Source organism: Humitalea rosea (assembly GCF_003253705.1).
Classification (GTDB): Bacteria; Pseudomonadota; Alphaproteobacteria; order Acetobacterales; family Acetobacteraceae; genus Humitalea; species Humitalea rosea.
Map to the genome: position 1 here is coordinate 1 of NZ_QKYU01000007.1, position 57,671 is coordinate 57,671.

Annotated in this window: 49 protein-coding genes and 1 riboswitch (1 of these 50 running past the window's edge); of the genes, 27 read left to right on the forward strand and 22 right to left on the reverse strand. The window is 69.9% G+C overall.

Going from position 1 to position 57,671, the window contains the following annotated elements:
* Positions 1-156 precede the first annotated feature (156 nt).
* Complete coding sequence (locus C8P66_RS24315) at positions 157-1,161, reverse strand: c-type cytochrome (protein ID WP_111397573.1); 1,005 nt, start codon at positions 1,159-1,161, stop codon at positions 157-159.
* 297 nt (positions 1,162-1,458) lie between these two features.
* Between C8P66_RS24315 and rimP the strand changes: the two genes are divergently transcribed.
* From rimP to rpsO, 8 genes are all read left to right on the forward strand, one after another.
* A complete protein-coding gene (rimP, locus tag C8P66_RS07215; protein ID WP_245903293.1) occupies positions 1,459-2,019 on the forward strand; it encodes a ribosome maturation factor RimP in 561 nt (186 codons plus the stop codon).
* Positions 2,020-2,044: 25 nt separating this feature from the next.
* A complete protein-coding gene (nusA, locus tag C8P66_RS07220; protein WP_111397575.1) occupies positions 2,045-3,589 on the forward strand; it encodes a transcription termination factor NusA in 1,545 nt (514 codons plus the stop codon).
* On the forward strand, positions 3,549-4,217 hold the full coding sequence (locus C8P66_RS07225) for an RNA-binding protein (protein WP_111397732.1): 669 nt from the start codon (positions 3,549-3,551) through the stop codon (positions 4,215-4,217). The genes nusA and C8P66_RS07225 overlap by 41 nt, the downstream gene beginning before the upstream one ends.
* 26 nt (positions 4,218-4,243) lie before the next feature.
* Positions 4,244-7,033, forward strand: coding sequence for a translation initiation factor IF-2 (gene infB / locus C8P66_RS07230; RefSeq protein WP_111397576.1), 2,790 nt, complete (start codon positions 4,244-4,246; stop codon positions 7,031-7,033).
* 66 nt (positions 7,034-7,099) lie between these two features.
* On the forward strand, positions 7,100-7,513 hold the full coding sequence (gene rbfA, locus C8P66_RS07235) for a 30S ribosome-binding factor RbfA (RefSeq protein ID WP_111397577.1): 414 nt from the start codon (positions 7,100-7,102) through the stop codon (positions 7,511-7,513).
* 47 nt (positions 7,514-7,560) lie between these two features.
* A complete protein-coding gene (locus tag C8P66_RS07240) occupies positions 7,561-7,902 on the forward strand; it encodes an acyl-CoA thioesterase (protein WP_111397733.1) in 342 nt (113 codons plus the stop codon).
* The gene (truB, locus tag C8P66_RS07245; RefSeq protein WP_111397578.1) at positions 7,902-8,852 is read left to right on the forward strand and encodes a tRNA pseudouridine(55) synthase TruB; all 951 of its coding nucleotides are present in this window, start codon (positions 7,902-7,904) and stop codon (positions 8,850-8,852) included. Before C8P66_RS07240 ends, truB begins: the two co-directional genes overlap by 1 nt.
* 23 nt (positions 8,853-8,875) lie before the next feature.
* Entirely contained in the window at positions 8,876-9,145 is a 270-nt protein-coding gene (gene rpsO / locus C8P66_RS07250) for a 30S ribosomal protein S15 (RefSeq protein ID WP_111397579.1), read from the forward strand.
* Positions 9,146-9,213: 68 nt separating this feature from the next.
* Here the strand turns inward: rpsO and C8P66_RS07255 are convergent, their stop codons facing one another.
* From C8P66_RS07255 to C8P66_RS07275, 5 genes are all read right to left on the reverse strand, one after another.
* Positions 9,214-9,951 carry an amino acid ABC transporter ATP-binding protein gene (locus C8P66_RS07255; protein ID WP_111397580.1) on the reverse strand — a complete coding sequence of 246 codons (738 nt, stop codon included), beginning with the start codon at positions 9,949-9,951 and terminating at the stop codon, positions 9,214-9,216.
* Positions 9,948-11,234, reverse strand: coding sequence for an amino acid ABC transporter permease (locus tag C8P66_RS07260; protein ID WP_111397581.1), 1,287 nt, complete (start codon positions 11,232-11,234; stop codon positions 9,948-9,950). The genes C8P66_RS07255 and C8P66_RS07260 overlap by 4 nt, the downstream gene beginning before the upstream one ends.
* A 4-nt stretch (positions 11,235-11,238) precedes the next feature.
* Entirely contained in the window at positions 11,239-12,396 is a 1,158-nt protein-coding gene (locus C8P66_RS07265; protein WP_211314068.1) for an amino acid ABC transporter permease, read from the reverse strand.
* Between the two features lie 61 nt (positions 12,397-12,457).
* Entirely contained in the window at positions 12,458-13,486 is a 1,029-nt protein-coding gene (locus C8P66_RS07270) for an amino acid ABC transporter substrate-binding protein (RefSeq protein WP_111397582.1), read from the reverse strand.
* A gap of 208 nt (positions 13,487-13,694) precedes the next feature.
* Positions 13,695-14,186: a flavin reductase family protein gene (locus tag C8P66_RS07275; protein ID WP_111397583.1), complete on the reverse strand. Its 492-nt coding sequence runs from the start codon at positions 14,184-14,186 to the stop codon at positions 13,695-13,697.
* A 154-nt stretch (positions 14,187-14,340) separates the two neighbouring features.
* Between C8P66_RS07275 and C8P66_RS07280 the strand changes: the two genes are divergently transcribed.
* The 12 genes from C8P66_RS07280 (at position 14,341) to C8P66_RS07335 (ending at position 31,992) form a co-directional block, all read left to right on the forward strand.
* A complete protein-coding gene (locus C8P66_RS07280) occupies positions 14,341-15,102 on the forward strand; it encodes an SDR family oxidoreductase (RefSeq protein ID WP_111397584.1) in 762 nt (253 codons plus the stop codon).
* 14 nt (positions 15,103-15,116) lie between these two features.
* Positions 15,117-16,739 (forward strand): thiamine pyrophosphate-binding protein, encoded by a 1,623-nt coding sequence (locus C8P66_RS07285; RefSeq protein ID WP_111397735.1) that lies wholly within the window; start codon positions 15,117-15,119, stop codon positions 16,737-16,739.
* 297 nt (positions 16,740-17,036) lie between these two features.
* Complete coding sequence (locus C8P66_RS07290) at positions 17,037-18,062, forward strand: BLUF domain-containing protein (RefSeq protein WP_158537139.1); 1,026 nt, start codon at positions 17,037-17,039, stop codon at positions 18,060-18,062.
* A 162-nt stretch (positions 18,063-18,224) separates the two neighbouring features.
* Complete coding sequence (locus tag C8P66_RS07295) at positions 18,225-19,493, forward strand: hypothetical protein (protein ID WP_111397586.1); 1,269 nt, start codon at positions 18,225-18,227, stop codon at positions 19,491-19,493.
* A 294-nt stretch (positions 19,494-19,787) separates the two neighbouring features.
* Entirely contained in the window at positions 19,788-21,053 is a 1,266-nt protein-coding gene (locus tag C8P66_RS07300; RefSeq protein ID WP_111397587.1) for a serine-rich family protein, read from the forward strand.
* Between the two features lie 173 nt (positions 21,054-21,226).
* Positions 21,227-22,540: an NHLP bacteriocin system secretion protein gene (locus C8P66_RS07305; protein WP_111397588.1), complete on the forward strand. Its 1,314-nt coding sequence runs from the start codon at positions 21,227-21,229 to the stop codon at positions 22,538-22,540.
* Positions 22,537-24,702, forward strand: coding sequence for a cysteine peptidase family C39 domain-containing protein (locus tag C8P66_RS07310; RefSeq protein WP_111397589.1), 2,166 nt, complete (start codon positions 22,537-22,539; stop codon positions 24,700-24,702). Before C8P66_RS07305 ends, C8P66_RS07310 begins: the two co-directional genes overlap by 4 nt.
* Positions 24,702-27,518: an ATP-binding cassette domain-containing protein gene (locus C8P66_RS07315; protein ID WP_111397590.1), complete on the forward strand. Its 2,817-nt coding sequence runs from the start codon at positions 24,702-24,704 to the stop codon at positions 27,516-27,518. Before C8P66_RS07310 ends, C8P66_RS07315 begins: the two co-directional genes overlap by 1 nt.
* Before the next feature lie 11 nt (positions 27,519-27,529).
* Positions 27,530-28,066: a cyclic nucleotide-binding domain-containing protein gene (locus C8P66_RS07320; protein ID WP_111397591.1), complete on the forward strand. Its 537-nt coding sequence runs from the start codon at positions 27,530-27,532 to the stop codon at positions 28,064-28,066.
* Between the two features lie 46 nt (positions 28,067-28,112).
* On the forward strand, positions 28,113-30,146 hold the full coding sequence (locus C8P66_RS07325; RefSeq protein WP_158537140.1) for a methyl-accepting chemotaxis protein: 2,034 nt from the start codon (positions 28,113-28,115) through the stop codon (positions 30,144-30,146).
* A gap of 5 nt (positions 30,147-30,151) precedes the next feature.
* Complete coding sequence (locus C8P66_RS07330) at positions 30,152-30,973, forward strand: CheR family methyltransferase (protein ID WP_111397593.1); 822 nt, start codon at positions 30,152-30,154, stop codon at positions 30,971-30,973.
* Complete coding sequence (locus tag C8P66_RS07335) at positions 30,949-31,992, forward strand: chemotaxis protein CheB (RefSeq protein ID WP_111397594.1); 1,044 nt, start codon at positions 30,949-30,951, stop codon at positions 31,990-31,992. The genes C8P66_RS07330 and C8P66_RS07335 overlap by 25 nt, the downstream gene beginning before the upstream one ends.
* A gap of 4 nt (positions 31,993-31,996) precedes the next feature.
* Here C8P66_RS07335 and C8P66_RS07340 read toward each other — a convergent pair whose 3' ends face one another.
* The 5 genes from C8P66_RS07340 to C8P66_RS07360 are packed head-to-tail and all read right to left on the reverse strand — an operon-like array spanning position 31,997 to position 38,655.
* Positions 31,997-33,685 carry an adenylate/guanylate cyclase domain-containing protein gene (locus C8P66_RS07340; RefSeq protein ID WP_111397595.1) on the reverse strand — a complete coding sequence of 563 codons (1,689 nt, stop codon included), beginning with the start codon at positions 33,683-33,685 and terminating at the stop codon, positions 31,997-31,999.
* Complete coding sequence (locus C8P66_RS07345) at positions 33,682-34,182, reverse strand: hypothetical protein (RefSeq protein ID WP_111397596.1); 501 nt, start codon at positions 34,180-34,182, stop codon at positions 33,682-33,684. Before C8P66_RS07345 ends, C8P66_RS07340 begins: the two co-directional genes overlap by 4 nt.
* Complete coding sequence (locus tag C8P66_RS07350; protein WP_111397597.1) at positions 34,182-36,875, reverse strand: chemotaxis protein CheA; 2,694 nt, start codon at positions 36,873-36,875, stop codon at positions 34,182-34,184. The genes C8P66_RS07345 and C8P66_RS07350 overlap by 1 nt, the downstream gene beginning before the upstream one ends.
* Positions 36,872-37,285, reverse strand: a complete 414-nt coding sequence (locus C8P66_RS07355; protein ID WP_111397598.1) for a response regulator transcription factor KdpE — start codon at positions 37,283-37,285, stop codon at positions 36,872-36,874. The genes C8P66_RS07350 and C8P66_RS07355 overlap by 4 nt, the downstream gene beginning before the upstream one ends.
* Positions 37,282-38,655, reverse strand: coding sequence for a chemotaxis protein CheW (locus C8P66_RS07360; RefSeq protein ID WP_111397599.1), 1,374 nt, complete (start codon positions 38,653-38,655; stop codon positions 37,282-37,284). Before C8P66_RS07360 ends, C8P66_RS07355 begins: the two co-directional genes overlap by 4 nt.
* Positions 38,656-39,113: 458 nt before the next feature.
* On the opposite strand from C8P66_RS07360, the gene C8P66_RS07365 reads away from it, so the two are divergent.
* Positions 39,114-39,926: an MBL fold metallo-hydrolase gene (locus C8P66_RS07365; protein ID WP_245903295.1), complete on the forward strand. Its 813-nt coding sequence runs from the start codon at positions 39,114-39,116 to the stop codon at positions 39,924-39,926.
* Between the two features lies 1 nt (position 39,927).
* Here the strand turns inward: C8P66_RS07365 and C8P66_RS07370 are convergent, their stop codons facing one another.
* Complete coding sequence (locus tag C8P66_RS07370; protein ID WP_111397600.1) at positions 39,928-40,767, reverse strand: amidohydrolase family protein; 840 nt, start codon at positions 40,765-40,767, stop codon at positions 39,928-39,930.
* A gap of 101 nt (positions 40,768-40,868) precedes the next feature.
* Between C8P66_RS07370 and C8P66_RS07375 the strand changes: the two genes are divergently transcribed.
* On the forward strand, positions 40,869-41,825 hold the full coding sequence (locus C8P66_RS07375) for a Bug family tripartite tricarboxylate transporter substrate binding protein (RefSeq protein ID WP_111397601.1): 957 nt from the start codon (positions 40,869-40,871) through the stop codon (positions 41,823-41,825).
* A 14-nt stretch (positions 41,826-41,839) separates the two neighbouring features.
* Here C8P66_RS07375 and C8P66_RS07380 read toward each other — a convergent pair whose 3' ends face one another.
* The 7 genes from C8P66_RS07380 to C8P66_RS07415 form a co-directional block, all read right to left on the reverse strand.
* Positions 41,840-42,913, reverse strand: coding sequence for a tartrate dehydrogenase (locus tag C8P66_RS07380; RefSeq protein WP_111397602.1), 1,074 nt, complete (start codon positions 42,911-42,913; stop codon positions 41,840-41,842).
* Positions 42,910-43,536, reverse strand: coding sequence for a non-canonical purine NTP pyrophosphatase (locus C8P66_RS07385; RefSeq protein WP_111397603.1), 627 nt, complete (start codon positions 43,534-43,536; stop codon positions 42,910-42,912). Before C8P66_RS07385 ends, C8P66_RS07380 begins: the two co-directional genes overlap by 4 nt.
* Positions 43,533-44,249 (reverse strand): ribonuclease PH, encoded by a 717-nt coding sequence (gene rph, locus C8P66_RS07390; RefSeq protein WP_111397604.1) that lies wholly within the window; start codon positions 44,247-44,249, stop codon positions 43,533-43,535. The genes C8P66_RS07385 and rph overlap by 4 nt, the downstream gene beginning before the upstream one ends.
* A 351-nt stretch (positions 44,250-44,600) precedes the next feature.
* Positions 44,601-45,491 (reverse strand): fumarylacetoacetate hydrolase family protein, encoded by an 891-nt coding sequence (locus tag C8P66_RS07395; protein ID WP_111397605.1) that lies wholly within the window; start codon positions 45,489-45,491, stop codon positions 44,601-44,603.
* Between the two features lie 329 nt (positions 45,492-45,820).
* On the reverse strand, positions 45,821-46,918 hold the full coding sequence (gene hrcA / locus C8P66_RS07405) for a heat-inducible transcriptional repressor HrcA (protein WP_111397607.1): 1,098 nt from the start codon (positions 46,916-46,918) through the stop codon (positions 45,821-45,823).
* An 80-nt stretch (positions 46,919-46,998) separates the two neighbouring features.
* The gene (locus tag C8P66_RS07410; protein ID WP_111397608.1) at positions 46,999-47,841 is read right to left on the reverse strand and encodes a SirB1 family protein; all 843 of its coding nucleotides are present in this window, start codon (positions 47,839-47,841) and stop codon (positions 46,999-47,001) included.
* Positions 47,838-48,218 (reverse strand): HIT domain-containing protein, encoded by a 381-nt coding sequence (locus tag C8P66_RS07415; protein ID WP_111397609.1) that lies wholly within the window; start codon positions 48,216-48,218, stop codon positions 47,838-47,840. The genes C8P66_RS07410 and C8P66_RS07415 overlap by 4 nt, the downstream gene beginning before the upstream one ends.
* A gap of 186 nt (positions 48,219-48,404) precedes the next feature.
* Here C8P66_RS07415 and C8P66_RS07420 point away from each other — a divergent pair, with 186 nt between their 5' ends.
* The 4 genes from C8P66_RS07420 to C8P66_RS07435 are packed head-to-tail and all read left to right on the forward strand — an operon-like array spanning position 48,405 to position 52,492.
* Positions 48,405-50,150 carry an alkaline phosphatase gene (locus tag C8P66_RS07420; RefSeq protein WP_111397610.1) on the forward strand — a complete coding sequence of 582 codons (1,746 nt, stop codon included), beginning with the start codon at positions 48,405-48,407 and terminating at the stop codon, positions 50,148-50,150.
* On the forward strand, positions 50,140-50,595 hold the full coding sequence (locus tag C8P66_RS07425; protein ID WP_111397611.1) for a hypothetical protein: 456 nt from the start codon (positions 50,140-50,142) through the stop codon (positions 50,593-50,595). The genes C8P66_RS07420 and C8P66_RS07425 overlap by 11 nt, the downstream gene beginning before the upstream one ends.
* 2 nt (positions 50,596-50,597) lie before the next feature.
* Complete coding sequence (locus tag C8P66_RS07430) at positions 50,598-51,278, forward strand: ABC transporter ATP-binding protein (protein WP_111397612.1); 681 nt, start codon at positions 50,598-50,600, stop codon at positions 51,276-51,278.
* Entirely contained in the window at positions 51,275-52,492 is a 1,218-nt protein-coding gene (locus C8P66_RS07435) for an ABC transporter permease (protein WP_111397613.1), read from the forward strand. Before C8P66_RS07430 ends, C8P66_RS07435 begins: the two co-directional genes overlap by 4 nt.
* 62 nt (positions 52,493-52,554) lie before the next feature.
* On the opposite strand, the gene thiC is transcribed toward C8P66_RS07435, so the two are convergent.
* From thiC to C8P66_RS07450, 3 genes are all read right to left on the reverse strand, one after another.
* The gene (thiC, locus tag C8P66_RS07440) at positions 52,555-54,369 is read right to left on the reverse strand and encodes a phosphomethylpyrimidine synthase ThiC (protein WP_111397614.1); all 1,815 of its coding nucleotides are present in this window, start codon (positions 54,367-54,369) and stop codon (positions 52,555-52,557) included.
* 49 nt (positions 54,370-54,418) lie between these two features.
* Positions 54,419-54,529: riboswitch (TPP riboswitch) on the reverse strand.
* A 36-nt stretch (positions 54,530-54,565) separates the two neighbouring features.
* Positions 54,566-55,984, reverse strand: coding sequence for an FAD-dependent oxidoreductase (locus tag C8P66_RS07445; RefSeq protein WP_111397615.1), 1,419 nt, complete (start codon positions 55,982-55,984; stop codon positions 54,566-54,568).
* Positions 55,981-57,012, reverse strand: coding sequence for a hypothetical protein (locus C8P66_RS07450; RefSeq protein ID WP_111397616.1), 1,032 nt, complete (start codon positions 57,010-57,012; stop codon positions 55,981-55,983). The genes C8P66_RS07445 and C8P66_RS07450 overlap by 4 nt, the downstream gene beginning before the upstream one ends.
* A 101-nt stretch (positions 57,013-57,113) precedes the next feature.
* Between C8P66_RS07450 and C8P66_RS07455 the strand changes: the two genes are divergently transcribed.
* A protein-coding gene (locus C8P66_RS07455; protein ID WP_245903297.1) for a DUF2272 domain-containing protein crosses the window boundary here: on the forward strand, positions 57,114-57,671 show its 5' portion. It continues 288 nt past the right edge of the window; only the first 558 of its 846 coding nucleotides appear in the window; it begins with the start codon at positions 57,114-57,116; its stop codon lies off the right edge, out of view.

Sequence of the window (57,671 nt, forward strand, 5' to 3'; positions counted from 1 at the left end):
TCTGACGATCCGCTCCACGCATCATACCGCCCCCAATCCACAGAATCAGCGAATCAGATCAACACCGGTTTGAACAGCCGAATTTCCGCAACCTGCTAAGACAAGAAAAGGCCCGGCATCGCTGCCGGGCCTTTTTGCTGGGAAGTGCCTGGCGGCTCAGGGCAGCGGCTGCGGCGAGGCCGAGAGGCTGCGCAGATAGGCGATGACATCGGCCCGCTGCTTCACATCCGGCAGGCCGGCGAAGGCCATCCGCGTGCCCGGCGCATAGGTCGTGGGGCGGAACAGCCAGTGGTTCAGATCCTCGTAGCCCCAGGGCTTGTCGCCGGTGCCGCGGAAGGCGGTGGAGTAGTTGAAGCCCTCGGCATGCCCATGCCTGGCGCCGACGACGTTCCACAGGTTCGGGCCGACGCCATTGCGCCCGCCTTCGGTCGCCGTGTGGCAGACCGCGCAGCTGCGGCGGAAGACCGTCCCGCCGGCGGCCGGATCGGCGGCGGCGAGGAGCGGGCCGACGGCCGGGATCTCGGCGGTCGCGGGGGCGGCGGCCGGGGTTGCCGCCGCATGCGGCTCGGGGGCCGGGGGCGGGGCGGCGGCGGCGGCTTCGGCCGCGATCTCCGCATCGGTCGGCAGCGGCGCCGAGGTGCCGGCCAGGCTGCGGAGGTAGGCGATCACATTCGCCCGGGCCTGGGGTGCCGCGATGCCGGCATAGGACATGCGCGTGCCCGGGGCATACTGCGACGGCTTGTGCAGCCAGGCGTTCAGATCCGCGTAGGTCCAGGGCTTGGCACGCATGCCGCTGATCGCCGTGGAGTAGTTGAACCCGTCCACATGGCCATGCGGGGCGCCGACGACGCCATAGAGGTTCGGCCCGACGCCGTTGCGGCCACCCTCGTTGAAGGTGTGGCAGGCGGCGCACTGGCGCTGGGTGAACTGCTGCCCGGCCGCGACATCGGCGCTGGCGAGCAGCGCCAGGATCGGCTCCGGCCCCGCTGGGGCAGAGGGCGCCGCGGGGCCATGGCCGCCGGCATCCGCCGGCAGCGCGATGGCCGGGCTATGGGGGGTCTCGTGGTTGACCAGCTGCTTGCTGATGACGCCGGCCACCATGAAGGTGATCCCCGCGGTCAGGACGGCCCCGAAAACCTTGTTCACTTCCAACGAACTCATCGGTCCCGGCGTCCTCTGTGAGGGGCGGGCGGCCCCGGTCAGTGGGGGTCGTGCCGCGTAGCTGCGCTTTGGGCCTGATATGGCCTGAACGGCCGGTCTGCAACCCGTTGCTTCCGTAACCTTACCGGCAATCGCACCCGGCTGCCTGCGGCGGGTGCTTGCCGTTGCCGGCATCGCACGCTATTTGAGCGTCACAAACATCTTCACTGACTTCAGAGAGGGTGGCCTTGCGGGGCCGCCTTTTTGCGTTTCAGCCGATTTTTGCCCCGAGACCCGCCCTATCGACCCGGACCTGCCGTGACCGCCAGCAACGACCCCACCGATTCCCCCTCCGACCTGCCGCTGCACGAAGGACTCGAGGCGCGGCTGGCCGATTGCGTGGCTCCGGTCATTCGCCAGCTTGGGTATGAGCTGGTCCGCCTGCAGGTGAGCGGGCGGGAGAAGCCGACCGTGCAGATCATGGCCGACCGGATCGATGGCAGCCTGATCGGTGTCGAGGATTGCGAGGCGATCAGCCACGCCTCCGGCGCCGCGCTGGACGTGCTGGACCCGTTCAAGAACGAATGGCACCTGGAGGTGTCCTCGGCCGGCATCGACCGGCCGCTGACCCGGGCCAAGGACTGGAACCGCTTCATCGGCCATATCGCGACCGCCGAACTCGCGGTGCCGCAGGATGGACGCAAGCGTTTCCGTGGTATCATCCTCGGCGCGGATGCGGAATTTGCCCGGATGCGGCTGGATGACGGCACCGATATCGCCCTGCCGCGCGCCAATATGCGCCGGGCGAAGCTGGTGCTGACCGATGCATTGATCGAAGCGACGGCGGTCTCCCAAGACGCCCCGCCCTCGCCACAGTAAAAAGGAAGAGGACCGACCCATGGCCATGGACGTCGCCATCGCCCGCCCCGAACTTCTTCAGGTCGCGGAAGCCGTCGCGCGGGAGAAGATGATCGAGCGCGAGGAAGTGCTCGATGCCATGGAACAGGCCATGGGCAAGGCCGGCAAGGCCAAATACGGCCTGGAGAAGGACATCCGCGCCACCATCGACCGCAAGAACGGCGAAGTCCGCCTGTCGCGCTGGACCGAGATCGTGGACGCCGAGCCGGTCGAGAACGAGGACACCCAGCTGTCCCTGCGGATCGCCGTGAAGATCCGCCCGGGCATCAAGACCGGCGAATTCATCGTCGATCCGCTGCCGCCCATCGATTTCGGCCGCATCGCCGCGCAGACCGCCAAGCAGGTGATCGTGCAGCGCGTGCGCGAGGTCGAGCGCCGCAAGCAGTACGACGAGTACAAGGACCGTGTCGGCGAGATCGTGAACGGCATCGTCAAGCGCACCGAATACGGGAACCTGATGGTCGATCTCGGCCGGGCCGAGGCGCTGCTGCGCCGCGACGAGACCATCGCCCGCGAAGCCTTCAAGAACGGCGACCGCGTCCGCGCCTATATCTATGACGTGCGCGAGGAGCCCCGCGGGCCGCAGATCTTCGTCTCGCGCACTCATCCGGGCTTCCTGGCCAAGCTCTTCGCCCAGGAAGTGCCGGAAATCTACGACGGGATCATCGAGATCAAGGCGGTCGCCCGCGACCCCGGCTCGCGCGCCAAGATGGCGGTGATCTCCCGCGACCAGTCGATCGACCCGGTCGGCGCCTGCGTCGGCATGCGCGGGTCGCGCGTGCAGGCGGTGGTGGCCGAGTTGCAGGGCGAGAAGATCGACATCATCCCCTGGTCCTCCGACAACGCGACCTTCATCGTGAACGCTTTGGCCCCGGCCGAGGTGACCAAGGTCGTGCTGGACGACGAGGCCCGCCGGGTCGAGGTCGTCGTCCCCGATGACCAGCTGTCCCTCGCGATCGGCCGTCGCGGCCAGAATGTGCGTCTGGCGAGCCAATTGACCCGCTACGACGTGGACATCCTGACCGAGGCCGAGGAATCCGAGCGCCGCCAGGAGGAGTTCCGCAAGAAGTCGGGCCTCTTCGTGCAGGCGCTGGATGTGGACGACATGATCGCCAGCCTGCTGGTCACCGAGGGTTTTTCGACCATCGAGGATCTGCTGGCCGTCGAGGACGAGGAGCTGGCCGAGATCGAGGGCTTCGACGAGACCGTCGCCGTCGAGCTGAAGCGCCGCGCCCAGGCTTTTCTCGATGCGCGCGATGTCGAGCTGGACACCAGGCGCCAGGAGCTCGGCGTCGAGGACGCGATTGCCGATATGGGGGTCTTCACCCCCGCCATGCTGGTGTCGCTGGGCGAGAAGGGCGTGAAGACGCTCGATGATCTCGCGGATCTGGCGTCCGACGAACTGATCGAGATCCTCGGCGAGGATTCGATGGACGAGGACAACGCCAATGCCGTGATCATGGCGGCGCGGGCCCATTGGTTTGGCGATGATGAGGCGGCCCCGGCCGCGGAAGAGGGCGATCCTGCCTGAGGATACCCCCAGCGACGCCGAAGACGATATCGCGGAGGACCCCGAGAAGGGGCCTCTGCGCCGTTGCATCGTCACACGCGAGAGCTTTCCCCGCGAAACCATGCTGCGTTTCGTGGTCGGGCCCGAGCAACAAATCGTCCCCGACCTCAGCGCAAGGCTGCCCGGCCGGGGAATGTGGTTGAGCGCACGGGCCGATGTGCTAGAACGCGCCGTCAGTCGTGGGGCCTTTGCCAAGGCCGCTCGATCTGCCGTGCATGTCCCCCCCGACCTGAGTGTGCGGATCGAGGACGGCCTGCGGCGACGTGTCCGTGACCAGATTGGCCTCGCCCGCAGGGCGGGACAGGCCGTCGCGGGATGGGCGGCGGTGAAGGAATGGTTGCTGGCAGGCCGGGTGGGCCTGTTGGTCGAGGCCGCGAACGGCAGTCCAGCCGAACGCGACCGTCTGCTTGGCAGACGGGACGTGCCGATGATAACCCCGCTGACCTCCGCCGAACTCGGCGTGGTCTTCGGGCGGGATCAAGCGGTGCATGTGGCGGTGGCGTCTGGCCGTTTGGCCGGTTCCATCCAAACCGAGTCCTCTCGGCTTGCCGGATTCGCTGGCAGCACGATGGAACCGGATCGGGTTTGACGAGTACCAAAGTACCAGGCGGACGGATGAGCGATCAGAACGACCAGGATGCTGCCAAGAGCAAGCTGAGCCTCCGGCCCAGCGGCGGACGCCTGGAACTCAACAAGACAGTCGATGCTGGCACGGTGCGCCAGTCCTTCAGCCATGGCCGCAGCAAGGCGGTGCAGGTTGAGGTGAAGAAGACACGCGTGGTGGCAACCCCATCGCGCCCCGGCGGCCCGCAGGTGATGGTCCCCGCGGCCTTGGCCAATCGCCCGACCGGCAGCGGCCCGGCCGTGACCGCCAAGCCCTCCGGCCCGGCCCCGGCCGCGCGTGCAGCCGGCCCTGGTGGCCGCCCGCTGACCGCCGCCGAGCTTGCGACCCGCCAGCGCGTGCTGGAGGAACAGCGCCGCGCCCAGGCGCAGCGTGAGCGCGAGCTGCGTGAGCAGCAGGCCCTCATGGTCCGCTCCGCGGCCGAGGAAGCCGCCCGCAAGGCCGAGGAAGATCGCCGCCAGGCCGAGGAGGACGCCCGCGCCGCCGAGGAGCAGCGCCGCGCCGACGCCGAGGCCGCCAAGCGCGCCAATATCGAGGCCGCCGTCGCTCGCGTGACCGGCACCTCCACCCCGGTCATGGCGACTCCCGTCGCGGCCGCGCCGGCTCCGGCCGCGGCCCCGGGCATTGCCCGTCCGCCCGGGCCCCGCCCGATCGCCGCCAATGCCGTGGGTCAGGCCCCCGTGCGTCGTCCGGGCGGCCCTGCCGCCACGACGGCGGCACCGGGTGCGCCCAAGCTGACCCTCAAGGCCCGTCCGGCCGAGGAAGACGAAGAACGTCGCGGTCCCCCGCGCCGCGCCGGCGGCCCGCCGGTCGGCCCGGGTGCCCGCCGCATGCCGCCGGTGCCGGTCCGCAAGACCACCCCGGCCTCGGCCGGGCGTCGCGACAGCGGCCGCGTCGATGTCACCGCCGCGATCGAGGGCGAGGACGAGCGCAGCCGCACGATCTCCTCCATCCGCCGTGCGCGGGAACGCGAACGCCGTCAGGCCGAGCTTGCCCGTCTGCGGTCGGATCAGGTCCGCGTCGTCCGCGACGTGATCGTGCCCGAGGTCATCACCGTCCAGGAATTGGCCAATCGTATGGCCGCCCGTGGCGGCGAGGTGGTGAAGGCCTTGTTCCGCATGGGCGTCATGGCGACGCTGACGCAGAGCATCGATGCCGATACCGCCGAGCTGGTGGTGCAGGAATTCGGCCATCGCGCCCGCCGCGTTGCCGACAATGACGTCGAACTCGGGCTGGTCGGCCCGGCCGATGCCGATGACACCATGACGCCGCGGCCCCCGGTCGTGACGATCATGGGCCATGTCGACCACGGCAAGACCAGCCTGCTGGACGCGCTGCGCAAGACCGATGTCGCCGCCCGCGAGGCCGGTGGCATCACCCAGCACATCGGCGCCTATCAGGTGAATCTGCCGGATGGCGAGCGCGTCACCTTCATCGACACGCCGGGCCATGAGGCCTTCACGGCCATGCGCGCCCGTGGTGCCTCGGTGACCGACATGGTCGTGCTGGTCGTCGCCGCCGATGACGGGGTGATGCCCCAGACGATCGAGGCGATCCGCCACGCCAAGGCGGCGAATGTCCCGCTGATCGTGGCCGTCAACAAGATCGACAAGCCGGGCGTGAACCCCGCGCGGGTCCAGCAGGAACTGCTGAGCCATGACGTGGTGGTCGAGGATCTGGGTGGTGACACCCAGGTGGTGCTCGTCAGCGCGAAGGAGGGGACCAACCTCGACAAGCTGCTGGAGGCCATCATCCTCCAGGCCGAGGTCCTGGACCTGCGCGCCGCCGTGGACCGCCCCGCCGAGGGCACGGTCATCGAGAGCCGGTTGGACAAGGGCCGCGGCCCGGTCGCGACCGTCCTCGTGCAGCGTGGCACCCTGCGCCAGGGCGACATCGTCGTCGCCGGCGCGGAATGGGGCCGCCTGCGCGCGATCGTGGACGACAAGGCCAAGACGGTGAAGGAGGTCGGACCCTCCGCCCCCGTCGAGATCCTGGGCCTGTCGGGCGTGCCCGGCGCCGGTGACGTCTTCACCGTGGTCGAGAACGAAGCCCGGGCCCGCGAGATCAGCGAGTTCCGTACCGCCAAGCTGCGCGAGAAGGCGGTCGCCGCCCTCGGTGCCGGTCGCGGGACGCTGGCCGAAATGCTGGCCCGCATCCAGACCGGCGTGCAGAAGGAAGTCGCCGTCGTCGTCAAGGCCGACGTCCAGGGCAGCGCCGAAGCGATCGGCGTCACCCTCGGCAAGCAGGGCAATGACGAGGTGAAGGTCCGCGTGCTGCACAGCGGCGTGGGCCAGATCACCGAAAGCGACATCCAGCTCGCCAAGGCCTCCGATGCCGTCGTCATCGCCTTCAACGTCCGGGCCACCAGCCAGGCACGGGAAATGGCGACGCGCGACGGGATCGAGATCCGCTACTACTCGATCATCTACGAAGTCGCCGATGACATCGAGAAGCTGGTCCGCGGCAAGCTGTCGCCGGTGCAACGTGAGAAGTTCCTGGGCTATGCGCAGATCCTGCAGGTCTTCGAGGTCAAGCGCCTCGGCAATGTCGCAGGCTGCCGCGTGACCGAGGGCGTCGTCCGCCGCGGTGCGGGCGTCCGCCTGCTGCGCGATGGCGTCGTCATCCACCAGGGCGAACTCTCGACCCTGCGTCGCTTCAAGGATGATGTGAAGGAAGTCGCAAACGGCTACGAATGCGGCATGTCCTTCGCGCGCTACGACGACATCCGCGTCGACGACCAGATCGAGTGCTACGAGACCGAGACGGTCGCGGGAACGCTGTAACCAGCGCCCGCCGGCGGGTGCCCCCCGAGCCGGGGGGCGCCCGTTTTTTCGAGGAACCAGACCATCATGGCCAAACGCGCCGCCGACGCGGGACCCAGCCAGCGCATGCTGCGCGTGGGCGAGGAAATCCGTCACGCCCTTTCGGCCGCCTTCCTGCGGGGGGAATGGCGCGACCCGGCGCTGGATGGCGTCAACCTGACCGCGACCGAGGTCCGCGCCTCGCCCGATCTCAAGCACATGACCGTCTTCGTCGCCGCTTTGGGCAAGCCGGTGTCGGATGAGCTGCTGGAGGCGCTGAAGCGCGAGCAGCCGCATCTGCGCCATGTGATCTCCAAGGCGGTGCAGCTCAAATACGCGCCGCAACTGCATTTCCAGCCCGACACCGCGCCCGATTACGCGATGGAGATGGACCGGCTGATGAAGCAGCCGGGGGTGTTGCGCGACCTGCTGGGCAAGAACGAGCCCGAGGAGCCGGTGTGACCGAGGAGTCCCCGCCCGAGGGCTCCCCCGTCATCCGCACCATCGCCATGCCCGCCGATACCAATCCGGCGGGCGATATTTTTGGTGGCTGGCTGATGGGGCAGATGGATCTGGCCGCGGGCAATGCCGCCGCCCGCCGTGCCCGCGGCCGCACCGCGACCGTCGCGGTGGAGGCGATGACCTTCCATGCCCCGGTGCGGGTCGGCGATGAGGTCAGCCTCTATGCCAAGGTGCTGTCCACCGGGCGGACCTCCATGCGGATCGCGGTGGATGCCTGGACCCGCGCACGCCATGCCGAAACCACCTGCCGGGTGACCCAGGCGGTTTTCACCTTCGTGGCGCTGGACGACGCCGGCCGCCCACGCCCCATTCCCGAGGATATCGCCTGATGGCCCCCCGTTTCCAACGCAAGCCCAAGGGCGTGGCCATGGACGGCTGGCTGGTGATCGACAAGCCGACCGGCATGGGCTCGACCGATGTGGTCAACAAGGTGAAGCGCGCCTTCCAGGCCCAGAAGGTCGGCCATGGCGGCACGCTGGACCCGCTGGCGACCGGGGTTCTGCCGCTGGCCTTCGGCGCCGCGACCAAGACCGTGCCCTATGCGATGGACGCGACGAAGATCTACAACTTCACCCTGCGCTTCGGTGAGGCGCGGGACACCGATGATTCCGATGGCGCGGTGATCGAGACCTCGGATGTCCGCCCCACGGACGACCAGATCCGCGCCGCGCTGCCGCCCTTCCGCGGCGACATCATGCAGATCCCGCCGAATTACTCCGCGATCAAGATCGGCGGCGAGCGGGCCTATGACCTCGCCCGCAACGGGCAGATCGTGGAGATCGCCGCCCGCGCCGCGCGCGTGGATGCCTTCGACCTGGTCGAGCGGCCGGATGCCGATAGCGCCATCTTCCATGTGCAGTCGGGCAAGGGCGTCTATATGCGCTCGCTGGCCCGGGATCTCGCGCGCGCGCTTGGCACGGTCGGGCATATCGTGGCGCTGCGGCGGCTGCGGGTCGGGCCTTTTCTCGAGTCCATGGCGGTTTCGCTGGACTCTCTGATCGTTTCCGGCGATACGCCGCCTCCTTCCCCGGACCTTCTCCTCCCGGTCACGACCGCGCTGGCCGACATCCCGGCACTGGCCGCGACCGCAGGAGAGGCCATGAGGCTCCAGCATGGCGAGGCAATGAGCCTCGTCGCGTTCATGGGCCGCATTCCGAATGAAGCCAGCCCCGAAGGGGGCCTGGTCCGCGTGATGGCGGGGGAGCGTCTGTTGGGCCTGTGCCGGCTTGAGGGGGGGATGCTCCTCCCTGAGCGCTGGATGGGTGGCCAGGACGGTTGAACCTCTCACCATAGGAGTTCCCGATGTCGATGGATCTTGAGGCCCGCACGGCCGTCGTCAAAGAGTACCAGACCAAGCAGGGTGACACCGGCAGCCCGGAAGTTCAGGTCGCCCTGATCTCCGGCCGGATCACCTATCTGACCGAGCACCTGAAGACGCACCCCAAGGACTTCCACAGCCGCCGTGGTCTGCTGGTCCTGGTCGGGCAGCGCCGTGGGTTGCTGGATTACCTGAAGCGCAAGGACCACAAGCGCTATGAATCGCTGATCGGGCGCCTCGGCATCCGTCGCTGACTTTGGGGCGCTGATTTTCCACACGGCGCATCCTCGGATGCGCCGTTGGTTTTTCTATAGGGTTTTTTCTACAGAATCTGGCTCAGGAACAGCTGCGTCCGGTCATACCTCGGCGCGGTGAAGAATTCCGCCGGCGGCGCCTCCTCCACGATCTCGCCCTGGTCCATGAAGATCACCCGGTCGGCGACACGGCGGGCGAAGCCCATCTCATGCGTCACCACGATCATGGTCATGCCGCTCTCGGCCAGCTCGATCATGACGTCCAGCACCTCGCTGATCATCTCCGGGTCCAGCGCCGAGGTCGGCTCGTCGAACAGCATCACCTTGGGTGACATGCAGAGCGCGCGGGCGATCGCCACCCGCTGCTGCTGACCGCCCGATAGCTGCAACGGGTATTTCAGTGCCTGTTCGGGAATCCGCACCCGTTCCAGCAGGCTCATGGCCAGCGCCTCGGCCTCGGCCTTGGGCATGTGCTTCACCCAGATCAGGGCGAAGGTGCAGTTCTCCAGCACCGTCAGATGCGGGAAGAGATTGAACTGCTGGAACACCATGCCGATCTCGCGCCGGATCGCGTCATCCCGCGCCGGCCCCTGGCCGAAGGCCTCGCCATGGATCAGCACATCGCCTTCCTGGTGATGCTCCAACTGGTTGATGCAGCGGATCATGGTGGATTTGCCGGAGCCGGAGGGGCCGCAGACCACGATGCGCTCACCCTCCCGCACCCGCAGGTTGATGTCCTTCAACACCTGGAAGGCGCCGTACCATTTGTTGAGCCCGATCAGTTCGATCGCCGCCTGAGTGCTCATCGCCGTTGCCCCGCCCCAAGCCTGGCTTCGAGGTGGAAGCTGTATTGCGACATGCTGAAGCAGAACACGAAGTAGATCATGGTCACGAAGAAGAAGGGCTCGATGAACAGCCCGAGCCAGACGGTGTCCTCGCCGACCGCGCGCGCCATGCTCAGCAGGTCGAACAGCCCGATGATCGAGACCAGCGTGGTGTCCTTGAACAGGCCGATGAAGCTGCCGACGATGCTCGGGATCATGATGCGCAGCGCCTGCGGCAGCACGATGAGGCTGGTCGATTGCCAGAAGCCGAGGCCGACCGCGGCCGCTGCCTCATACTGTCCTTTCGGGATCGCCTGCAGCCCGCCGCGCACGATCTCCGCCATATAGGCCGAGGAGAACAGGCAGACCGCGACGATGGCGCGCAGCAGCCGGTTCACCTCCACCCCCGCCGGCAGGAATAGCGGCAGCATGGTGTTGAACATGAACAGCACGGTGATCAGCGGCACCGAGCGGAACAGCTCGATGAAGGTGGTGGAGACGGCGGCGATCAGCGGCATCCGCGACCGCCGCCCGAGGGCCAGCAGGATGCCCGCAGGCAGCGAGACGGTGATGCCGAAGCCCGAGATCACCAGGGTCAGGAACAGTCCCCCCCAGAGCCGCGTCTGCACCTCGTCCAACACCCATTGCGAGACCACCAGCAGGGATACGGCGTAGAGCCCGGCCAGCAGAATCCAGCGCCGGCGGCCTTCCAGCAGCGGCGCCTCGCGGCGCGCCTCGGCGATGGCGGTCAGCCAGGACCAGAGGAAGCCGGTGAGGCCGAGCGCGATCAGCGCACCCCAGACCAGGCCCTTGTCTCCGCCATGGAAGAAATAGGAGGCGAGCAACGGGTAGAGCAGCACCAGGCCGAGCCCGATCATCACCTTGGAGCGCACCCAGGGCAGGAACAGCGGCACCGCCCAGAGCACCAGCACCAGGAAGCCGGCATTGATCCGCCAGACCTGGTCCTTGGGGTAGAGCCCGTAGATCAGGTTCGGAATCCAGGCCTTCACCCCCGGCCAGCAGGCCCCGGCGCGGCCCACGAGGTCGAGGCATTCGCGCCGGTTCTGTGCCTCCCACACCGCATCGACGATGGCCCAGCCGATCACCGCGCTGAAGAAGGCATAGACGATATAGGCGCCGAGCAAGGTCAGAGCCGCATTGGGCAGGGAGGAGACGAGGTTGCCGCGCACCCACCCCACCACGCCGAGCGTGCTGGGGGGCGCGGGCTTGCCGGCTTTCGGTTGGAAAATCAGGGCGTCGCTCATCGGCTCAGCGCTCCGACAGCATGGCGCGGCGGTTGTAGCGGTTCATCACCAGCGACACCGCGAGGCTGACCGCACAGTAGAACCCCATCGTCATGGCCACGATCGGGATCGCGCGCCCGGATTGGTTCAGCGAGGTGTTCATCCACACGCTGACCAGATCGGGAAAGCCGATGGCGATGGCGAGCGAGGAGTTCTTGGTCAGGTTCAGATACTGGCTGATCAGCGGCGGGATGATCACCCGCATCGCCTGCGGCAGGATGATGTAGCGCATGGTGCGCGAGGGCTTCACGCCCAGCGCCCGCGCCGCCTCGGTCTGGCCATGGCTCACCGATTGGATGCCGGAGCGGATGATCTCGGCGATGAAGCAGGAGGTGTAGATCGAGAGCGCGATGATCAGCGCGCAGAAGGAGGGCGGCACGCTGGTCCCGCCCTGGAAGTTGAAGCCGCGCAGCACCGGCACGTTCCAGGCCAGCGGCTGGCCGGTCAGCGCGAAGACCAGCAGCGCCGGCAGGATCACCAGCGCGATCATCGCCGGGATCACGCGCGGCAGCTTTCCGGTCTCGAACAGGCGCTGGCGGGCATGGGCGCGCACCACGAAGGCGGCGGCGATGCCGGCGGCAAGGGCGATCAGGGTCAGCCCGAAGCCCTGGCCCGGCTCGGGCGAGGGCAGATAGAAGCCGCGGTTGTTGAGGAAGAACAGCCCGCCCCACTCCACGCTGTCACGCGGCCGCGGCAGCAGGTTGAAGACGCCGAAATACCAGGCGATGATCTGCAGCAGCAGCGGCGTGTTCCGCAGCATCTCGATGTACCAGCGCGCGATGGTGCTGATCAGCCAATTGCCGGACAGCCGGGCGAGGCCGACGACCAGCCCGATCACCGTGGCCAGCGCGATGCCGATGACGGCGACGAGCAGCGTGTTCGCGATGCCGACCTCGAAGACCCGCAGGTAGCTGTCGCCCTCGCGGTAGTCGATCAGCTTGAAGCCGATCCCGAACCCGGCGGAGACATCGAGGAAATCGAACCCCGCCGACATGCCGCGCTGGGACATGTTCTCGACGGTGTTGGTGATGGTGTACCAGAACAGCAGGACCACGCCGAGCACCGTCAGCGCCTGGTAGAAGATGGCGCGCGCCGTCGCGTTGGACAGGATGGGCGTCGTCATGGGCAGACCTCACGGCGCGGAGGGGAGGGGCGCCGCCCCGAAGGGCAGCGCCGGTCCAGGATCAGCGGAAGGGCATCGGGTAGAGGATGCCGCCATTGTTCCACAGCGCGTTCAGCGACCCCGCGCGCGGAATGCCGACCGCGGTGTTCACCCCGACGTTGCGCTCATAGACCTCGCCGTAATTGCCGAGATGGCGCAGCACGCGGACCATGAAATCCTTGGGCAGGCCCATGCCTTCGCCGATATTGCCCTCATTGCCGAGCAGGCGGCGGATGCCGGGGCTGGGCGAGGCGAGCATCTCGGTGACATTGGCGGAGCTGACGCCCATCTCCTCGGCTTCGATCATGCCGAACAGCACCCAGCGGACGATATCGCCCCAGTTGTTGTCGCCATGGCGCACCACGGGGCCGAGCGGCTCCTTGGAGATCGTCTCCGGCAGGATCACGTAGTCGTTCGGGCTGGGGAAGGCCGAGCGGCGCGCGGCCAGGCTCGACTTGTCGTTGGTATAGGCATCGCAGCCACCGCCGAGATAGGTCTCGACCAGCACGTTGACGTTCTCATTCGTCACCGGCGTGAAGGTCATGCGGTTGGCGCGGAAATAGTCGGCGAGGTTCAGCTCCGTCGTCGTGCCGGTCAGCACGCAGATCGTCGCGCCATCGAGCCCGCGCGCCGAGGTGATCCCCGAGGCCTTGGACACCAGGAAGCCCTGGCCATCATAGAAGTTCACCCCCGCGAATTCGAGCCCGAGCTGGGTGTCGCGCACCGCCGTCCAGGTCGTGGTGCGGGAGAGCATGTCGCTCTCGCCATTGGCCAGCGCGGTGAAGCGCACCGCCGAGGTGACCGACTGGTATTGCACCTTGGCGGGGTCATCGAAGATCGCGGCGGCGACGGCGCGGCACATGTCCACATCCATGCCGGACCAGACCCCGGCGGCGGACAGCGCGTAGAAACCGGGCGTCGGCAGGCCGACCTGACAGTTCAGGCTGCCGCGCGCCTTGACCTGCGCGAGGGTTTGTTGCGCTGACGCATCAATGGGGGCCACCAACATGGCGGCGGCCGCGGCAATGGCCGCGAGGCTGTATCTGAACATGGCTGCAAGGCTCCCTGCTGTGACAGGCGGGGCAATCGGACGCCTGGTTCCCCTGGCGTCGTCGCCGTCTCCCGCCTTTGAGCCTATCGGTATGCGTTTTTCGCGCAACAGCCATCTTTGTGGAGGCGGACGTCCGGGCAGCCGGAGTGATGCAGTTGGGGGCAGTGAAGCGGGTCGCTGCCTGAACCGCTCGCAGTCGGAGGGGGGCTCAGCCCTGGGTCAGCGCCGCCCAGGCGGACTCGAAATACAACAGGGGGGTTTGGCCCGCCGCCACCGACACCGCCTCGACCCCGCCGATCAGCAGGCTATGTGTCGCGACCGGCATCTGCCCCTTCAGCACGCAATCGAAGGTGACCAGCGCCCCGGGCAGCACCGGCGCGCCCGTCGCCAGGGTCTCCCAAGGCACATCGCGGAAGCGGTCATCGCCATTCACCCCGGTGCGGCCGGTGAACACATCGGCCAGGGCGCGGTGGTCCTGGCCGAGCACATGCACGGCGAAGCAGCGATTGCGCAGGATCAGCGGGAAGGCGGAGGCGGTTTCGTTGATCGCCACCACAAGCTGGGCGGGTTCGGCGGTCAGGGACATCACGGCGGTGGCGATCAGCCCGCCACGCTCGGGCGCCACGCCTGTTGTGATCAGGCAGACGCCGGCGGCGAGGTGCCGCATGCCGTGGCGGAAATCCTGCGATGAAACGGGCATGGGCCGGATCCTTCTTCATGCCGGATGGACAGGGCCCGCCGCGACTGCCTTCGGATTTACTCACAGGGGCGAGGGGGTCAAGCACCCTCGGGTGGGGCTGGTGCCCGGGCCGCACTCGTCGCAGCCTGCCGAAAACGCAGAAAGGGCAGGAACGATGAAGCATGCGGCACTTTTCGATCTGACGGGGCAGGTGGCGCTGGTCACCGGCGCCTCGCGCGGCCTCGGCGCCGCCATGGCGCTGGGCCTGGCGCGGGCGGGGGCGGAGGTCGTGCTGAACGGCCGCGATGCCGATGCGCTGGGGACGGTGGCCGAGGCGCTGCGCGCGGAGGGGCTGGCCTGCCGCGTCTGCGCCTTCGACGTGACCGAAGGTGCTGCGGTGACGGCGGCGGTGGGCGGCCTTGGGCGCATCGATATCCTGGTCCACAACGCCGGCAACCAGCACCGCGCCCCCATCGAGGAGACGACCGAGGAAGGCTGGCACAGCGTGCTCGACACGCATCTGACCGCGCTCTGGCGGCTGTCGCGCCTGGTGGTGCCGGGGATGAAGGAACGCCGCCACGGCAAGATCATCGCGATCGGCTCGCTGGCCAGCGAATTGGGCCGCGCCACCATCACCCCCTATGCCAGCGCCAAGGGGGGCATGAAGATGTTCATCCGCGCGCTGGCCGTCGAACTCGGCCCGTTCAACATCCAGGCCAATGCCATCGGCCCGGGCTGGTTCAACACGGCGATGAACGCGGCCCTGCTGGAAAACCCCGACTGGCTCGCGATGATCGCGCGCCGCTGCCCCGCCGGGCGCTATGCGGAGCCGGAGGAGATCATCGGCACCGCGGTGTTTCTCGCTTCGCCCGCCTCGAACTTCGTGTCGGGCCAGATGCTGTTCGTCGATGGCGGCGTCACCGCCTCGATGACGTGAACGAAGGCCGCGACATGACCGAACCCTCCCGCACCGCCGACCTCCTGGCCCGCCTGCTGCATCGCGCGGGCTGCCGCCACGCCTTCGGCATTCCGGGCGGGGAGGTGCTGACGGTGATCGACGCGCTCGACCGCGCCGGCATCGAATTCCTGTTGGCACGGCACGAAACCCCGGCCGGCTTCATGGCCGAGGGCGCGCATCACATGACCGGCGCGCCCGGCATCCTGGTCACCACCATCGGGCCGGGCCTGGCCAATGCCGTCGATACCATCGCCAATGCCTGGCAGGACCGGGTGCCGCTGATCGTCGTCTCCGGCGGCGTCGATGATGCCGAGGCGGCGAGCTACACCCATCAGGTGATCGACCATTGCGCGCTGATGCGCCCGATCACCAAGGCGACGTTCCGCGTGGCGGTGCCCGGGGCGGCGCCGGCGATCTTCGCCAAGGCGCTGGCGATCGCGATGAGCGCGCCCTTCGGCCCCGTGCACATCGATATCCCCGGCAGCGTCGCCGCGGCCCCGGCGACGGCGCCGGAGGCGGCCGATCCCGCCCTGCGCGCGCCCATGGCGCCGGCCCCCGGCACCGTGCTGGACGACATGCGCGGCTGGCTGGCCGCGGCCCGCCGGCCGCTGATCATCGCCGGTGTGGATGCCATGAATGATGAGGCGGGGCCGGTGCTGGCGGCGATTTCGGCCGGGCATGGCATCCCGGTGCTGACCACCTACAAGGCCAAGGGGCTGGTGGACGAGGCCTCGCCCTGGAGCCTCGGCGGCGCCGGGCTGTCGCCGCTCGCCGACCGCCGCCTGCTGCCGCTGGTGGCGGAGGCGGATCTGGTGATCCTGGCGGGCTACGACCCGATCGAGATGCGCATCGCCTGGCGCGACCTGTTCGCGGCGGGGCAGCATGTCGTGTCGCTGGCCTCGGCGACCGGCACGCATGGCATGCATCGCGCCGACATCGAATGCCTGTGCGACATCGGCGCCGGGCTTACGGCGATCTTCGCCGGATATGACGGCGCCCCCGCCTGGGACCTGGATCGCTTCGCCGAGGTGAAGGCCGCCCTGCGCGCCGATTACGGCGCCGACGCACCCTGGGGGCCGGCCGCCATCGTCGATGCCGCCCAGTCGGCCCTGCCCGCGGACATCGTCGCCACCGTGGATTCCGGCGCGCATCGCATCGTGCTGAGCCAGGTCTGGCAGTGCCGGGCTCCGCGCAGCCTGCTGCAATCCTCGGGCTTCTGCACCATGGGGCCGTCGCTGCCGCTGGCCCTCGGCGCCATGGTCGCCGCACCCGGACGGCGCGCGATCTGCTTCATCGGCGATGGCGGGCTGGAGATGGTGATGGGGGAGCTGGCGACGGCCCGCGACCTCGGCCTGCCGGTGATCATCCTGGTCTTCGTCGATGCCTCCTACGCGCTGATCGAGCTGAAGCAGGGCGCGATGCAATTGCCCCGGCGCGGCGTGCGCTTCACCCGCACCGATCATGTGGCGCTGGCCGCGGCGATGGGCGGGCAGGGCTGGGCGGTGCGCACGCGGGCCGAGCTGGAAATCGCGCTGGGCGAGGCGATGGTGACGACGGAGCGCTTCAGCCTGATCGCCTGCGAGATCGCGGCGGAGGATTACATAGGAAGGCTGTAATGCCGAAGTCGGCCAAAAAAATTGGCGGGACGATTATGTAATTCATTCGTAATGATCGGATTTGTGAACAATTCATGTAAAGACACGGCCGGCGATGACTGCGGGCGCGGGTACGTGCCCCGCGAAGCCGCGACGAGCACCGCATAAAGGCCGGCAAGGCGGCTACAGCGAAAGCGCAGGTCATAATTCGGTATTGAATTTGCGCGGAGTGCAAGTATCGCTCGGCAGGAACACCGGAGCGGGTGGGTCACCCCGCCCATCTCAAATGGATATCTCAGCCCGATGCTCCGCTGTGCCGTGTTCACGAGCCAAGCCAGGGCCTACTCCGAGGGCGAACTCGACCTGATGGTCGGCCACGCGCGGGCCCGGAATTTCGCCGCCGGCATCACCGGCGCGCTGCTGGCGGCCGAGCGCCGGTTCATCCAGGTGGTCGAAGGCGAGGCCGAGGTGCTCATGGGGCTGCGTCGGCGGCTCGAGGCGGATACCCGCCACCATGGCGTCGTCTGGCTCCTCGACATCGAGATCGTCCAGCGCAGCTTCGCCGAGGCACCGCTGGCGCTGCTGTCGCGTGAGGCGCTCTCGGCGCAGGACAACAGCAGGCTTGCCGCCGTGCTCGGCCTGTCAGGCGATGCCGTGCCGGCGCTGCGGAGCATCGCCGTGCTGGAGGCCATGGCCAGCCCGACGCGATGGCTGATGTCCGGCACCTTGCGGGTGGTGCCGCGCCAGCCGCGGGCGATCGAGACGGTGGAGGGGCTGCTGCTCGCCGCCGAGCGCATCCTGCTCCGGGACGGCCAGGCCGAGTTGACCGTGGAGGCGGCCGCGCGGGAGGCCGGCATCACCCATCAGGCCGCCTATCGCTACATCGCGGGAACCGAGGGGCTGCTGCGTGCCGTCGTCCGCCGGCGCCAGGTGCTGGGGCTGGACCGCTTCCTCGCGGCACTGGCCCGGGACAGCTACGCGGACATGGACGCGCTGGCGCATGCCGTCATCGGTTTTATGAGCGACATCTGTCACATCGGTGATGACTTCCCCCGGCCGGTACGGGAAAGCCTGCTCAATCGGCACCACGAGATCAGCTACGACATGATGCGGGCGCTCGGCGAGGCCACGGCCGCGACGATGCTGCGCTGCTGCATGTCGGAAACGCAGATGGATACAGGGCTTTTCGTGATCGGCCTGGCCGGGATCGGCGCCGCGACCAAGACGCTTCTCCTGCATGACCCGTCCCGCGCCGGCACCACCACCGCCGATGCCGCCATGGTCGGCATGTTCCTCGGCGCCATTCGCGGCGGTCCGGTGTATGCGAAATTACATAAAAACTGAATTTTTCAACATAATCGTCGCTTACGCTTGGCGATAATTCTCAACACGATGATACATCGACGGCAATGAATTGCCGCATCTGGGTCGGCGTCCGCCGGAAGAGCGGCGGCAGCCAACTCCGATACAACCAAATCGGAGGATACGGGTGTGGCATCGAAAGACATGACTCTCTCGCTGGCGAATGAGACGGATCTCGGCGACGAGGCTTTGGCCCAGGTTGTCGGCGGCATCGGGATCGTCGGACATGCTGCCCCGCGCCATGGCGGGGTCATGCACACGCCCGTCACCATCGACTTCACGCCGCCGGCCGCCGAGCATGCCGCGGCGCCGGAGCCCGCCCACGCCACGGGGGCCATCCCGCCATCGGCCCCCATCGAGGCGAGCCACCCCGTGGTGGGCGAGGGGGGCGCCGGGATCCATCATGGTGCCATCCAGGCATCGGGCCCCGCCGAGGCGCCGGTGGCACCCCCCAGCGGCCACCATGATGCGAACCCCGTCAGCGTCACCGCAAGCGCCGGCGCCTCCAGCAGCGTCGGTGCCTCGGGTTCGGTTTCCACCGACCACGGCCAGACCACGGTGACCGGCCAGGCCGGCGAGACCTTCACCGCCACCGCGACGGTCGGCGCCAGCGTCGATGCCGGCCATGGCGTGACGGTGGGCGTCACCAACACCACCACCGCGACCTTCACCGAGGGCGCGAGCGGGACCGTCTCGGTCGGCGAGCATGGCGTCATGGTGACCGCCAGCGTCGGCGACATCGCCACCGTCACCAACACCACCACCGCCACGGTCTCCCATGGGGATGCCTCGGTCTCGGGCGAGGTCACGGTCGGTGCGGAATCCGGCTCCTCGGCCAGCGGCACGATGCAGGCCAATGATCATGGCGTCATGATCGGCGGCAGCGTCTTCTCCGGCTCCGACCTCACGGTCGAGGTCGGCGCCGGGGCCTCCTACGGCGACTCCGGCGCCAGCGGCACCGCGGGCGTCGCCTCGCCCGGATCGGTCGGGGCGGGCGCCGGGGTGGGCGCGACAATGGATGGCAGCGTGATCACCCTCGCCGGGACTGGGGATGTCGAGCTTGAAATCGGCGGCGTCACCCTCGGCGGGCAGGTGAACATCGACACCGCGCCGATCGCCCAGGGCGGCGAAACGGCGATCCATGCCGTCACGCCGGTCGCGACGGATGCGGCCAATGAAGTGGGCCACCTGGGCAGCGGGCTCGGCCACAGCATCGGCCACGGCTTCGGGGGCGGCATCAGCCACGGCGGCAGCACCATTCTGCACACGGCGCAGGATGCCACGGACAAGGTGGCGGACGCTGGGAAGGATGCCGTGAACACGGTCTCCTCCACGGCGTCCGATGTGGGCAATGCGATGTCTTCCGGCGCCAAGAGCACTGGGAACTCGATCAAGAAGGCTTTCCATATCTGATCGGGGGGGCTGGTGGAACGCGGCCGCGTTCGCGTTCCACCGGGCTCACCCGGCCATCGCGCATTGCATCTCGCCTATCCCGGAACCTCCGCCGCCTGCATCGCCATGATGCCTGGTGGCGGTGCGGGCACCGAAGGATTGCAGGAGAACTGAATCCTTCTACGTAATTCTTGCTTACGCTAAGAGACAATTTTCAACATTCTCGGGAAAGTGATGAGCGGCGTGCATCAGCTGGATCGGCCGCCAAATTGGCGGCCGCACAGGGCTGGGATGTGCCCAATTGGAGAAACCAGCGTGGCATCGAAGAGCATCAGCGTATCGCTTGAGAACGAAGCGGATCTCAGCGACGAGGACCTGGGCAAGGTCGTCGGCGGCATGGGCGTCGTCATGCACAACGGCCGGGCGAGTGCCGGCGCGGGGCTTATGCACGGCGATCCTGTCAGCATCGATGTTCCCACCCCGCCGGTGGAAACGGCAACGCCCACGCATGGCGCCATGCAGGGGCCGGCCGCCACCGAGACGACGGTGACCGCCACCAGCACCAGCCATGACTCCAACCCGGTCACCACCACCGTGAGCGTGGGCACCTCCACCACGGTCGGCGCCTCGGGTTCGGTGTCCACCGACCACGGCCAGTACACCGCGACCGGCGGGGCGGGCGAGGTCAACACCGCCACCGCGACGGTGGGCGTGAGCGTCGATGCCGGCCATGGTGTGACGGTGGGCGTCAGCAACACCACGACCGCCACATTGACCGAGGGCGCCGGCGGCTCGGTCTCCGTCGGCGTGCATGGCGTCTCGGCGACGGGCGGTGTCGGCGACTACTCCTCGGTCACCAGCACCACCACCACCACGATCTCCTATGGTGATGCCTCGGTAAACACCAACAACACGGTTGGCGCGGAGTCGGGTGTGACCGCCGGCGGCGCCATGCAGGCGAACGACCATGGCATCATGCTCGGCGGCAGCGTCTTCGCCGGCTCCGACCTGACCGCCCAGGTCGGCGCGGGTGCGAGCTATGGCGACACCGGCGTCAGCGGCAGCGCGGGCGTCGCCTCGCCCGGCTCGGTCGGTGCCGGTGCCGGCGTGGGCGCGACAATGGATGGCAGCGTGATCACCCTCGCCGGGACCGGCGACGTCGAGATCGCCATCGGTGGTGTCACACTCACCGGGCAGGTGAACATCGACACCGCGCCGATCGTAAGCGGCGGCGAGGCGGCGCTCCACGCGGCCACGCCGATCGCGACGGACACGGCCAATGAGGCGGCCAATCTGGGAAGCGGGATCGGAAACAGCCTCGGCCACGGCTTCGGGGGCGGCATCAGCCACGGGGCGAACACCATCGACAGCATTGGCCACGGCCTCGCGGGCGCCGGCAACACCCTCATGGGCGCCGGCAACAGCCTTCTTCACGGGGTGCAGAATACAGCGAACACGGTGGCAGACGCCGGCAGGGATGCCGTCAATACGGTCGCCTCCACGGCCTCGAATATCGGCAACCAGGCTGCCTCCACCGCGAGCAGTGTCGGCAACTCGATGAAGAAGGCCTTCCACATCTGATCCGTGGGCAGCCGGGCCGCGGCTTCGCCGGATGACGCGGCCCGGCGCCCCGACCAAAGGACAGCGCGCGCTGTCCTTTGGTCGCCAAGGGGATTTTTCTGCCTCTCGCCGTCGCGCGGGGCCATCGCTGTGCTGTTCCGCGTCGCTTAGGTGAATCCGACCATGACCGCCGTATGAGTGCCCCGGGAACGACCGAGACCCCGCTGTTCCGCGCGGCGGCGCTGGAGAAGCTTGCCTCGCCCGAGCGGCTGGACCTCGCCGCCGCGGTGGTGCGCCCGACCGCCTGGCTGCTGCTGGCGACGGCGTTCCTGCTGGTCGGCGTCGCCGTCGTCGGCAGCATCACCATCCGCGTCCCGGTCAAGGTGGCCGGCGAGGGCATCCTGCTGAGCCCGGAGGGCGTGCGGGAGGTGACCACCCTCTCGACCGGCCAGGTCCAGAGCCTGCTGGTGCGGCTGGGTCAGCGCATCGAGGAAGGCCAGGTCGTCGCCCGCATCGGGCAGCCCGACCTGATGCAGGAACTGGCGACGGCGCAGGCCGAATTGCGCGACGCCCAGGACCATCTGGACCGCACCCTGCAATTCCAGGCCAATGTCAGCCGCGCCACCGCTGCCTCGCGCATCGAGCAGCGCCAGAACCTGGACGAGTCGACCGGGCTGACCGAGCAGCGCCTGGCGCTCCTCCGTACCCGCCTGCGCGACCTGGAAGGCTTGGAGGCACGCGGGTTGGCGCTGAAGGCCGCCGTGATGCAGGCGCGCGGCGATGTCTCCTCGGCGATCGAGGAATTGGCCCGCACCCGCTACGCCCGGCGCCAGAGCGCGGTCGAGGAGACCAATGCCCAGACCGAGCAGGAGCGCGAGCGCCTGACCCTGTCGCTGCGCCACGCCACCGCCGAGCGCCATGTCGCCGAGTTGCAGGCGCGGCTTGAGCGGTCCCAGGTGGTCGTCTCCCCCTTCGCCGGCGTCGTCGCCGAGCTGAAGGTCAATGCCGGCGAGACGGTGGAACGCGGCGTCGCGCTGATGACCTTGCTGCCGGGCGGGGCTGCCGACACCGGCGGCGGCCGCGGCGCCTTCGTCCCGGTGGTCGCGACGCTCTACATCTCCGCCGCCGACGGCAAGCGGGTGCAGCAGGGGATGGAGGTGCAGATCGTGCCCTCCACCGTGCGGCGCGAGGAATACGGCTTCATCGTCGGGCGCGTCACCTCGGTCGCCGAGGTGCAGGCGACGCCGGAGGGGATGCAGCGGTCGCTGAAGAACCGGCAGCTCGCCCAGACCCTTTCCGCCGCCGGCGCCCCCTTCGAACTGCGGGCCGAGCTGCTGACCGATCCGGCGACGCCGAGCGGGTATCGCTGGTCCTCCTCGCAGGGGCCGGATACCGCGATCACCACGGGCACGCTCGCCCATGCCGAGGTGGTGACGCGGCGCGAGCCGCTGTTGCAACTGCTGATCCCCGCGCTGCGCATGTTCTTCTCGGAGCCGCCCGGGCGATGAGCGCGCTGCCGCGACGCGGCCGCCGCGTCCGGGTGCCCACGGTGTTGCAGCAGGAGGCGGTGGAATGCGGCGCCGCCTGCCTCGCGATGGTGCTGGCCTATTTCAACCTGTGGATGCCGCTGGAGCGGCTGCGCGAGCTGTGCGGCGTGAACCGCGACGGCACCAAGGCGACCAATATCGTCAAGGCGGCGCGCGGCCTCGGCCTCGTGTCCAAGGGGCTGCGCAAGGAGGTCGACGCGCTGCCCGCGCTGCCGCTGCCGCAGATCGTGTTCTGGAACTTCAACCATTTCGTCGTCATCGAAGGCTATGCGCTGACGCCCGATGGCGGCCACGTCTGGATCAACGACCCCACCAGCGGTCCCCGCAAGATCACCCGCGACGAATTCAGCTCCGGCTTCACCGGCGTGGTCCTGGCCTTCCAGAAGGGACCGGATTTCGTGCCCGCCGGGCGCCGCACCAGCATCGCCAGCATCGTGCGCGCCCGGCTTGGCGGCTTCACGGGCGTGCTGGGGGCCGCGGCCCTCGCGGGCTTCGTGCTGCTGGTGCCCGGCATCGTCAGCGCCGGCTTCATCGGCCTGTTCATCGACCGCGTGCTGGTCCGCCACAGCGCGTCCTGGCTGCCGGTGCTGGTGGCCGCGATGATCGGCATGGCCGTCGTGCGCGGCGGCATCTACTACCTGCAACAGCGCACCCTGGCCCGTGGGCAGGTCGCCCTGGCGGCACAGACCTCGGCACGGCTGATGTGGCAGGTGCTCAACCTGCCGCTCGGCTTCTTCGCGCAGCGGTTTCCCGGCGACATCGCCAACCGCTTCAACCTCGTGGATCGCTTCGGCGGCACGGTGTTCAGCGGCCTCGCCCCTTCGACGATCAGCATGATCTCGATCCTCGGCTATGGCGCGGCGCTGTATTTCCTCGATCCGGTGCTGGGCGGTGTCGCCACGCTGAGCGCGCTGCTGGCGCTTGGCATGCTCACCGCCTCGGTGCGCGGGCTGGCCGATGCCGGGCGGCGGATGATCTCCCAGGATGCGGCGCTGCAAGGCGCCACCATCCAGGGTCTGGCGATGATCGAGGATTTCCGCGTCTCGGGCACCGAGGGCATGTTCCTCAGCCGGTGGAGCGGATACCAGGCGCAGGTGCTGGAGGCCGAGCATCGCTCCACCCTGCGCAGCAACGCGCTGGCCGAAACCTCCTCGCTGATCACGGCGATCGGCACGGTGGCGGTGCTGATCGTGGGCGGCATGCGGGTGATCGATGGCGCGCTCTCGATCGGCTCGCTGGTCGCCTTCCAGATGCTGGTCTCCGGCTTCTTCGGGCCGGTGCTCGGGCTGGTTTCCGTCGGCGGGCAGTTGCAGCAGCTACGCGGCATCGGCGAGCGGCTGGATGACGTCACGCGGTATGTCGATAGCCAGCCGGATGTGGAGCCGCCCCCACCGATGCCCGCGCCCCCCGGGCGGGATCTGTCGATCGAGGCGCTGGACTTCCGCTTCGGCCCGACCGATCCGCCCTTCATCTCCGGGCTGTCGCTGGAGATCAAATCGGGGCAGCGGATCGCGCTGGTCGGGGCCTCCGGCTCCGGCAAATCCACCTTCGGGCGGATGCTGGTCGGGCTGGCGAGCCCGACGGGCGGGCGCATCCTGCTCGGCGGCGTGCCGCTCGCCTCCTGGCCGCAGGAGGAACTGCGCAGCACCATCGCCTATGTCGATCAGAACGTCGGCCTGTTCAGCGGAACCATCCGCGACAACCTGACCCTGTGGGACGACACCATCCCGGAGGAGCGCGTCTTCCAGAGCGCCCGGCTCGGCGGCGCGCATGACTTCATCACCCGCCGCGCCGGCGGCTATACGGCGCGGCTCACCCCCGGCGGCAGCAACTTCAGCGGTGGCGAGCGCCAGCGCCTGGCGATCGCCCGCGCCCTTGCGATCGAACCCGCGGTGCTGGTGCTGGATGAGGCGACCAGCGCGCTCGATGCCGTGGTCGAGCAGCAGATCATGGATGACATCCGCCGCCTCGGCTGCACCTGCATCATCGTCGCGCACCGGCTCAGCACCATCCGCGACTGCGACCGCATCCTGGTGATGGAGCACGGCCGCATCGTCGAGGCCGGCACGCATACCGAATTGGTGGCCCTCGGCGGGCTGTATCGCGGTCTGGTCGAGCACTGATGATGGATGGCACCCAGCTTCCGCCGCCCGGCCCCTCGCAGGTGATGCTGCCGCCGGGGCATGTCCTGTCGCTCGATGCCGGGCCCCGGGCCTGGAAGGTCGAGGCGGGGCGGATGGAGGTCTACGCCGTGTGCGGCGGGATGCGCCGCTTCCTCGGCGAATGCGCGGTCGGCACCTGGATCTTCGCCAGCGACCGCACGCCGGGTCGGATGATCGCGATGTCGCCCGAGGGCGCGCGGCTTCGCGCGGTGGAGATGGAGGGCATCGACCCGACCGATGCCATCGGCATCGGTGCCATGGAGCAGTGGATCCATCAGCTGTCCGACGGCCTCACGAAACATGCCCCGGTGCGCCCGGCGATCACCCCGCTGCTGCCCGGCGACGCGCCGCGGCTTGCCGCCGGGGAAGCGGTCGCGGCGGTGCGCGGCGTGGTCTGGCTGGCATCGCCCGATGCCGCCGGGGCGCGCTTCATGGGCGCGGCGCCGCAGCCCGCGCCGCTGCTGCTGCCATTGACGCCGGCAAGCTGGCTGGTCTTCGAGGCCCCCTGCGCGCCCGAGGCGCTGGATACCGCCGCCTGCCTGGCGCGGCACGATCCGGCCGGGCTGTTCGGCGGGCTGGCCGATGCGATCGCGGCCAGCCTGATCGCCTGGCAGGAGGAAGCCGCCGCGCGCCGCCTGCTGCGGCTGGAGGCGCTGCGCACCACCACGGGGGAGCGGCTGGATGCGGCGCGCGGCCGCTTCGCCGCGGTGCTGCAACCTGGGGCCGGTCCCGTCTCCACATCGGGCGATGAGGTCGCCCATGTGCTCCAGTTGATCGTCCCGCTGGGGGAGGGGCCACCGCCCAAGACCGACAAGGGCGCCACCCTGCGGGAGGCCGCGGAGCTGCGCGGCCTGCTGATCCGGGAGGTGACGCTGAACGGCGACTGGTCGCGGCGCGACCTCGGGCCCCTGATCGCCCGGCGCAGCGCGGATGGGCGGCTCGCGGCCCTGCTGCCCGACTGGCGCGGCCGCTACCGCGTGCATGTGCTCGGCGAGCCGATTGTCCGGCTGAGCGCGCGTCTGGCGGAAGGCTTCGACCGGGAGGCGACGATCGTCGCGGCGCCGATGCCGAACCGCGCGGTGCGGGCGCGCGAGTTGATCGGCCTCTGCTTCGCGGCGGCGCGGCTGGATTTCCTGACGCTCGCCTTGGCGACGCTTGCCACCTCGCTGCTGGGGCTGGCGCTGCCGCTGGCGACGCAGCAGGTCGTGGACGTCTTCATCCCCGACCGCTTGCTGGCGCCGCTGGCCGGCTTCGGCGTGGCGCTGCTGGTGCTGACCCTGTGCACCACCTTTCTGCGGGTCACCACCGATGTGGCGCGGGCGAGGCTCGACACCCGCATCTCCGCCGCCATCCAGACCGGGGTGATGGACCGGATGCTGCGGATGCCGGCGACCTTGCTGCGCAGCACGACCTCGGTCGATCTGGCGCGCCAGGTGCTCTCGGTCGATCAGGTCCGGCGCTCGCTGTTGCAAACCGCGCTGGGCACCGGGCTTTCGGGCGTGTTCGGCCTGTCCGGGCTTGTGGTTCTCGCCTTCTACAGCCCGCTCGCGGCGGCGATCGCCTTCGGGCTGTTCGTGGCGCTGATCGTGCTCTCGGTCATCACCGGCATCCGCCAGCATCGCGGCCTGATGCGCGGCGAGGCGATGGAGAGCGACGTCACCTCCTTCACGCTGCAGGTGGTGCAGAATGTCGCGACCCTGCGCTGCTTCGGCGCCGAGCGCCGGGCCTGGGCGATGTGGGCCAATGATGCCGCCCGCACCCGCAGCCGCGGCCTGGTCTCGCGCAGCGCCTATGTGACCTTCGATGCCTGCGTGACCAGCTACGATCTGGTGGCGCTCGCGCTGATCTTCGCGGTGCTCGGCAATCTGGGCGGGGAGACGCTTTCGACCGGCGCCTACATCGCCTTCGTCGTCACCTACCAGGGCTTCCTGATGGCGAGCGAGGCGCTGGCGCGGGCCGTGGTGCAGACCGCGGCGCAGCTCCCCGCGATCAAGCGCGCGCAGAAGGTGCTGGCGACGGCGCCGGAAAACCCGCCGATGCGCAAGGCGCCGGGGGTGATCTCGGGCCTCGTCGAGATCAGCAACGTCACCTTCTCCTACAGCCCGGAGCAGCGGGTGTTGAACGGCGTCACGCTGCGGATCGAGGCGGGGCAGTCCGTCGCCTTCGTCGGGCCGAGCGGCTGCGGCAAATCCACCCTGCTGAACATCGTGCTCGGGCTCGATAACCCGTCCGGCGGCATGGTGCTCTACGACCGGCAGGATCTGGCCAAGCTCGACCGCCGGCTGCTGCGGCGCCAGATCGGCGTGGTGCGGCAGAACGGCCGCCTGCTGTCGGGCACCATCTTCGACAATATCGTCGGGCTGCATCGCGGCACGATGGAGGAAGCCTGGACGGCCGCGGAGCAGGCGGCGGTGGCCGACGACATCCGCGCCCTGCCCATGGGCATGCACACCATGCTGAACGAAGGCACCTCGACCTTCTCCGGCGGCCAGGTGCAGCGCATGCTGATCGCCCGCGCCCTGGCGGGAAAGCCCAAGCTGCTGGTGCTGGATGAGGCCACCAGCGCGCTGGACAATGTGACCCAGGCGGCGGTGACGCGCAGCCTCGACCGGCTCGGCATCACCCGCATCATCGTCGCGCACCGGCTCAGCACGCTGCTGCATGCCGATACGATCTATTTTCTCGACCAAGGCCAGATCGCCGAAGCCGGCAGCGCCGATCAACTGGTCGCCGCCGGCGGGCGCTTCGCCGAATTCATGCGTCGCCAGGCGCTCTAACGAGGATTCCCATGCGCAAGGTTCTCTACATCCTCGGCCAGCTTACCGATGGCGACGTCGATCTCATGGCCAACCTCGGCCGGCGGCATGAGGCCGCCGCGGGTGAGACGCTGATCCACATGGGCAAGCCGGTCACCAGCCTGTTCATCCTGCTGCAGGGTGCGGCCAGCGTGACCATCGCCGGTGGGCGGGAAGTCGCCAGGATCGGCGCCGGCGAGGTCCTGGGCGAAATGTCGATGATCGACCGCCGGCCGCCCTCCGCGACGGTGACGGTGGTCGAGCCCAGCGTGCTGCTGGCGATTGACCGCACCGCGCTGGACGCCGAGCTTGCCCGCAACATGGGCTTCGCCGCCCGCTTCTATCGCGCATTGGCGGTGTTCCTGTCGGATCGCGTGCGCAACACCAATGCCCAGCTCGGCTTCGGCACGCCGGCCAAGGGCGCCGACCTTGACGATGAGGAGGAGCTTGACGAGTCGGTGCTCGACAATGTCCACCTTGCTGGTATCCGCTTCGAGGCCATCATCCGCCGCCTGTCCAAGCAGGCCTGATCCCGCCCGACCGCCACAGATTGCGCCGCTGGAGTTCACGATCGCCATGTCGACCGCAGCATCCGTCTCCTCGCTGCCCCCCGGCACGACCGATCTCGCGCCCGCTCGCCTGTCTCGCTCGCTGAAGCTCGGCACGCGCATCTACGGCCTCTCGGCGGGGCTGATCCTGATCGTCGCGGTGATCGCCGCCATCGGCTATGTCGGGCTGGAGCGCCAGGGCAATGCCTTGCTCGATTACATCCGCGTCTCCCAGGCGACCGAGGGCACCCTGCGCTTCGGCTGGGAATTCACCCGCGTCCGCCGCCACATGGCGAATTTCGTGTCCGACGGCAGCCCCGTCGAGGCGCGCTTCATCCCCGAGCACAACCAGATCGCGGGTGAGCAGATCGCCCAGGTCGCCAGCCGCATCGGCAACCAGGAGCGCAAGGTCCTGGTCGATGAGATCGGGGCCGAATTCCGCAAATTCGTCCGCGCGAGCGATGAGGTGATCGCGCTGCGCAACGGGCTCACCCAGGCGCAGGCCGCCTTCAGTGAGGCCGATACCGATATCGCGACACCGCAGCCGGGCGATTCCGATGCGGCGGCGCGGCTGCGCGCGGCGCTGGCGATCGTGCAGTCCCAGGCCTCCCTGATGGGCTCCACGATCAGCGTGGCGGTGCATCAGGGATACATGCGCGCTGCGCCGGCGGCGACCGCGGCGCTGGCGGCGCTGCCGCCCGGTGACGCGCCACGGCTGCAGGCGACGGCGCCGGCGTTCCTCGAACGCGCGGCACGGCTCGCGACGGCGCATGAGAGGCTGCGGCAGGGGGTGGAGACCGGCTTCAACGAGATGGCCAACCGCCTCGACGCGCTGCTGCTGACGCTCATCGAACGCCAGCAGGCCTTTGCCGACCAGGTGGCGGCACAGGCGGCCGATGCCTCCGATGCGATCCAGCGCTGGATGCTGATCGTCGCTGCCGCCAGCAGCCTGCTCGGCATCCTGCTCTGCATCTTCGTGGTGCGCGGGATCATCCCGCCGCTGCGCGCGATGACGCGTGCGATGGTGCGGCTTTCCGCCGGCGATGCGAGCATCACCGTCAATGGCAGCGACCGTGGCGATGAGATCGGCGACATGGCGCGCGCCCTGGATGTGTTCCGCCGCAACGCCGACAAGATCGTGGCGATGATGAGCGCCGAGGCGGTCACGCTGGAAATCGGCGAGACCATCACCGCCGCCGCGCGGCACGACCTGACGGTACGGGTGGATCTGGCCAACAAATCGGGTTTTCTGCGCGATATCGGCGTCGCCATCAACGCGCTGTTGCAGGGCAGCAGCGACACGCTGCGCGACATCGGCCAGAGCACGCGCCAGGTCGCCTCCGCCGTCGCCGAGGCCAATGTCGCGATCGGCCAGGTCTCGGGCGGCGCGCGGTCGCAGAACACCGCCATCGGCCAGGTGACCCAGGCCCTGGCGGAATCGGCCAAGGCGATCCGCATGGTCTCGACCAGCGCCAATGCGGCGAGCGAGAAGGGTGTGATGGCCGCGCATATGGTCGAGCGCGGACAGGTCTCGGCCGAACAGCTCGCCCGCACCGTCGAGACCATCGCCCAGAACAGCCGCAAGATCAGCCAGATCACCCAGGTGATCGCCGGCATCGCCAACCGCACCCACATCCTGTCGCTGAATGCCGCGATCGAGGCGGCGCGCGCCGGCGAGCACGGCAAGGGCTTCGTCGTGGTGGCGCAGGAGGTCGGCAAGCTGGCCGAAAGTGCCGCGCAGAACGCGCAGCAGATCACCGACATCGTCGAACAGGCGACGGCGGATGCGGCACTCGGCCGCACCGCCTCGCTGGCGGTGAAGGAGACGATGGATTCCATCGCCGGCGATGTCTCCCAGACCAGCCAGATGATCCGCTCCATCGCCGTGGCGATGGAGGAACAGCAGGCGACGGTGACGCAGATCGAGGCCAATGTGGTCGATCTGCGCGGCATCGCCTCGGGCAATGCCGTGGCGGCGGAGGAGATCACGGCGACGATGATCCAGCTCTCGCTGCTGGCGGATGAGCAGCGCCAGAGGCTCGAAACCTTCAAGACGTCCTGAACTTCTTGCCCGCCGATCATCTGAGTGAGGCTCTGGCGCGGCTGACCGCGCTGGTCGAGCAGCGCTGCGGTCTGGGCCGCGAGATCCAGCGGGCGCGGCTGCTCGCCTTCCTCGGCACCGCGCCGGCCATCGAGCAGGCGATGCTGGCCGACCGCCTGACCCATGCCGATGCCGAGACGCCGGGCTGGACCTCGCTGGTGGAATCCCTGCTGGTCCACGAGACCTATTTCTACCGCCATCCCGATCAGCTTGCCGTCTTCGCGCGGGAGATCCTGCCGGAGATCACCCGCACCCATGGCGCGGCACCGCTGCAGATCTGGTGCGCCGGCTGCGCGACGGGGGAGGAGGCCTATACCCTCGCCTTCCTGCTGCGCGACGCGGGCTGCGCCGCCCGGGTCCTGGCGACCGACCTCAGCCCGGAGTCCATCGCCGTGGCGCGGGCCGCGCGCTATCGTCGCAGCCTGGGTCTGGGGAGTTTCCGCGAAATGCCGCCGGCCGCATGGCGCCACTTCGAGCCCGTGGCGGGCGAAGGCGATGCCTTCTCGGTCGCGCCGGGCATCCGTGGCACGGTGGAATTCGCGGTCCATAATCTGATGCGGCCGCATCCGCCCGGCTTCGCCGCGGATGTGATCTCCTGCCGCAACACGTTGCTCTATTTCGGCGAATCCGGCTGCCGCCAGGCCGAGGCGACCCTGGTCGCCGCCGCGCGCCCCGGCACCATCCTGCTGCTGGGCCCGGCGGAGCGGTTGCGGCATACCGATGTCTTCGTGCCGATGACCCGCTCCAACCCGCAGATCCTGCATTGGCCGCGCGCCGGGGGCGGCTGATGGCGCTGCATGTCGCTTTGCTGGTCGAGACCGAATTCCTGCGGCTGGTGCTGCGGCAATTGCTGCGGCGGAGCATCGGCGCCGAGGTGGTGGCCGAGGCCGCGACCCCGGCGCAGGCGCTGGCCTTTCCCCCGATCGGTGCCCTGGTCGCCGATGTCGAGGCCTGCCTCGCCGACCCCTCCGGCTTCACCGCGCTCTGCCAGAAGCATCCCGGCCGGATCGTGCTGATCGGGCAGGGGGAAATGGTGGCGGCACCGGGGCTGAATATTCCCGCCTCGGTGATCCGCGTGCCGATGGGCGGCAAGGGCGGCGCGCAGGATCTCGCGGTGCTGACGGCGGGTCTGGCCGAGGCGCTGCGGCCCTTGCTGGCCAGCGCCACCACGCCGAAGGCTGACCCCGCGCCGCCCGCCGTGGCGCCCTCCGCGCCGCGGGGCGGGCGGGTGCTGCGCCCGGCGCTCATCCTCGTCGCGGCCTCGACCGGCGGGCCGGAGGCGTTGCAGGAGATGCTGGCGGCGCTGCGGCCGCCCCCCTGTCCGCTCGTGATCGCGCTGCATATTCCCGCCGAGCATTGCGCCGGTCTGGTCCGGCATCTGGCCGGGGCGACGGGCCATGCCGTGACCCTGGGCACCGCCGGGCGACTGCCGGCGGCGGGGGTGGTCCTGCTCCAGGGCGGGATGGACCATCAGGTGGTGATGCGCGGCGATGGGCTGTGGCTGCGGGAGGCAGCGGCGGCGAACTCCGTGTTCCACCCGAATGGCGATGTGCTGTTGGGCAGCGGCGCGGCACTGGACTGCGCGGTGGTGGGGGTCATCCTCACCGGCATGGGCAGCGACGGCCGCGCCGGCGCCCTGGCGCTGGCGGCGCGGGGCCGCCCCGTGCTGGCGCAGACCCCGGCGAGTTGCGCCGTCGCCGGCATGCCCGCCGCCAGCATCGCCGCCGGCGCGGTGCGGGAAGTCGCCTCGCCCAGCGGCATCGCCGCGCGGCTGAACGACTGGTTCGCGCTGCCGGCGCTGCGGTAGGCGGCTACTTCTCCAGGTTGGTCCAGACGCCGGCCCAATCGGCCGGGGGCGATGCGTTCAGCGTCTGGCACCGGGCGGAGATCATCCGCGCCGCCGCATCCTCGGGGTTCTGGGCCAGGGCTTCGGCGAAATGCCCGGTCGCCTCGCTCCAGCGCCCCGCCGCATATTCCGCGAAGCCGCTGGCATAGGCCGCGAGCCAGGCCGGGTCCGCGACGCGGCCGGGGCGCAGCACCTCGTGCAATTCGACGGGCGCGCTCTGCCCCTTCACCCGCACGCGGTCGAGCAGGCGGGTCGCGACCGGCGTCTCCAGCGCGCGCAGCGTGGCGCCGCAGATCATCAGTTCCGCGCCGTAATTCTTGGTCAGCGATTCGATCCGCGCGGCGAGGTTCACCGCATCCCCGATCACCGTGTAGTTCATCCGCGAGGGCGAGCCGATATTGCCCGCGACGACCTCGCCGGTGCCGATGCCGATGCCGATGCGGATCGGCGCCATGCCGCGACCTTGCCGATCCTCATTGAGGACATCGAGCGCGCCCAGCATCCCGAGCCCGCCCCGCACCGCGCGATCCGCGTCGCCACCGAGGCGCACCGGCACGCCGAACAGCGCCATGATCGCGTCCCCGATGTACTTGTCGATCACCCCGCCCTCGGCGCGGATCACATCCTCCATGAAGGAGAAATACTCGTTCAGCAGTTGGACGATGCCATCGGCGCCGAGGGCTTCGGACAGGTTGGTGAAGCTGCGGACATCGGCGAAGAGGATCGAGGCCCGGGCCAGGCTGCCGCCGAGGCTGGGCAGCCCATCCTCCAGCAGCTTGGTCGCGACATCGGCGGAGAGCGTGTTGGTCAGCAGGCGCTTGATGTCCCGCTCGCGCGTCATGTCATCCAGCAGCACCAGCAGGCCGCGGCCGCCATCGGGCTGGGGCATCGGCAGCGCGGTCAGCCGCAGCGGCTGCCAGCCGCCATCGGGCAGGGAATATTCGGTCGAGCCGATGACCAGCGGCGCGCCGCTGGCGAGCACATCGCGCAGTTGGACGCCGAGATCCTCGTTGTAGTCGTCGAACAACGTCTCCAGCGTCATCCCAACAGGCGCCGCCTCCTGCCCCAGCAGGCGCAGCGCGGCGGCATTGGCGCTGATCAGCCGGCGCGTGGCGTCGAAGCCGAGCACCCCCGTCGCCAGTGCTGCCATCACCGCATCATGGAAGGGGGCGGCGGCCGGCGGGGGGGCCAGCACCGGCGCCTCGGCCGGCGCTTCCGTCGCCGCCGCCAAGGCCCGTGGCGGCGCCATGCCCAGCACGCTGCGCACCGTGCTCAGGATGCGCGCGCCCTCGCGTTCCTGCACGTCGAGGCTGACGGAGCCGGAGGGCTTCATCAGCACGGCCGCGGCACCCAGGCGCAGCGCCTCGGCGGTCTCGGCGGTGCCCTCGCCGCCGAGCGAGGACAGGATCACGACCTTGCAGGCGCTGCGCAGCCCGAGGCGCCGCAGCGCCTCCAGCCCCGACATCTCCGGCATCTCGATGTCGAGCAGCACGAGGTCGGGCTTGGTCTGGCGCACCATCTGCAGCGCGATGCGCCCGTTCTCGGCGACATCGGCGATCTCCAGATCGGGATCGCTTTCGATGATCTGGCGGATCAGCTTGCGCATGATGAAGCTGTCATCGACCACCAGCACGCGCCGCTTCGTCTCGCTCATGATGCCTGGTCCGCCATAGGGGGAAGTGGGGCGGGCGGCAGCCCACCGAGAACGGCGCTGAGGAACTGCATCCGCTGCGGCACCGTGCCGAGCAGCGGGCCGACATCGTCGCGCAGCTGCAACAGCAGCCCATGCGGCGGGTCCAGCACAACGCCGGCGAACATCATGCGGAAGCTCCGTGGCACGCGCGGCAGGGGCAGGAGCTCCTCCGCATCGCGCTGCTGTAGCCCATCCACGCCATCGACGCCCAGCACCGCGCGCAGGCGCCCGTCGAGCGAATGCCAATGCAGATTGACCCGGCGCTCCTCCGGTGTGGCGGGCGCCAGCCCCAGCAGGCACCGGGCATCGAGGACCGGGACCCAGCCGCGGCGCCGTGCCAGGCTCAGGGGGATGGGCTCCAGCCGCAGCTCGGAGGCCGGCTCGATCGCCGCGATGGTCTCGCCGGGGACCAGGATACGATAGGGGCCGCAGCGCACCCGCAACTGGCCGATCGCCATCAGGCCGGCACGCGGACGGCGCTGCGCAGGCCCGGCAGGGCCGCGCCGCGCGCGAGTTCGGTCAGCCCCTCGGGATCGACGACCAGCACGATGCGGTCGGTGCCCAGCGTCGAAACGCCGCCGATGCCGGGAAGCTGGGCGATGCGCGGATGGGTCTCGCGGATCAGCATCTCGTGCCGGCGCAGGATGCGGCCGACCTCGACGCCGTAGCGTGATTGGGAGGCGGCGACGACGATCAGCGACATGTCCTCCCCGGCCTCCGCGCCATCGGCCTGCGGCAGGCGCAGCAGGTCGGTCAGGCGGAACACCGGCAGGAAGCGGTCATGCAGCAGCAGCGCCCGCTGGCCGTTGACCAGCTGCACCGAGTTGCGCGCGACGGTCACCGCCTCGACCACCATGCGCTCGGGGAAGGCGACGGTCTGCACGCCGGTCTCGGCCAGCAGCACGGTCTGCATCGCCGCCGTCAGCGGCATGTCCAGCACGATCGTCGTGCCCTGTGCCGGCACCGTGCGGATGTCGATCTTGCCGCCCAGGCGCGAGATGTTGACCAGCGCCACATCCATGCCCACGCCCCGGCCGGAGGTCGTGGTCAGCTCCTTCGCCGTGGAAAACCCCGGCGCGAAGATGAAGCGGTAGATCTGGTCCTTGGACAGGGTGTGGCTGTCCGCCTCGGTCGTCAGATTCTGCGCCACGGCGACCTGGCGGATGCGCTCGGCATCCAGGCCCCGGCCGTCGTCGGTCACCGTCACCTTGATGCGGCTCGCGTTCTGCGTGGCGCTCAGGCTGACGCGGGCGACCGGGGGCTTGCCGCCGGCGCGGCGGTCCTCGGCCGTCTCCACGCCGTGGTCGATGGCATTGCGCAGGATATGCATCAGGGGATCGCCGAGCAGCTCGGTCATCCCCTTGTCCACCTTGATGTCCTCGGACTGGACCTCGAAGCGGATCTGCTTGCCCTGTTCGCGCGCAAGCTCGCGGACCATGCGCGGAAAGCGGTTGAACAGGATGTCGAGCGGGATGACGCGCAGGCCGAGCGTCGCCTCGTGGATCAGGCTGATGAGGCGATGGGTCTCGGCCTCGATCTGCGCCAGCTCCGCCTGCTGGCGTTGCAGCACGTCGAGCGCCGGCAGCAGCCAGGGCGCGTGCTGCACGATGTGGTCGCTGAGCCGTTGCAGCGTGCGTGGCACTTCGGAATCGAGCACCAGCACGTTCAGCGCGCCGCTGACGTTGAAGAACTCGCCGACGCGGCCGAACAGCCGGTCCAGCAATTCCACCGGCACGCGCACCTGGTTCTCGGCGGCATCGGTGGCGCGGCGGGTGGCGCTGGTCGCGGCGGGCGCCCAGGGGTGGAGCAGGAACTGCCCGTCGAGCCGATGCGCGGCGACGCTGGCCAGCCCCGGCTCGCGGGCCAGCATGGCGGCGCAGATCGCGTCGCCGGTCTGGTCGCTGACGATCAGCAGCGCCACCCCGCCCTGGCTGCCCGGCTGCGCCAGCACCGGCGCATAGGTTTCGGCAAGCCAGCCGAGGAACGCCGTGGGGTCCGGTGGGAGGGAGGCGGTGACGGCGAGCAACTGCACTGTGCCGCCCTCAAGCAGCGAGTCCAGCCGTGCGCGCGCGGCGGGCCCGATCGCGGCCAGGGCCTGCGGATCGACCCCGCGCTGGGCCAGCAGCTCGGCCAGGCCCGCGGCGGGCGCGGAGCGGGCCAGCATCGCCTGCCGCAGCGCCTCGGCGCCCAGCGCCGCCAGATCGGACACACCGTCCCCGGCCGGTTGCTCGGCGAGCAGCCGGGCCAGCCGCCGCCCGGCCTCGGCGACCGGCGTGCCGGCGTGGTCGGCGGCTTGCAGCAGCAGGGCCGCGGCATCGCTGCCCGGCGCCATCGCCTGGGAGAGGCGCAGCAGGCGCCGGGCGGCGGGCTGCGCCCAGTCGCGGTCCAGCGCGCTCGCGGCCTCGGCCAGGGCTGTGCCCAGGGCGGGCGCCAGGGCCTCGGCGAGCAGCTCCGCGCCGGTGGGCTGGCCCACCAGCTCGCCAAAGCGGCGCGCGGCGAGGATCACCTCGGCGAGCCGGTCGAGCAGCGGCGCCGGGCCGGTTTCGGTCAGGCGCGCGAGGCGGTGGTGCAGCCCGTGCAGCGCCAGCCGCTCGGCGCCGGTCATCAGCGCGTCCAGATCATCCAGCGCGGTATCCGCATCCCCGATCCCGGTGACGAGGACCGCGAGGCCCGGCAGGCATTCGGCGAGCAGCTCGGCGTAATAGGCCAGCATCTCGGCATCGGCGTGCAAGGCGGGGCGTTCGGCGGCCGCCGCCGCGGGGCCGGCCGCCGCATCCGCCAGCCGCTGCAAGGTCGCGATCACCGCCGGGGATGCGGCGCGATCCTGGCCCGCCGCGATGCCAAGCTCGCGCAGGCCGCGCAGCTCGTCCAGCGCCCGCAACAGCCCGTCCTGGATCGCCGCGGTGAAGGGCAGGCGCCCGGCGCGGACATCGCCCAGCAGGCTCTCGGCGTGGTGCGACAGCGCCTCCAGCCCATGCAGTTCCAGCAGCCGCGCCAGGCCCTTCACCGAATGGAAGCAGCGGAACAGGGCGCTGATCGCCGGCTTGTCCGGGGCGTCCCATTCGGCGGCGAGCAGGATCGGCTCGATCTCGTCGATATGCTGCTGCGTCTCGATGGCGAATTGTTCGAGCAGTTCCGTCCGGTCGCTCATCGCGCTTGCGCCGCCTCGTCGAGGGCCAGCAGGATCTGCGCGCCGAACCCGCCGCCGAGGTCGAGCGGCAGCCGCCCGGCGGGCTTGTGCAGCACCGCCTCCGCCCCCGCCCGGAACAGCGCCAGCGCCACGGGCGAGCCCGGGGCGGCGGTGGCCGAGAGCACGATGACGGGTGCGGCGCCGATCAAGGTGAGGCCCGCGACAAAGGCGGCCGGATCGCCCTCGATCCCGTCGCTGTCGAGCAGGATGAGCCCGGCATCCTGGGTCGCGCGGGTGGGGCCGAGCGGGTCCGCGTCGGCGAGGGAGGCCGGGGTGGTGTCGAAGCGGCCGCGCAGCGCCTCGCGCAGCAAGGCGCGCAGGACCGGCTCGGCGCTGACGATCGACAGCCGGCAGGGGGCGGCCCCGCTCACAGCGGCGGCAGCAGGCGGTCGAGGGAGAGCACGGACATCAGCCGCCCCTGGAAATGCAGCACATCGGACATCGGCAGCCCCGGCGCATCGAGGGCGGGCATGAACTGGTCTTCCGGCACCGTCTCGATCCGCAGCACCTGGTCCACGATCAGCCCGGCGACGCTGCCCTCGATCCGCGCCAGCACGCAGGGCGGCAAGGGGCCGGCGGCGGGCGGGCGAAGGCCGTCGGTGCGCCGCAGGTCGATCACCGGCACCACCCCATCGCCGATATCGGCCATGCCATCGAAGCCGGTGCCGAGGTCGGGGATGGGGGTGAACTGCACGCTGGCCTGGAGCCGGTGGATGCGGTCGAGCGGGATGGCGAGGGTTTCCGCCCCGGCCCGGACGGTGAGCAGCTGGCGATAGCGCGTCGGCTCCACCTGTGTCGTCTCCGCGGCGGTGACGGCGGCGAGCGGGATCCAATCGGGCAGCGTCGCCTCGATCGGGCGCAGCAGCCCATCCGGGTCGATGACGCCGGCGATGCTGTCGGCCTGGCGCACCAGATAGCTCGCGATGCCGCCGATCGGTTCGGGCAGCGGATGGATCTGGTCATCGGTGAAATGCTCGATGCCGAGGCTGCGGGAGGCGATCAGCGCCACCCGCCCCTGCGGCCGCGCGAAGACCAACCCCAGCCGGCCGCTGCCCTCCTCCGGCTGGTCCAGCAGCCGGGCGAGCGAGAGGCCGAGGATCGGCTCCCCGCGCAGGTCGATCATGCCGGAGATCCAGTCGGGTCCATGCGGCACCGGTTGCAGGCTGGACAGTTCGATCAGCTCCAGCACATCGGGCAGCTTCACCGCATAGGTCTGGTTGCTGACGCCGACGATGAGATAGGGCTCGGCGCCAGGCTTGGCGAAATCGCCGCCCAGCATCGGGGCCGCGGTGTCCGGTGCGAGCAGGACGGCGCCGGCCTCGCTGCTCGTCTCCACCAGCACGCCGCTGGTAAGCTGGTCCATGCTGATGACGGTATGGGTGATCGGCCCATCGCTGAAGCTGCCCTCGGCGAGCCGCTCGCGGTCGATCTGCAGCATCGCGAAGACCTGCTCGACCCGCAGCGCCAGGCTGCCGCCGGCGTCGGAGACGACGACGAGGATCCCGCCCTCCCGCGCCGGCAGGCCCAGCAAGGCGGCGAGGCTGATCTGCGGCACGATCTGCCCCATCGCCTGCACCAGCCCCTCGAAGGGCGGCGGGCTGAAGGGGATGGGGGTGACCTTGTCGCTTTCCACCACACCGATGACGCGATCGAGCGGCAGCGCGAAGCGCCGGTCGCACAGGCCGACGGAGAGGAAGCGGAACGCATCCTGGGCCGTGGTCTCGGAGATGTCGCCGTTCATGCGTGTCGCGAGCGGCGGGGCGCATGCGTACGGGGGCCGGGAAGGACAGTCATCGCGCGGTCATCGCATCCCGAGGGCCGGCTGCCTGCATTCGCCGGTGTGGACACCTTGTATGAACATAAGGCGTGTGGATACCAGGGCGAGAATACCGGGGTTGGGAAAATCGCGGAGGTGATCATCATGCCGAGCCGCTCCGGTGGGGGCCGTCGCGGGGAGGCCATCCTGGCTACGCCTCGGCGAGGCCGACCGGAATCGGCAAACTGCTTGAAAAACTCAATTCCGAAGATGGGTGCTGGACCTCGGTGCCGCGGGCGTGCAGCTTCCGGGTCGAAGCCCGTCCATTTGGACAGCCATGCGATTCGTCCAACCGCGACCATCCGCCGGCCCCGCGCCGTGCCATACGGGGCCTGGAACCTGCCCATTCCGACGATCTTCCCCCTGACGGCAGGCGACGTGCCGTGACCGCCGACATGCGCCTGCGCTTCTGGGGTGTGCGCGGCAGCGTGCCGACCCCGGGTGCGGCGACGCTGCGCCATGGCGGCAACACCTCCTGCGTCGAACTGCGCTGCGGGGCACATCTGGTGCTGCTCGATGCCGGGACCGGGCTCAGGAGTTTCGGGCTGTCGCAGGCGGGCAAGGCGCTCGATGCCGATCTGCTGCTGACGCATACGCATCTCGACCACATCGGCGGGCTGCCCTTCTTCGGGCCGCTCTACGCGCCCCAGACCCGGCTGCGCATCCATGGCGGCCAGAAGGGACTCGCGCAGGCGTTGCTGGCGAGTTGGAGCGCGCCGCTGATGCCCGATCTGCACGCGGTGTTCCGGGCGGGGATGACGGTGTCCGAGCTTGTGGTCGGCGCGCGCTTCGCCCTGCATCCCGGGCTTGAGGTCTCCACGGTCGCGCTGCGCCATCCGGGGGGTGCGACCGGCTATCGCCTGGACTGGCGCGGCCGCAGCATCGTCTACCTGACCGATCATGAACATGACGGGGCGGAAGGGGAGGACGCCTATCGCGCCTTCGCCGCCGGCGCCGATGTGCTGATCTACGACGCCACCTACACCGATGCCGAGTATCCGAGCTATCGCGGCTGGGGGCACTCCACCTGGCAGCAGGGCGTGGCGCTGGCCGAGGCGGCGGGGGTCGGGCGGCTGGTGCTGTTCCACCACGACCCGTCGCGGGACGATGACGCGCTGGATGCGATCGCCGCCGCCGCGGATGCGGCCAGGCCGGGCACGCTGGCGGCGCGTGAGGGGCTGGAGATCAGCCTGTAGGTCAGAAGCCGTAGAGCCGCGCCGGATTGCCCACCAGCACCGCTTGCCACGCCGCCGCATCCGCCACCCACTCCCCAAGCAGCGCCAGCAGCCCCGCCTCATCCGGCTTCGGGTCCGGCATGTTCGGATGCGGCCAGTTGGAGCCCCAGACCACCCGCTCCGGCGCCGCCGCGATCAGCGCCTTGGCCAGCGCCGAGACATCCGCATAGCCCGGCGGCCCGCTACGCGAGACGCCATAGGGCGAGGAGGCCTTCACCCAGGCCCGCCCCGTCTCCAGCAGCCGCAGCAGCGCCCCCATCGGGGCCGCATCCACCGTGACCGGGTCGTGGAACCGGCCGATATGGTCGATCACCACATCGCAGGGCAGGTCGCGGATCAGCGCCTCGCGCTCCGCCATCTCGCCGCCGTCGAACTGCAACTGGATATGCCAGCCGAGCGGGGCGATGCGCGCGCCGAGCGCGCCCAGCCGCTCCCACGGCACCAGCCCGCCCTTGAACTGGAAGGCCCGCGCGCCGCGCGCCCCGGCGGCGTGCAGGCGGTGCAGCTCCGCCTCCGGCGTCTCCGGCGTCACCACCACCACCGCCCGCGCGGCCTCCGCGCCGAGGGCGGCCACGGCATCCAAGGTGCAGGCATTGTCCGCGCCATAGGCCGTCGGCTGCACCACCACCACCTGCCCGAGCCCCAGCCGCGCCTGCACCGCGCGATAGGCCGCCAGGTCATAGGCGAAGGGGACGGGGGAGGGGTTGCCCGGCGCCACCGGATAGCGCGCGGCGGGGCCGTAGATGTGCATGTGGCAGTCGGTCGCCCCGGCGGGCACCGGATATCGGGGGGAGGTCGGCATGGCCTGTCCTTTTTTGCCCCGAGCCAAGCCCGCCGCCGCCTGGTTGTCCACTGGCGCGCCATCGCCCTAAGCTCGCTCCCAAAACGAACAGGGAGGAAAAAATGTCTGGACGACGCAGGATTCTGGCCGGGGCCATGGGCCTGGCCGGCACCGCCATCGTGGGGCGCGGCGCCTGGGCGTGGGAGCCGGCGCGGCCGGTCCAGCTCATCGTCGGCTATGCGCCCGGGGGCGGCGCCGATATCGCCGCGCGCGTCATCGCCGAGGCCTCCTCACCCTTCTTCCCGACGCCGCTGGTGGTGCTGAACCGGCCCGGCGCGGGCGGGGCCATCGCCGCGCAGCATGTCGCGGGGCTGGCGCCGGATGGGCTGAACCTGCTGGTCGGCGGCGGCAGCGAGAGCACCTCGCTGCCCGTGTTCCGCGATGTGCCCTATGATCCCAAGCACTCCTTCCGCGCGATCATCCGCCTGACGCGCCAGCCCTTGGTCATCGTCACCAGGCGCGGCGGCAAATACGCCGGCATCGCCCAGGTGGTGGCGGCGGCCAAGCGCGCGCCGGGCACGGTGCCGCATGCCTCCTCCGGCATCGGCTCGATCTACCACGCCGTCTTCGTGCTGCTGTCGCAGGCGGCGGGCATCGAGCTGCTGCACGTCCCCTACACCGGCGGCGCGCCGTCCTTGCAGGCGGTGCTGGCGGGCACCGTGGACCTCGCCGTGCTGGCGCCCGAGGAGATGGCGGGGCTGGTCCAGGCCGGGGAGATCGTTCCCCTCGCCGTCGCCTCGGCCGATCGCCTGCCGGGCTTGCCCGAGGTGCCGACCCTGCGCGAGCAGGGCTGGGATGTGGTGGTCGAGAATATGAAGGGGCTGTGCGCGCCCGCCGGCCTGCCCGACGAGATCGCGACCGTGCTGCACGACCGCTTCAGGCGCGGCATGCAGCAGCCGGTGTGGAACGCCTTCCTGGAACGGACCGGCGCGACGGCGGGCTACCTCGACGGGCCGGGCTTCCAGGCCGCGATGGACAGCGTGCTGGATGCGCTGCGGCGCAGCGTGCAGCGCGCGTAAGGCGCCACCGCCGCTCAGACGTTCCCGGCCCGGATCGCGGCGCAGACCGCCTCCGTCACCTCTTCCGTCGTGGCGGTGCCGCCGAGGTCCGGCGTCAGCGGCCCGGCCGCTGTCACCCGTTCCACCGCCGCCATCAGCCGATGGCTCGCCTCAGGATGGCCGAGGTGGTCCAGCATCATCGCCGCCGACCAGAAGGTCGCGATCGGATTGGCGATGCCCTTGCCGGCGATGTCGAAGGCCGAGCCATGGATCGGCTCGAACATCGAGGGGAAGCGCCGGGTCGGGTCGATGTTCGCGGTCGGCGCGATGCCGATGGAACCGGCCAGTGCTGCGGCAAGGTCGCTCAGGATATCGGCATGCAGGTTGGTGGCGACGATGGTGTCGAGGCTCTGCGGCTTCAGCACCATGCGGATGGTCATCGCATCCACCAGCATCTTGTCCCAGGTGACGTCGGGGAATTCGCGGGCGACCTCGGCGCCGATCTCGTCCCACAGCACCATGCCGAACCGCTGCGCGTTGGATTTGGTGACGATGGTCAGCAGCTTGCGCGGGCGGCTCGCGGCGATGCGGAAGGCGTAGCGCATGATGCGGGTGACGCCGGCGCGGGTGAAGATCGCGGTCTCGGTCGCGACCTCCTCCGGATGGCCACGATGGGCGCGGCCGCCGTGGCCGGCGTATTCGCCCTCCGAATTCTCGCGCACGATGACCCAGTCGAGGTCATCCGGCCCGCAGTCGCGCAAGGGGGGGATGACGCCGGGCAGCACCCGGGTCGGGCGGACATTGGCGAATTGGTCGAAGCCCTGGCAGATCTTCAGCCGCAGGCCCCAGAGGGTCAGGTCGTCGGGCAGGGACGGGTCGCCGACCGCGCCGAACAGGATGGCGTGGTAGGGCGCCAGGGTCGCGAGCCCGTCCTCCGGCATCATCTTCCCATGCGCGCGATAATAGTCGGAGCCCCAGGGGAAGCGGTCGAAGGCCAGATCCAGCCCCGGGGCGCGTTCGGTCAAAGCGGTGAGGACGCGGACGCCCGCCTCCACGACTTCGGGCCCGATGCCATCGGCGCCGATCACGGCGATGCGCAGTGTCGTCATTCTTGTTCTTCCCCCTTGGTCAGACAGGCGGCGGCCAGAAGCCGGAAGGCCGCGGCACGATGACTGATCGCATGTTTCGCCTCGGGCGCCATCTCGCCGAAGGTTTCGCTGTGGCCCTCGGGCTGGAACATCGGATCGAAGCCGAAGCCGCGATCGCCGCGCGGCGGCCAGATCCAGACGCCATGCGCCTCGCCCAGGAAGCCCTCGGTGTGCCCATCGGGCCAGGCCAGGACCAGCGCGCAGGAGAACCAGGCGCGGCGGTCGGTGGCGTGGCGGGCCAGGCGCTCGACCTTGGCCATGCCGGCGGCGTAGTCGCGCGTGCCTTCGGGCGTTTCGGCCCAATCGGCGGTGTAGACACCGGGCGCGCCATCCAGGGCTGCCAGCGAGAAGCCGCTGTCATCGGCCAGCGCCACATCCCCGGTGGCGCGGGCGGCGGCCAGCGCCTTGATGCCGGCATTGCCGAGGAAGGTGGTGGCGGTCTCCGCGGGCTCGGGCAGGCCGAGCGCCTTGGCGCCCTCGACCGCGATCCCGTATTCGGCCAGCAGCGCCGCGTTCTCGCGCAGCTTGCCGGCGTTGTGCGTCGCCAGCACGAGGCGGCGCCCGGTCAGGCGGCGATGCGTCACAGCCCGAGGGCTGCGTTCTGCGCCCCGAACAACTGGCTGGTGCCGGATTTGGCGAGCTGGAGCAGCGCCATGAGCTGCGCCTCGGAGAAGGGCGCCTGTTCGGCCGTGCCCTGCACCTCGACGATGCCGCCGGCGGCGGTCAGCACGAAATTCGCATCCGCCTGGGCATCGCTGTCCTCGGCATAGTCGAGGTCCAGCACCGGGGTCTCCTTGTACAACCCGCAGGAGACCGCCGCGACCTGGCCGATCAGCGGGATCTTCGCGAGCACATTCTTGGCCACGCAATGCTTGAAGGCGAGGTAGAGCGCGACATAGGCCCCGGTGATCGCGGCGCAGCGGGTGCCGCCATCGGCGGTCAGCACGTCGCAATCCACGGTGATCGACATCTCGCCCATCGCATTGCGGTCGGTGATCGCGCGCAGCGAGCGGCCGATCAGGCGCTGGATTTCCTGGGTGCGGCCGGATTGTTTTCCGCGCGCGGCTTCACGATCGCCACGGGTATGCGTCGCGCGGGGCAGCATGCCGTATTCGGCGGTGACCCAGCCCTTGCCGGTGCCGCGCAGGAAGGGGGGAATGCGGGCCTCGACGCTGGCGGTGCAGAGCACCTCGGTCACGCCCATGCGGATCAGGCAGGAGCCTTCGGCGTGACGGGCGAAACCGGGCTTCAGCTCCACGTCGCGCAGCTGGTCGGGGAAGCGGCCGGATGGGCGCATGGGGGGAGGCTCCGCTGAGGTCTGGAGCGGTATCCGTTCGCTTGCGCCCACGACTACCGCTCTGCCTGTTGGTTTGTCGCATTTTCGGGGCCGTCAGGCGATTCCGCCTGACCTGAAAATGCTCAAGGCGGCGCAGGAACCCCGCCCCCCCGTATCTGTCAACCGCGCATGCCGCGCATGTAGCGGCGCTCCGGCCGGTAGGCGAATCGACGCAGCAGGCGGGCGAGAAGGGTGCGCATGGCAGGAGGTCCGGTTCTTTCGACCCGTCAGGGACCTCCTGTCCTCGCACGGGTTTCCGCTTCACGCCCTACAACAAGGACGTGAACAAACCCTTGATAACTCAGGCGTGCTTCACGCGTCCGCGACCGGGGTCCGCAGCGTGCCGATGCCCTCGACGCTGGCCTCCATCACATCCCCGGCCTTGAGGTAGCGCGGCGGGTCCATCGCATAGCCGACGCCATGCGGCGTGCCGGTCAGGATGATGTCGCCCGGCTCCAGGGTCAGCCCGCCCGAGAGCGATTCGATCAGGAAGGGGATCGGGAAGATCATGTTGCTGGTGCGGCTGTCCTGCCGGGGCTCGCCATTCACCACCATGGTGAGTTGCAGGTCGGACGGGTCCAGCGCATCGGCGGTGACGATCCAGGGGCCGAGCGGGCAGGAGGCGTCGAGGCCCTTGCCCTTGAACCACTGGCCATGCTTGCGCTGCAGCCGGCGGCCGGTGACGTCATTGCCGATGGTGTAGCCGAAGATGTGGTCGAAGGCCTTGGCGGCGGGGATGTCGCGGCCCGGGGCGCCGATGATGAGCGCCAGCTCGACCTCGTAATCCATCGCGTCATTGATCGGGAAATGCAGGCTCGGTTCGTCGGGGCCGATCACCGCGGTCGGCGGCTTGGTGAAGAATTCCGGGGCCGGCGGCGGCGGGGCCGGCGGGGCGCCGCGCGCCTTCAGCCCCTCGTTGATATGGGCCTGGTAGTTGCGGCCGACGCAGAACACGTTTTTCGCGGGGCGCGGGATCGGCGCCAGCAGTTTTGCGCCGGTCACCATGGCGGCAGCGGGGGGGGCCGCGGCCCAGTCGGTGACCTGGGCCTTCACCTCCGGCCAGGCGGCGATCAGCGCCAGCATGGTGGCGAAGGGGGCGGCACCGCCGGAGGCGGCGGTCAGGTCCAGGATGCTGGCCCCGGTTTCGTCCAGCACGACGCCGGTGCGGGCGCCGGCGCCCGCGTCAAAGGTTACGAGACGCATGATGTGTTTCCCCCCAGGAGTGTGGGGGTATTTGTCGATAAAACCCGGCCCGAGGCAACCCGGCCCGAGGCAATCCAGCCCGAGGCAATCCAGCCCGAGGCAATCCAGCCCGAGGCAATCCAGCCCGAGGCAATCCAGCCCGAGGCAATCCAGCCCGAGGCAATCCAGGCAGGGCCGGGCCGCCTTACTGCATTACCATCTTACGATCTTACCGGCTTCGGGCTTACCGGCTTCGCGCCCCCGGTTCGGCCGCCGGCAGGGAGTCCGCCCCTTGGCGGGCGCAGTCTGCCATGGCCCGGCCGCCCGCGGGGGCAAAATCAGCCTGGCCCTCAGCCCAGCATCCGCCCGATCACCCGCGCCGTGTAATCCACCACCGGGATGATCCGCCCGTAGTTGATCCGCGTCGGCCCGATCACCCCGATCGCCCCCAGCACCCGCGGCCGCTCCACCCCCGGTGCGGCGCGGAAGGGGGAGACGACCAGCGACAGCCCGGCGCTGTCGAACAGCCCGTTCTCGGCGCCGATGAAGATCTGCACGCCGGTGCCGCGCTGCGCCAGCTCCAGCAGGCGCAGCATCGTCTCCTCATTTTCCAGCCGCTCGAACAGCGCCTCGATCTGCTGCACCTGGGCCAGCCCCTCCAGGTTCCGCAGCAGGCGGGACTGGCCGCGCAGGATCAGCGACCCCGCCGACCCCCCCCCCGCCCAGGTCGCGAGCCCCGCCGCGATCACCTGTTCGGTCAGCGCGTCGAGCTGGGAGCGATGCGTCTCGATCTCGGTCGCGATGTCCGATTTGGCCTCGTCCAGCGTGCGGCCGCCGAGGCGGGCATTCAGGAAATTCCCCGCCTGCACCAGCGCCGCCGGCGGCAGCCCGGGGGGGACGTCGATCACCCGGTTCTCGACCTGCCCATCGGCGGTGACCAGCACCACCAGCGCCCGCCCGGGCGAGAGCCCGACGAATTCGATGTGGCGCACCGGCGCCTCGCCCTTGGGCGCGATGACCAGCCCCGCGGCGCCGGCCAGGCCCGAGAGCATGGTCCCGGCCTCCGACAGCGTGTCCTGCATCGACCGGCCGGCGGCGGCGCAGCGGGCGGTGATGGCGTCGCGCTCCTCCTCCGCCAGATCGCCGAATTCCAGCAGCCCATCCACGAACAGCCGCAACCCGCGATCGGTCGGCAGCCGCCCGGCCGAGGTATGCGGCGCGTAGAGCAGCCCCGCCTCCTCCAGATCCGCCATGGCGTTGCGGATGGTGGCGGGCGAGAGCGCGACCGGCAGGCGGCGGGAGAGGGTGCGCGAGCCGACCGGCACGCCGGTCTCGACATACAGCTCCACGATCTGGCGCAGGATCGCCCCGGCGCGATGGTCGAGCGGTGTTTGCGGCGATATCGGCAGTGCGCCGATCCGTCCTGCGGTGGAGAAGGGGATGCCCATGAGCCGGGGGCCGGGACCTGTCGAGTGTGCCAAGGGAACAGAGTTACGAAGCCCCCCCCCGGGGGTCAAGCAGCACGGTGTCAGTTGAGCCGCTGCCGCAGCTCCTCCATCACGCCGCGCACCCGATCCGCTGCCTCGCCGGTGGGCACCAGGCGCAGAAACCGCTCCAGGCTGGTCAGGGCGGCGCCGATCCGGTCCAGGCGCTGGTTCATCAACCCGGCCTCCCGCCACAGCGCGGCCGAGTCCGGGGCCAGGCGCAGCATGTCCTCGACGCAGGTGACAGCCCCTTCCATGTCATGGCTCTTGAGGCGGCGGATCTTGATGTTGTTCTGGAGCCGCAGCAGCACCGCGCGGCGCTCCACCGGGGCGACCATGCTGGGGCGCAGCTCGGCCTTCGGCCCCTCGATCCGCTTCAGCATGGCGCGCAGCGCCGGCGCATCCATCGCGGCCCCGCCGGAGAAGGGGTCGAGCACGGACTGGCCGCGCACGCCTTCCATGGACAGGAAGAAATGTCCGGGAAAATCCAGCCCATGCGTCGGCCAGCCGGCGGCATCGGCCGCATGCATCCACAGCACCCCGAGCACCACCGGCAGGCCCCGCCTGCGCTCGATCACCCGCAGCAGATTGGCGTTGGCGACGTCCTCATAGGTCTCGACATCGCCGTGATAGCCGAAATGCTCATGGATCAGGCGGGCCAGCACCACCCGCCGCGCCTCGGCATCGCCTTCGTCGGCGGCGGCGTTCAGGCTCGCGGCCTCGGTCGCGGCACGGGCGATGTCGCTGAGGTGCAGGGTCGCGGCATGCCAATCCGCGTCCGGGGCATCGAGCCGCGCGAAATGCAGCGCGATGGTCGCCACATCCAGCTCGTCATCCGGCAACTGGCCGGCGGCATCCAGCGCGGCGCGGGGGTCGGTGTCGCTCAAGCGGGCTGGACCATGCGGCCGAGCCTGCGCCCGCCGAAGAGATGCACATGGAAATGCGGGACTTCCTGCCCGCCCTGCACGCCCATGTTGGACAGGATGCGATAGCCGGACTCCTCCAGCCCCGCGCCATGCGCGACCTGGCCGACCAGGCGCCAGAACCCCGCCTGCTGGGCTTCCGAGGCGGCGGCGGAGAAATCGGCGAAGGAGCACCAGTGCCCCTTCGGGATCACCAGCACATGCACCGGGGCCTGGGGGTTGATGTCCTCGAAGGCCAAGGCGTGCTCGGACTCGGCCACGCGCTTGCACGGAACCTCCCCACGCAGGATCCGCGCGAAGATATTGGTGTCGTCATAGGGCGGCAGGCCGGTGGTGGACATGGCGGTGGCTTTCGAAGGGCAAGGCTGCCTTTACCTGCTGAACCCGGTGCAGGAAGGCAAGAGCAGACGCGGCATCCCACGTCCATATGAACTTTTGGCGGCGGCGGCCCAGGCCGGCGTCGCTGGTTTATGTGTGCCGCGAAAGGGCCGGATCGTTCCGTCGCGGCCCCGAACACGGAGCCGGACATGCGTCGATCCAACCTCATCCAGGCCTTCCTGCCGCTCGCCGTGCTGTGGTCGCTGCCCGCGGGGGCACAGACGATCTACCCCATCAACCGCGCCGAAATCCTGGCCGGCGCCCATTTCGACCTGAAGGTGGAGTTCCCCGGCGTCGTGGCGACCGACCGGCTGCGTGTGACCGTCAATGGCCGCCCCGCCGCCGATGTCTTCGGCCGGGCGCCGGATTACATCGAGCGTGAGGACGGCCAGGCCGCCTCCTCGGTCATGCTGCGCGATGCGGCGCTGACCGCGCCCGGCGTCTATACCGTGGCCGCGAGCGATGGCGAGCACAGCGCCTCGGTCACCTGGGAGGTCTATGCCGCGCCCACCGCGCGCCGCGCGCGCAATGTCATCCTCTTCGTCGGCGACGGCATGGCGGTGGCGAATGTGACGGCGGCCCGCATCCTCTCGCGCGGGATCGAGCAGGGCCGCTACCGCGGCACGCTCGCGATGGACACGCTGCCGCAGATGGCGATGGTCGGCACCTCCGGCAGCGATTCGATCATCACCGACAGCGCCAATGCCGCCCATGCCTACAACACCGGGCACAAATCGGCGGTGAACGCGCTTGGCGTCTATGCCTCCCGCGCGCGGGACAGCCTCGCGCATCCGCGGGTCGAAACCCTCGGCAGCATCGTGCAGCGCGACCTCGGCATGGCGGTCGGCATCGTCACCAATACCGAGATCCAGGACGCGACCCCGGCCGCGGTCTTCGCCCATACCCGCCGCCGCGCCGACTACCTGCCGATCACCGACCAGATGCTGGAAAGCGGTGCCTCGGTGATCCTGGGCGGTGGCTCGGCCTCCTTCCTGCCGCAGGGCACGCCGGGCTCGCGCCGCCGCGACGGGCGCAACATGATCGATGCCTTCCGCCAGCAGGGCTATGCCTTCGCCGATGCCGGCGAGAGCCTGGCCAGCGTCGCCGCCGATCCCAACACCACCAAGCTGCTCGGGCTGTTCAACCTCGGCAACATGGATACGGCGCTCGACCGCTTCTACCTGCGCCAGGGCACGGTCTCGCGCTTCCCGAACCAGCCCGACCTGACCGAGCAGACCCGTGCCGCGCTGCAGGTGCTGTCGCGCAACCCGGCCGGCTTCTTCCTGATGGTCGAGAGCGGGCTGATCGACAAGGCGAACCATCCGCTCGACTTCGAGCGTTCGGTCTATGACACCATCCTGCTCGACAATTCGCTGAAGGTCGCGCTCGACTGGGCCGGCAACCGCAACGACACCATGATCATCGTGGTGCCCGACCATACCCAGGGCATCGGCATCTACGGCGTCGTGGATGACAGCCGCCCGGGCGAGATGCGTGACCGCGTCGGCACCTATGCCGAGGCCGGCTTCCCGAACTACCCCGCGGCCGATGCGCGCGGCTACCCGCCGAGCGTCGATGTCTCCCGCCGCCTGACCGCGGGCTACGCGGCCTTCCCGGACTACTACGAGACCTTCCGCCCGCATCTGGAAGGCCAGAACGTCCCGGCCGTGCAGCAGGGCTCGGGTGGGCCCTATGTCGCCAACCCGATCTACCGCGACCAGCCCGGCGCCATGCTGCGCCTCGGCAACCTGCCGCGGGACGCGAGCACCGGCGTGCATACCGTCGATGACGGCGTGCTGCGGGCGACCGGCCCGGGGTCGGAGCGGTTCCATGGCTTCATCGACAACACCCTGGTGTTCCGCGCCATGGCCGAGGCCCTCGGGCTTGGCCGCTAGGCGCCACACCACGACGCGGCGGCCGGTCCTGGCCGCCGCGGCTGCTTTTCTGCTGCCGCCGAACCCGGTGGCGGCAGCGGAGCGGCTTGCCTTCGACGACCTCTACAGCGGCTGGTCGGTCATGGGCGCGAGTTTCTCGCCCAGGCTGCTGGCGCTGGTGGGGCAGGAGGCCGCCTTGCGCGGCTACATGGCCCCGCCGCTGAAGGCGGAGGCCGATTTCTTCGTGCTGGCGCGGGAGCCGATGGCGCTCTGCCCCTTCTGTTCCAGCGATGCCGACTGGCCCGTGGATATCGTCGTCGTCTACCTCCGCCGCCAGGCGCAGCCGACCGACCCCGGCACGCGGATCGAGGTGGTGGGACGGGTCGAGACCGGCTCCTGGACCGATCCTGACTCCGGCTTCGTCAGCCAGATCCGGCTGCGCGACGCGCGGTTCCGACCCCTTTAGGCATGCTGCCGCTGCAACTGGATGGCGTCAGCATCGCCTTCCCCAATCCGCCGGGGCCGCCGCGCATCATCCTGCGCGCCACCGACCTCGTGCTGCCGGCCGGCGCCATGGTGGGGCTGGAGGGGCCGTCGGGGGCGGGCAAGACCTCGCTGCTGCATGCGCTGGCGGGGCTGGAGCCGGTGGCCGCCGGCAGCATCCGCTGGGGGGGCGAGAACATCGCCGAACTGGATGGCGCCGCCCGCGCCCACTGGCGCCGCCGCCACACCGGGCTGGTGTTCCAGGACTTCCATCTGATCGAGGGGCTGTCGGTGCTGGACAATGTCCTGCTGCCGGTCTGGTTCGACATGTTCCGCACCCCGCGCGCGTTGCGGGACCGGGCCAAGGCGCTGTTGGTCGGCATGGGCCTGCCGATGCCGCTGCCGCCGCTCGCGGTGCTGAGCCGTGGTGAGCGGCAGCGCGTGGCGCTGGCCCGCGCCGTGCTGCGCCAGCCGCCGCTGCTGCTGGCCGATGAGCCGACCGCGAGCCTGGATGCCGAGGCGGCCGGCAGGATCGGCAGCTTGCTGGTGGATATGGCCGCGAATTCGGGGGCCACGCTGATCGTCGCGAGCCACGATCCGCATCTGCTGGCCCGGCTGCCGATCCGGCTGCGTATCGCCGAGACGCGATTGGAGCGTCTGGCGTGAACCCGTTTCCCCTGGCCCTGGCCGGGCTGCGCCACCGGCGCGGCACCGCGCTGGCGCTGGCCTTGCTGGTGGCGCTGGGGGTGGCGCTCGGCGTTGGCGTCGGCGCGCTGGAACGCAGCCTGCGCCAGGGCGCGGCGCGGGCGGCGGATGCCTTTCCGCTGATCGTCGGCGCGCCGGGCAGCCCGACGCAGCTGGTGCTCACCGCCGTCTATCTGCAGCCCGATACCGTGACCCTGGTGCCCGGCGGCGTGCTGACCCGGCTGGCGGCGGATGCCCAGGCCGCCTGGGTCTCCCCCATCGGCTTTGGCGATCGCTGGCGGGACAAGCCGGTGGTGGGCGTCGCGCCGGAGTTCGTCACCTTGGGCGGCCGCCGCGCATTGGCCGAGGGCCGCGTCTTCGCCGCCGAGAACGAGGCGGTGATCGGCACCGCCGTGCCCTTGGCCATGGGGGATCAGCTCATCCCCGCCCATGGCCTGGCCCATGCCGGCGCCGATGAGGATGACGCGGACACCCATCACCACGGCGATTCCCCCTACACCGTGGTCGGCCGCCTGCCGCCCAGCGGCACCCCCTGGGACCACGCGATCCTGGTGCCGATCGAGCGGGTCTGGGAGATCCATGGCCTCGGCAATGGCCATGCCGAGGGGGCGGAGCGCATCGGCCCGCCCTGGGAGGCGGCGCAAGGCATCCCCGCCGTGGTGGTGCAGCCGCGCGATTTCCCCGGCGCCTATGCGCTGCGGGCGCGGTATCGCGATGCGCAGTCCAATGCCGTGTTTCCGGCCGAGGTGCTGGTGTCGCTGTTCCGGCTGATGGGGGATGTGCAGGCGGTGCTGTCGGCCATGGCGATGGCCTCGGCCGTGCTGGTGCTGGCGGCGGTGTTCCTGGCGTTTTCCGGGCTGGTCGCGGCGCGGTCGCGGGATTTTGCCGTGCTGCGGGCCTTGGGCGCACCGTGGCGGTTCGTGCTGGCCGCGGTCTGGCTGGAGCTGGCGCTGGTGCTGCTGGGCGGGGTGGCGGTGGGGCTGGGTTTTGGCTGGCTGGGCGGGTGGATGGCGGCCGATGCGCTCGGCCGCCATGCGCGGGTGGCGGTGACGGTGGCCCCGGGTTGGGACGAGGTGCTGCTCGCCCTGGCCGTGCTGGTGGCGGGGATGCTGGGGGCCTTGCTGCCGGCGCTGGTGGTGTGGCGCCGGCCGCCCGGGGAAGCGCTGAAGCGCTAAGGGGAAGTGCAGAAACACCTTGTTTCTGCTGGGGTGCTCGAGGGGCGACGCCCCTCGATTTTTTAGCTGCCGGCGGGAACGGGCGGCAAATAAATCTCCCCCCCATTGCCCCGAAACTCAGCGCTCATCTTATCCATGCCTTCCTGTGCGGCGGCCCGCACCTCCTGGCTGATCTTCATCGAGCAGAACTTGGGCCCGCACATGGAGCAGAAATGCGCGAGCTTGGCGCCTTCCGCCGGCAGGGTCTGGTCGTGGAATTTCTCCGCCGTCTCCGGGTCCAGGCCGAGGTTGAACTGGTCGCGCCAGCGGAACTCGAACCGCGCGCGGGACAGCGCGTCGTCGCGTTCCTGTGCCGCGGGATGGCCCTTGGCGAGGTCGGCGGCATGGGCCGCGATCTTGTAGGTGATGACGCCGGTCTTCACATCCTCGCGGTCGGGCAGGCCCAGGTGTTCCTTGGGCGTGACGTAGCAGAGCATGGCGCAGCCGAACCAGCCGATCATGGCCGCCCCGATGCCGCTGGTGATGTGGTCGTAGCCCGGCGCGATATCGGTGGTCAGCGGCCCGAGGGTGTAGAAGGGGGCTTCGCCGCATGCCTCCAACTGCTTGGTCATGTTCACCTGGATCTTGTGCATCGGCACATGGCCGGGGCCTTCGATCATCACCTGCACATCCTGCGCCCAGGCCACCTTGGTCAATTCGCCCAGCGTCTCCAGTTCCGCGAACTGTGCCGCGTCATTGGCATCGGCGAGGCTGCCCGGGCGCAGCCCATCGCCCAGCGAGAAGCTGACGTCATAGGCGCGCATGATCTCGCAGATCTCGCCGAAGCGCTCATAGAGAAAACTCTCCCTGTGATGCGCCAGGCACCATTTGGCCATGATGGAGCCGCCGCGCGACACGATCCCGGTCACGCGCTTCGCGGTCAGCGGCACATAGGCGAGCCGCACCCCGGCATGGATGGTGAAATAATCCACCCCCTGCTCGGCCTGTTCGATCAGCGTGTCGCGGAAGATCTCCCAGCTCAGCTCCTCGGCCTTGCCTTCGACCTTTTCCAGCGCCTGGTAGATCGGCACGGTCCCGATCGGCACCGGCGAATTGCGCAGGATCCATTCGCGGGTGGTGTGGATGTTGCGGCCCGTGGACAGGTCCATGACCGTGTCGGCGCCCCAGCGGATGCCCCAGACCAGCTTGTCCACCTCCTCGGCGACCGAGGAGGAGACGGCGCTATTGCCGATGTTCGCGTTGATCTTCACCAAAAAATTGCGGCCGATGATCATCGGCTCGCTTTCGGGGTGGTTGATGTTGGCGGGGATGATGGCGCGGCCGCGGGCGACCTCGTCGCGCACGAATTCGGCCGTCACATGGTCGGGGATGGCGGCACCGAAGCTTTCGCCGTCGCGCGGGCGAGAGCTGGGCACGGCCCGGCCGAGGTTTTCGCGGATCGCGATGTAGTCCATCTCCGGCGTGATGATCCCGGCGCGGGCATAGGCAAGCTGGGTCACCGCGCGGCCGGCGCGGGCGCGCAGCGGCTGGCGGGCGCCACGGTCGAACAGCGGGATTTTCCGCGCCTCGCCCGGCTTCAGCCCGTCATCCTCGGGGCGCTGCTCGCGGCCGGTGATCGCCTCGACGTCGCCGCGTCCCTCGATCCAGGCCCGGCGCAGGTCGGGCAGGCCACGGGCGATATCGGCGCGGTAACTCGCATCGGTATAGGGGCCGGAGGTGTCATAGACCCGCAGCGGCGGCTCCCCGCCCGAGACGCTGATCGCGCGCATCGCGACCCGGATGTCGGGGTGGTGCAGCCCCGCGACATGCAGCTTGGTGGAGGCCGGCAGCGGCCCCGTGGTGATGGCGGGTTTTTGGGGTGGCAAGGTATCGGGCATTGGTCGCGACTCCCCTTTTTGTTGTGAAAAAACAAAGGGGTGGTGGCGTGATGCCGATAGAGCCCATCCCTTCGCCGGCATGACCCGGATCAGGTTCGAAGGGTGACCGCGTCGCTCGCGGAATCTCAGCCCTGCGGAAAGGGCTCCCCTTGGATTGGGGGAAAACTGCGCCCCGGCGGGTGCTGCTGTCAAACCGTCAGGCGGCAGAGTGCGCCACATTCGGGGACTGGCGCAGGAAGGCGCCCTGGCCGATCAGCGCCGCCTGGATGCCGGCCACCGGCACCGCGCGCGGCTGCACGCGCCCCGCCGCGGCCAGCGCCGCCGCGACCCCGGCGGCCTGGCCGGTAAGCCAGCACTGCGGAATTTCACGCAGGAAGGAATGGCTGGTGGCGTCGCAGGACACATGCCGCCCCGGCGCCAGCAGCCCATCCAGCAAGGCCGGCACCAGCGCGCCATAGGGCACCGAGACGTTGGCGAATTTCGGCGTCAGGCTGGGCGAGACGCCGATTTCATCCGCCCGCACCTGCCCGTCCCAATCGGCACGGCGCACGGCCGCCACCCCCTCCAGCCGCCGCGCATGCCGCACCCCGATCTGGGGGGCGGAGAGCATCGGGAAGGCGCCGGCAAATCCCGGTGCCTGTTCGCGGTAGAAGGCGAGGTGGCGGAACATCAGCCGGTGCGAGGCGACCTCGATCGCCGAGAGATCATCGACGTCGAGCGCCGAATACCCCGCCAGCCGCGGCCCCATGAACAGCGCCACATCGTCCCGCCAGGAGGCGAAGGCCTTGTCGAAGAAGCCGACCCGCTCCCGCCCCAGCGCAAGGAACTCCGAATACTGCTGCGGCTCGCCCGCCCTCCAGGCGAAATAGGCCGGCATGTCCACGCCGCCGAACACCCAGGAGGTGTTGATGCAGGAATGGATATCGGCGGCATCCGCCTCGGTCGCATGGGCGGCGCCGGCGCGGGCAAAAAGATCGCCATCGCCGGTCGCATCCACGGTGACGGCGGCGAGGATGGCGCGGCGGCCCTGCTTGCTCTCGAAGAAGGCACCGCGGACGATGCCATCCTCGATCACCGGCTGCGCGCCCCAGGCGTGAAACAGCGGTTCGGCGCCGGCCTCGGTCACCAGGTCCAGGCAGGCGCCCTTGAGCCACTCCGGATTGACCGTCGGCGAATGGGTGACGATGCCGTGGAAGGCCGCCGTGCGCATGCCCCACCACGCGGCAGAGGCGGCATCGCGCGAGCCCCAGGCATCCTGCGGCGGCCCGGCGACGGCATCCTTGGGCAGGCGGGCCAGCACCTCCTCGGCGAAGCCGCGGATGACCAGCCGCCCGTCCCAATCGGTCATGCGGTCGATCCAGGCGACCAGCCCGCCGGTCGACAGCCCGCCCAAATGATTGTGCCGCTCCAGCAGGATGGTGCGCGCGCCCAGCCGGGCGGCGGCGACCGCGGCGGCGGTGCCGGCCGGGCCGCCGCCCACCACCAGCACATCGCATGCGGCATGCACCGGGATGCTCTGCGCCGGTTCCTGCAAATAGCGCCCGTCCGGCACCCGGCGCAGATGCTGCGCCGCGCCGAAGATCTCCGAGCGGAAGAACAGCCTCGCGTCGCTCATGGCGGGGACCCCGCGACATAGCCGAAGAAATTGCCGCAGAAGGTGTCGGCATTCATGGCCCCCGTCTTCGGCACCGGGATCATCTGCGCCCAGGTCCAGAAGGTCGCGGCCAGCGTGCCATGGGCGAGGCCGCCGCTGGCATGCAGCACGATCCAATGGTCCGGCACCGAGTAGAAATGGGAGACCTTCTCCTGCCCATCCACGATCCGCGAATTGACGAAGATGCAGACCCGCTGGCCCTGCCGCAGCAGCCGCACCGCCTGGTCGAAATCCTCGGGGTCCTTCGAGAACCAGACGTTGGTCTCGTTGGTGACGGAGGTATAGCCGAGCCCCTCCATCCAGCCCGCGAGGTTGTTCGGCAAGGTGATGCCGCCGAACGCATCGGAGGGATCATCGTAGTTGAACATCAGGTTTTCCGAGTCCCGCAGGCTGGCGGTGGCGATCCAATCCACCGGCGCGATCCCCTTGGGCTTGAAGCTGCGGCAGCTTTCCCCCGGCTTCACCTTGGTCTTGCCGAGCATCGCCGCCCCCGTCTCGTAGAGGTCGATGACGTAGCGGACATAGGTGTCGGGATCGTCGAGCAGCAGATTGTAGCAGAGCGAGGAGGGACCGCAGAGGCTGGTGCTGCCCTGGTCGATCCCCTCCGGCTTCTTCACCCGCTCCCGCAGCCCGGCCACGACCTCGGCGCGGGTGATGTTGATGAAGGCGCCGCCGCCCTTGCCCTTCTCGAAGGCATCGATCAGCAGCACCGATTGCCGCGGCTTGGAGGGCGGCTGCGGCGGGGCGAACTGGGTGCTGGAGGCCGAGGCGGCGGAGACCGTCAGCCGGCCGCGCCGCACCTCGAACTTCAGGCAGTCGAGCAGCGTGGCGTCATCGACGAAGCCGCAGCCCGGCATCATGCCGAGCGCCACCCGCCTGCAATCGGCGCGCGTCCAGGGGTCGCGCCAGGCGCGGTCCAGCAGATCGTCGCTTTCCGCGCCCGGCATGGCGCCGATGGGGCCGAGAGCGGGGCGGAGCATGATTTCCATGACCCCGAGCCTCCCGCCACCGGGGCGCTGGGGCAAGGGGGATGTGCATCACGAGCCGCTGTGGATATCGCCCCGGCCGGCTGGGGGGTAGGCTGGCCAGGATGCTTCGCCCCCTTTGCCTGCTCCTGCTGCTCGCCGGCTGTGCCGTGCCGGTCGCCCCGCCGCCCCCCCCGCTGCCTTATCCGCCGAGCGTGCGGCTGCGGCTGCTCGACATCGCGCTCGGCGAATGGCGGGAATGGGGGGCGATGGAGGCGGATGACAGCCACCCCACCCCGCCGCCGCGCGGCGAGGCCCTGGCCGAGAACTTCCCCCGGCTGGTCGCCTATTGGCGCTCTGTGCCGGATGACGAGGGGGCGGTCGCGCAGAACCGCACGATCTATGCCCGCGACCCGGCCAATCCCCCGGGCGGGCTCTGGGCCGAGCCCGCCTGGTCGGCGGCCTTCATCTCCTATCTGATGGTCCGGGCCGGGGTGGACCGGCGGGAATTCCCGCCCGATGCCTCCCATGTCGCCTATCTGGATGCGCTGACGGCCACGGCCGCGGCCTGGCCGGCGCAGGCGCCCTTCCTGCCGGTCTCGCCCCTGGTCGCGGTGCCGGTGCCGGGCGATCTGGTCTGCGTGGATCGCAGCCGGGTGCCGCTGACCGATTGGAGCCAGCGC

Excerpts from the sequence above, each read along its gene's own strand:
- C8P66_RS24315 (WP_111397573.1), bottom strand. The coding sequence starts at position 1,161 with ATGAGTTCGTTGGAAGTGAACAAGGTTTTCGGGGCCGTCCTGACCGCG.
- nusA (WP_111397575.1), top strand. The coding sequence starts at position 2,045 with ATGGACGTCGCCATCGCCCGCCCCGAACTTCTTCAGGTCGCGGAAGCC.
- C8P66_RS07225 (WP_111397732.1), top strand. The coding sequence starts at position 3,549 with ATGAGGCGGCCCCGGCCGCGGAAGAGGGCGATCCTGCCTGAGGATACC.
- infB (WP_111397576.1), top strand. The coding sequence starts at position 4,244 with ATGAGCGATCAGAACGACCAGGATGCTGCCAAGAGCAAGCTGAGCCTC.
- rbfA (WP_111397577.1), top strand. The coding sequence starts at position 7,100 with ATGGCCAAACGCGCCGCCGACGCGGGACCCAGCCAGCGCATGCTGCGC.
- C8P66_RS07240 (WP_111397733.1), top strand. The coding sequence starts at position 7,561 with ATGCCCGCCGATACCAATCCGGCGGGCGATATTTTTGGTGGCTGGCTG.
- truB (WP_111397578.1), top strand. The coding sequence starts at position 7,902 with ATGGCCCCCCGTTTCCAACGCAAGCCCAAGGGCGTGGCCATGGACGGC.
- rpsO (WP_111397579.1), top strand. The coding sequence starts at position 8,876 with ATGTCGATGGATCTTGAGGCCCGCACGGCCGTCGTCAAAGAGTACCAG.
- C8P66_RS07255 (WP_111397580.1), bottom strand. The coding sequence starts at position 9,951 with ATGAGCACTCAGGCGGCGATCGAACTGATCGGGCTCAACAAATGGTAC.
- C8P66_RS07260 (WP_111397581.1), bottom strand. The coding sequence starts at position 11,234 with ATGAGCGACGCCCTGATTTTCCAACCGAAAGCCGGCAAGCCCGCGCCC.
- C8P66_RS07265 (WP_211314068.1), bottom strand. The coding sequence starts at position 12,396 with ATGACGACGCCCATCCTGTCCAACGCGACGGCGCGCGCCATCTTCTAC.
- C8P66_RS07270 (WP_111397582.1), bottom strand. The coding sequence starts at position 13,486 with ATGTTCAGATACAGCCTCGCGGCCATTGCCGCGGCCGCCGCCATGTTG.
- C8P66_RS07275 (WP_111397583.1), bottom strand. The coding sequence starts at position 14,186 with ATGCCCGTTTCATCGCAGGATTTCCGCCACGGCATGCGGCACCTCGCC.
- C8P66_RS07280 (WP_111397584.1), top strand. The coding sequence starts at position 14,341 with ATGAAGCATGCGGCACTTTTCGATCTGACGGGGCAGGTGGCGCTGGTC.
- C8P66_RS07285 (WP_111397735.1), top strand. The coding sequence starts at position 15,117 with ATGACCGAACCCTCCCGCACCGCCGACCTCCTGGCCCGCCTGCTGCAT.
- C8P66_RS07295 (WP_111397586.1), top strand. The coding sequence starts at position 18,225 with ATGACTCTCTCGCTGGCGAATGAGACGGATCTCGGCGACGAGGCTTTG.
- C8P66_RS07305 (WP_111397588.1), top strand. The coding sequence starts at position 21,227 with ATGAGTGCCCCGGGAACGACCGAGACCCCGCTGTTCCGCGCGGCGGCG.
- C8P66_RS07310 (WP_111397589.1), top strand. The coding sequence starts at position 22,537 with ATGAGCGCGCTGCCGCGACGCGGCCGCCGCGTCCGGGTGCCCACGGTG.
- C8P66_RS07315 (WP_111397590.1), top strand. The coding sequence starts at position 24,702 with ATGATGGATGGCACCCAGCTTCCGCCGCCCGGCCCCTCGCAGGTGATG.
- C8P66_RS07320 (WP_111397591.1), top strand. The coding sequence starts at position 27,530 with ATGCGCAAGGTTCTCTACATCCTCGGCCAGCTTACCGATGGCGACGTC.
- C8P66_RS07325 (WP_158537140.1), top strand. The coding sequence starts at position 28,113 with ATGTCGACCGCAGCATCCGTCTCCTCGCTGCCCCCCGGCACGACCGAT.
- C8P66_RS07340 (WP_111397595.1), bottom strand. The coding sequence starts at position 33,685 with ATGAGCGAGACGAAGCGGCGCGTGCTGGTGGTCGATGACAGCTTCATC.
- C8P66_RS07345 (WP_111397596.1), bottom strand. The coding sequence starts at position 34,182 with ATGGCGATCGGCCAGTTGCGGGTGCGCTGCGGCCCCTATCGTATCCTG.
- C8P66_RS07350 (WP_111397597.1), bottom strand. The coding sequence starts at position 36,875 with ATGAGCGACCGGACGGAACTGCTCGAACAATTCGCCATCGAGACGCAG.
- C8P66_RS07360 (WP_111397599.1), bottom strand. The coding sequence starts at position 38,655 with ATGAACGGCGACATCTCCGAGACCACGGCCCAGGATGCGTTCCGCTTC.
- C8P66_RS07370 (WP_111397600.1), bottom strand. The coding sequence starts at position 40,767 with ATGCCGACCTCCCCCCGATATCCGGTGCCCGCCGGGGCGACCGACTGC.
- C8P66_RS07375 (WP_111397601.1), top strand. The coding sequence starts at position 40,869 with ATGTCTGGACGACGCAGGATTCTGGCCGGGGCCATGGGCCTGGCCGGC.
- C8P66_RS07380 (WP_111397602.1), bottom strand. The coding sequence starts at position 42,913 with ATGACGACACTGCGCATCGCCGTGATCGGCGCCGATGGCATCGGGCCC.
- rph (WP_111397604.1), bottom strand. The coding sequence starts at position 44,249 with ATGCGCCCATCCGGCCGCTTCCCCGACCAGCTGCGCGACGTGGAGCTG.
- C8P66_RS07395 (WP_111397605.1), bottom strand. The coding sequence starts at position 45,491 with ATGCGTCTCGTAACCTTTGACGCGGGCGCCGGCGCCCGCACCGGCGTC.
- hrcA (WP_111397607.1), bottom strand. The coding sequence starts at position 46,918 with ATGGGCATCCCCTTCTCCACCGCAGGACGGATCGGCGCACTGCCGATA.
- C8P66_RS07415 (WP_111397609.1), bottom strand. The coding sequence starts at position 48,218 with ATGTCCACCACCGGCCTGCCGCCCTATGACGACACCAATATCTTCGCG.
- C8P66_RS07420 (WP_111397610.1), top strand. The coding sequence starts at position 48,405 with ATGCGTCGATCCAACCTCATCCAGGCCTTCCTGCCGCTCGCCGTGCTG.
- C8P66_RS07430 (WP_111397612.1), top strand. The coding sequence starts at position 50,598 with ATGCTGCCGCTGCAACTGGATGGCGTCAGCATCGCCTTCCCCAATCCG.
- thiC (WP_111397614.1), bottom strand. The coding sequence starts at position 54,369 with ATGCCCGATACCTTGCCACCCCAAAAACCCGCCATCACCACGGGGCCG.
- C8P66_RS07445 (WP_111397615.1), bottom strand. The coding sequence starts at position 55,984 with ATGAGCGACGCGAGGCTGTTCTTCCGCTCGGAGATCTTCGGCGCGGCG.
- C8P66_RS07450 (WP_111397616.1), bottom strand. The coding sequence starts at position 57,012 with ATGGAAATCATGCTCCGCCCCGCTCTCGGCCCCATCGGCGCCATGCCG.